Below are 57,671 nucleotides of genomic sequence, written 5' to 3'. Positions count from 1 at the left end.
CGACACCAGCCGGGTGTGACCGGCCTGCGGCGTCACGCCGGCCAGCTCCGTACGGAGCCGCTGCGCGACCTCCTCCACCGCCGCCGAGTGCGACGCGTAGTCCACCGGGATCAACCGGGCCCGGACGCCGTCAGCCTGACACGACTCGACCAGATCCGCGACCGCCCGCGGCGGACCGGACACCACCACCGTCGCCGGGCCGTTCACCGCCGCCACCCCGACACCGGCGAAGCCACCCAGCCGGGCGGTCACCTCGTCGGCGGACAGGTCGACCGACGCCATCGTCCCGGTGCCGCGCAACGCGGACAGCGCCCGCGACCGCAACGCCACCGTCTTCGCCGCGTCGTCCAGGGACAGAATCCCCGCCACACACGCCGCGCCGATCTCACCCTGCGAATGCCCGACCACCGCCTGCGGCACGACCCCGACGTGCCGCCACACCGCGGCCAGAGCGACACCCACCGCCCACAGCACCGGCTGCACCACCTCGACCCGGGCCAACCACGACTCGTCGTCACCGGTCAACACCGACACCAGATCGACATCGAGGTACGGAGAAAGCGCCACCTGACACTCCGCAAGCGCCGCGTCGAACGGCACGCAACTACCGACCAGACCGGACGCCATCCGCGCCGACTGCGCACCCTGACCCGGGAACACGAACACCGGACCGGCACCGTGCCCGGCGACCGCGCCGGCCACCAGGTTGCCGGCGGGCGTGCCGGACGCGAGCGCGTCCAGGCCGGACAGCAGTTCCTCGGCCGAGGAGCCGAGCACCACGGCCCGCTGGTCGAACGCCGACCGGGTGGTGGCCAGCGACCAGGCCACCACGGCGGGGTCGGCCGGGTCGGCGCGCAGGTGCCGGGACAGCCGCTGGGCCTGCCGGGCGAGCCCGTCGCGGGTCCGCGCCGACACCGGCCAGGCGGTGACGGCGGCGTCCAGCAGGCCGGGCCGGACGGCGTCCGCCTCGGTCGACGGCTCGTCGGGCAGTTCGAGGATGACGTGCGCGTTGGTGCCGGAGATGCCGAACGAGGACACCGCCGCCCGACGGCCGGACCCGCGGCCCGGCCAGGGCCGGTTCTCGGTGACCAGCTCCACCGCGCCGGCCGACCAGTCGATGTGCGGCGAGGGCGCGTCCACGTGCAACGTCATCGGGACCACCCCGGCCCGCATGGCCAGGATCATCTTGATCACGCCGGCGACGCCGGCGGCGGCCTGGGTGTGGCCGATGTTCGACTTCACCGAGCCGAGCAGCAGCGGTTCGACGTCGGCGCGGCCCTGCCCGTACGTGGCGATGAGCGCCTGCGCCTCGATCGGGTCACCCAGCGTGGTACCGGTGCCGTGCGCCTCCACCACGTCCACGTCGGCCGGGGACAGCCGCGCGGCGGCCAGCGCCGCCCGGATCACCCGCTGCTGCGACGGGCCGTTCGGGGCGGTCAGCCCGTTGGACGCGCCGTCCTGGTTGACCGCGCTGCCACGCAGCACGGCGAGCACCGGATGCCCGTTGCGGCGGGCGTCGGAGAGCCGTTCGACCAGGAGCATCCCCACGCCCTCCCCCCATCCGGTTCCGTCGGCGGCGGCGGCGAACGCCTTGCACCGCCCGTCGGCGGCCAGGCCGCGCTGGCGGGAGAACTCGACGAACAGCCCCGGGGTCGACATGACGGTCACGCCACCGGCGAGCGCCAGGTCGCACTCGCCGCGTTGCAGCGCGGCCGCCGCCAGGTGCAGCGCGACCAGCGACGACGAACACGCCGTGTCCACCGAGACCGCAGGTCCTTCCAACCCCAACACGTACGCCACCCGCCCCGAGACCACGCTCGCCGCGTTCCCGGTGCTCGCGAACCCTTCGACCTCGTCCGCGGACACCATCAACAGGGCCCCATAGTCCTGTCCGTTCGTGCCGACGAACACCCCTGTTCGTGAACCCCGCAAGCCACCCGGGTCAACCCCTGCCCGCTCGATGGCCTCCCACGACGTCTCCAGCAGCAGGCGCTGCTGCGGGTCCATGGCCACGGCCTCACGCGGTGAGATGCCGAAGAACCCGGCGTCGAAGTCGGCCACGTCGTAGAGGAACGCGCCGGTGCGGACGTAGGAGGTGCCGGCGGAGTAGGGGTCGGGGTCGTAGAGCCGGTCGACGTCCCAGCCACGGTCGCCGGGCAGGTCCGACACCGCGTCCCGGCCGGCGTGCAGCAACTGCCAGAACCGCTCCGGGTCGGTCACGCCGCCCGGGAACCGGCAGGACATGGCGACGACCGCGATCGGCTCGTCGTCGGCCAGCGGCGCGGGGCCGGCGACCGCCTCGGCCTCGGCGCCGCCGCCCAGCTCCTCGTCGAGGTGGCGGGCCAGCACGGTGGCGGTCGGGTAGTCGAAGACCAGCGTGACCGGCAGGCGCAGCCCGGTGGCGGCGCCGAGCCGGTTGCGCAGCTCGACCGCGGTGACCGAGTCGAAGCCGAGGTCCCGGAACGCGTGGTGCGGGTCGACGGCCTGGCCGCCGTCGTACTTCAGGACCGTGGCCGCCTGGTCGCGGACCAGGTCGAGCAGCGCCTGCCGGCGCTGCGCGGACGCCATCCGGGCGAACGCGCCGACCGGCTCGACCTCGGTGGTCTCCTCCGGTTCCCGTTCGGCGGCGAGCCGCCGCACCTCGGGGATCTCGGCGATCAGCGGGGCCGGGCGGGTGGCGGTGAGCGCGACCCGGAACCGGTCCCAGGCGATGTTCGAGATGGTCAGGAACGTCTCGTCGTGGGCGAGCGCCTGGTGCAGCGCGGCGATCGCGAGCCGGGGCGACATCTCGGGCGCGCCGTGCCGGTGCAGCATCCGGCCGAACTCGCCGTCGGCCATGCCGCCGCCGCCCCAGGCGCCCCAGGCGATGGAGGTGGCCGGCAGGCCGAGGTCGCGGCGGTGTTCGGCGAGCGCGTTGAGGTAGGCGTTGCCGGGGGCGTAGTTGCCGACGCCGGAGCTGCCGACCGTGCCGGCCATCGCGGAGAACAGCACGAACGCGTCGAGGTCGAGGTCGCGGGTCAGCTCGTGCAGGTTGACCGCGGCGGTGACCTTGGCGGCGAGCGCGTGGGCGAGCTGGTCGAGGGTGAGCGCGCCGATCACCGCGTCGTCGAGCACGGCGGCGGTGTGCACGACGGTGCGGAGGGGATACTCGGCGGGCACGTCGGCCAGCACGGCGGCGAGCGCGTCCCGGTCGGCGGCGTCGCAGGCCGCCACCGTGACCCGGGCGCCCGACGCGGTCAGCTCGGCCTCCAGCTCGGCGACGCCGTCGCCGGACCGGCCGCGCCGGCTCAGCAGCACCAGGTGGTCGACGCCGTTGGCGGCGAGCCAGCGGGCCACGTGCCCGCCGAGCGCGCCGGTGCCGCCGGTGACCAGCGCGGTGCCGGTGGGTCGCCAGTCGCGCGGGGCGGGGGTGTCGCCGAGCGGGGCGCGCCGCAGCCGCCGCCCGTACGCGCCGGTGGGGCGCAGCGCGACCTGGTCCTCCCCGTCGACGCCGGCGAGGACGCGGGCGAGCCGGACGGCGGTGCGGTCGTCCGGGGTGTCCGGCAGGTCGATCAGGCCGCCCCAGCGGTCCGGGTGTTCCAGCGCGGCGATCCGGCCGAAGCCCCAGGCGAGCTGCTGCGTCGGGTGGGTCAGCGGGTCGCCGGGGCCGGTGGCGACCGCGCCCCGGGTGAGCGTCCACAGCGGCGCGCGGACGCCGGCGTCGCCGAGCGCCTGGGTGAGCGTGACGGTGCCGGCGAACCCGGCCGGCACGTGCGGGTGGCCGGGCAGCGGCGTCTCGTCGAGCGGCAGGAGCGAGACCACGCCGGCGGGCGGCGTGTCCCGGTGCGTGTCGCGCAGCCGGCCGGTGAGCGCGTCCCGGTCGGGCGCGTCGGTCAGCGCGATCTCGACGACGGTGGCGCCGTGCCGACGCAACGCTTCCGCCACGAAGTCGGTCGCGGTGTCGTCGGCGGCGGTGACCAGCCACCAGGCGCCGGTGAGGGTCGGCGCGGCCGAGCCGTCCGGGGCGACCGGAAGCCACCCGTCGCGGTAGCGCCACGAGTCGATGGTGGCCTGGTCGCGGTGGCGGCGACGCCAGGCGGCGAGCGCGGGCAGCAGCGCGGTGAGGGCGTCCTCGGACACCTCGGCGACGTCGGCCAGCTCGGCGCCGACCGCGGCCGGGTCCTCGGCCTCGACGGCCGCCCAGAACCGGGCGTCCACCTCGTCCACCTCGACCGTGCCGGCCGTGGTCCCGGTGGTCGCGGCGGCGGCCGGGCGCGGCCAGTAGAGCTGCCGCTGGAACGGGTACGTGGGCAGGTCGAGCCGACGGGCGGGCCGGCCGGCGAACGCGGGCCGCCAGTCGACGGCGGCGCCACCGGCGTACACCTCGGCGACCGCGCGGTGGAAACGGGCCAGGCCGCCCTCGTCGCGGCGCAGCGTGCCGGTCACGGTGACCGCGGCCGGGTCGGCGGCGGCCGACTCGACGCTCTCCTGCATCGCCATGGTCAGCACCGGGTGCGCGCTGACCTCGACGAACGTCTGGTGGCCGGTGGCGGCGAGGTCGCGGACGGCGGCGTCGAAGCCGACCGTCTGCCGCAGGTTGCGGTACCAGTAGTCGGCGTCCAGGCCGGCGGTGTCGGTCCACTCACCGGTAACGGTGGACCGGAACCGGATCTCGCCGGTACGCGGGCGCAGACCGGCGAGCAGCTCACGCAACTGCTCCCGCAGCGGTTCGACGTGCGCCGAGTGGGACGCGTAGTCCACCGGCACCCGGCGCACCCGCACGTCCCGCCCCTGGTAGTGGGCGACCAGCTCGTCCAGTGCGGCCGAGTCGCCGGAGACCACCACCGCGGTCGGGCCGTTGACCGCGGCGAGCGAGACCCGGCCGTCCCAGCGGGTGATCGTCGCGGTGACCTCGTCGGCGGTGGTGGCGACCGAGACCATGCCGCCGTCACCGGCGATGCCGGCGATGATCCGGCTGCGCAGCGCCACCACGGCGGCGGCGTCGTCCAGGCTGAGCCCGCCGGCGACGTACGCGGCGGCGATCTCGCCCTGGGAGTGGCCGACCACGGCCGAGGGGTGCACGCCGTAGGAGCGCCACAGCGCGGCGAGGGACACGCCGACCGCGAACAGCGCCGGCTGCACCACGTCCACCCGGTCCAGCGACGGCGCGCCGGGCACGCCGCGTACCACGTCGGTCAGTGACCAGTCGACGTGCGGGCGCAGCGCCGCCGCGCAGGCGGCGAACGTCTCGGCGAAGACCGGGGCGGTGTCGAGCAGCTCGGCGGCCATGCCGGTCCACTGCGAACCCTGGCCGGGGAAGACGAAGACCACGTCGCCCGGCGTACCGGCGGCGCGGGTGACGGTGTCCGGCGCGGGACGGCCCTCGGCGAGCGCGTCCAGCGCGGCGGTCAGGTCGTCGCGGCCGGCGGCGAGCACCACCGCGCGGTGCTCGTGGGCGCTGCGGGTGGTGGCCAGCGACCAGGCCAGGTCGGGCAGCGCGGCGTCCGGCACGGCGTCGAGGTGCGCCCGCAGGTCGCGGGCGCGGGCGGCGAGCGCGGCGGCACTCCGCCCGGACAGCGCCCAGGGCAGCTCCCCGGCCGGCCCGGCGTCGTCGTCCGACGCGGTCTCCTCCGGCGGCGCCTGCTCCAGGATGGTGTGCACGTTGGTGCCGCTGATGCCGAACGAGGAGACGCCGGCCCGGCGGGGCCGGTCGCCGGCCGGCCAGGGGCGGGCCTCGGTGAGCAGCGCGACCGTGCCGGCGGACCAGTCGACGTGCGGGGTGGGCTCGTCGACGTGCAGGGTGGGCGGCAGCACGCCGTGCCGCAGCGCCAGCACCATCTTGATCACGCCGGCCACACCGGCGGCGGCCTGGGTGTGGCCCAGGTTCGACTTGACCGAGCCGAGCCAGAGCGGCCGGTCGGCGTCGCGGGCCTGCCCGTAGGTGGCGATCAGCGCCTGCGCCTCGATCGGGTCGCCCAGCGTGGTGCCGGTGCCGTGCGCCTCGACGGCGTCGACCTGGTCGGGGGCGAGCCCGGCGTTCGTGAGGGCCTGCCGGATGACCCGCTGCTGGGCCGGCCCGTTGGGGGCGGTGAGCCCGTTGGACGCGCCGTCGGAGTTGACCGCGCTGCCGCGTACCACGGCGAGGACCGGGTTGCCGTCGCGGCGGGCGTCGGAGAGCCGCTGGAGCACCAGCAGGCCGACGCCCTCACCCCAGCCGGTGCCGTCGGCGGCGCCCGCGAACGGCTTGCAGCGGCCGTCGGCGGCCAGGCCGCGCTGCCGGGAGAAACCGACGAAGATGCCGGGCGTGGCCATCACCGTGGCGCCACCGGCGAGCGCGAGGTCGCACTCCCCCGCCTGCAACGCCTGCGCGGCGAGGTGCAGCGCGACAAGCGACGCCGAGCAGGCGGTGTCGACCGTGACAGCCGGGCCGTGCAACCCGAAGGTGTACGCGAGCCGGCCGGAGATGACGCTGGCGGAGACGCCGGTGGCGAGGTAGTTCTCGTCGCCGTCCCCGGAGGCCAGCAGCAGCGAGCCGTAGTCCTGCCCGTTGGTGCCGACGTAGACGCCGGTGCGGCTGCCGCGTAGCGCGGCCGGGTCGAGCCGGGCCCGTTCGAACGCCTCCCAGCTCGCCTCCAGCAGCAGCCGCTGCTGCGGGTCCATGGCCAGCGCCTCACGCGGGCTGATGCCGAAGAACGCCGGGTCGAACTCGCCGGCGGAGTCGACGAAGCCGCCCTCCCGCACGTAGCTGGTGCCGAGGTGCTCGGGGTCGGGGTGGTACAGCTCGGCGACGTTCCAGCCGCGTTCCTCGGGCATCGGCGAGAGCGCGTCGGTGCCGCCGGCGAGCAGGTCCCAGAGCTGCTCGGGGCTGGCCACGCCGCCGGGGAAGCGGCAGCTCATCGCCACGATGGCGACGGGTTCGCGGTGCCTGTCGACGTCTGCGGCGACGACCGCGCCGCCGGTGTGGTCGTCGGCCTGGCCGTGCAGGTGCGCGGCGAGTTCGGCGACCGTGGGGTGGTCGAAGACGAGCGTGGCGGGCAGCGTCATGCCGGTCTCGGCGGCGAGCCGGTTGCGCAGCTCGACCGCGGTGAGCGAGTCGAAGCCCAGGTCGCGGAACGTGCGGTCGGGCAGCGGCCGGCCGGCCGGGTGGCCGAGCACCAGCGCGGCCTGGGTGCGGACCAGCTCGGTGAGCTGCGGCAGGGACCGGCCGACCACCACCGCCGGGGCGACCACGGCGGGTCCGGTGGGCACGCCGGGCAGGCCGGCGAGCAGCGGTGCGGGCCGGCCGCGTACGGCGGCGAGGCGTCCCCAGTCGACGTCGGCGACGGTGACGGCCGGCGCGGCGGCGCCGACGATCCGGCCCAGCGCGGCGGCGGCCGGCTCGGCCGGCAGCGGGTTGACGCCGCCCCGGGTCAGCCGCGCGGTCAGCTCGGCGCTGGCGGCGGCCATGCCGTCGGCGGACCAGGCGCCCCAGGCGATCGCGGTGGCCGGCAGCCCGAGGTCGCGGCGCCAGGCGGCGAACGCGTCCAGGAAGGCGTTGGCCGCCGCGTAGTTGCCCTGCCCGGCGCTGCCGATCACGCCGGCCAGCGAGGAGAACAACACGAACGCGTCGAGCCGGCGGTCGGCGGTGGCGTCGTGCAGCACCCGGGCGGCGCGGACCTTGCCGTCCAGCACGGCCGCCAGGCGGCTCAGGTCGAGGCCGTCGAGGATGCCGTCGTCGACGACGCCGGCGGTGTGCACCACGGCGGTCAGCGCGGGCAGGTCGGCGACCAGCGCGGTGACGGCGGCGGGGTCGGTGACGTCGCAGCGCACCACCCGGGCGCCGGGCAGCTCGGCGGCCAGGTCGGCGGCGCCGGGCGCGTCGGGGCCGCGCCGGGACGCGAGCACCACCTCGGTCGCGCCGGCGGCGAGCAGCCAGCGGGTGACCTGCCGGCCGAGCGCGCCGGTGCCGCCGGTGACCAGCACCGTGCCGGTCGGCCGCCAGCCGGGCCCGGCGGGGACGGCGGCGGGGACGAGCCGGCGGCCGAACGTGCCGTGCGGCCGGACGGCCACCTCGTCGTGGCCGCCGTCGGCGAGCACCGCGCGCAGCGCGTCGGCGTCGACCCGCTCGGGCGTGGCGTCGGCGGGCAGGTCGACGAGGCCGCCCCAGCGGTCGGGTTGTTCCAGCGCGACCGTCCGGCCGAGTCCCCAGGCCGCCGCCGCGTACGGGTCGGTGAGCGGTTCGCCGCCGCCCACCGAGACCGCGCCCCGGGTGACGCACCAGAGCCGGCCGGCCCGGCCGGTGTCGGCGAGCGCCTGCACCAGCGTGAGCAGCAGCGCGGTCCCGGCCGGCACGGCGGGCGCGTCGGGTCGCGGCGCGTCCGGGCCGGGCAGCACGCAGAGCACGCCCCGCCAGCCCGCCTCGTCGTGGCCGCGCAGCAGGTCGGCCAGGTCAGCACGGTCGGTGTCGGCGGGGACGGTGAGTACGTCGACGTCGGCGCCGGCCACCGCGAGCGGCGCCGCCCAGGGCGCCGGGTCGTCGACGGCGACGACCAGCCAGCGGCCGGTCAGCGTCGGGGCGGGCGCGGGACGGACCGCCTCCCACTCGACCCGGTACGACCAGCCGTCGAGCACCGCGTCGCGTTGCCGGGCACGCCGCCACGACGACAGCACCGGCACGGCCGGGCCGAGCGCGGCCACCGCGTCCGGGTCGTCCTGGACGGCCAGTTCGGACGCCACGGCCGGCAGGTCGCCGCGTTCCACGGCGGCCCAGAATCCGCCGTCCGCGCCGTCCGCGCCGTCCAGGCTGACCGCCGGGCGGGCCACGCCGTCACCGGCCCAGTACCGCTCCCGCTGGAACGCGTACGTGGGCAGGTCGACCCGGTTCGCGCCGGTGCCGGCGAACCAGTCGGTCCAGGTGACCGGGTGGCCGTGCACGTGCAGCTCGGCCAGCGCGGCCAGCAGCGCCTCGACCTCGGGACGGTCGCCGCGTTGCGCGGCGACGGCACGGACCGGCTCGCCGGGCAGGATGTCGGCGGTCAGCGGGGTGAGCACGGCGCGGGGGCCGAGTTCCAGGAACGTGTCGGCGCCGGCGGCGCGCAGCGCGTGCACGCCGTCGGCGTGGCGGACCGCCTCCCGGACGTGCCGCACCCAGTAGTCGGCGGTGCGGATCTCGTCCGGGTCGGCCAGCTCGCCTGTCACGTTGGACACCACCGGCAGCGTCGGCGCGGCGAACGTCAGCCGCTCCAGCACCGCCCGGAAGCGCGCCAGCACCGGCTCCATCAGCGGGCTGTGGAACGCGTGGCTGACGGTCAGCCGGCGGGTGCGGACACCCCGGTCCCGCCAGAGCCGCTCCAGCCGTTCGATGGCGTCCGCCGTGCCGGAGAGCACCACGGCGGCCGGGCCGTTGACGGCGGCGACGTCGACCGGCTCGTCCGGGTCGGTAAGCGTGGCGCGGACGTCGGCCTCGGGCGCGGCCACGGCGAGCATCGCGCCGCCGGCCGGCAGCGCCTGCATGAGCCGGCCCCGGGCGGCGACCAGCGCGGCGGCGTGCTCCAGCGTCAGCACGCCGGCCACGTGCGCGGCGGTGACCTCGCCGATGGAGTGGCCGCCGACCAGGTCGGGGGTCAGACCGAACGACTCGACGAGGCGGAACAGCGCCACCTCGACCGCGAACAGGCCGGCCTGGGTGAACTGGGTCTGGTCCAGCAGGTCGCCGTCGTCGAACAGCACCTCCTTCAGCGGCCGGGGCAGCGCCCGGTCCAGGTAGGAGCACACCTCGTCGAGCGCGGCGGCGAACACCGGGAACTGCGCGTACAGCTCGCGGCCCATGCCGGCGCGTTGCGCGCCCTGCCCGGAGAAGAGCACCGCGAGCTGGCCGCGGGGCGTGCCGGTTCCGGTGTGCACGGTGCCGGCCGGCTCACCGGCGGCGAGCGCGCGCAACGCGGCGAGCAGGTCGTCCGGGCCGGCGGCGGCGACCACCGCCCGGTGGTCGAGCACGGACCGGGACACCACCGAGGCGTACGCGACGTCGAGCGGGCGGGCGTCGGGTGCGGCGGCGAGCCAGGCGGCCCAGCGGCCGGCCTGGGCGGCGAGCGCGTCGGCGGACCGGGCGGAGAGCAGCACCGGCACCGCGGGCCGGGCGGTCGGGGTCGGGGCCGGCTCGTCCTCGGCCGGTTCCGGCTCGGGCGCCTGCTCGATGATGGTGTGCGCGTTGGTGCCGGACACGCCGAACGAGGACACCGCGGCGCGGCGCGGCCGGTCGGTGGCCGGCCACGGCGTCGCCTCGGTGGCGAGCGTGACCGCGCCGGCGGTCCAGTCGATGTGCGGCGAGGGCGCGTCGACGTGCAGCGTGGGCGGGACGACGCCGTGCCGGACGGCCAGCACCATCTTGATCACGCCGGCCACCCCGGCGGCGGCCTGGGTGTGGCCCAGGTTCGACTTCACGGAGCCGAGCAGCAGCGGCGTCTCCCGCTCCTGCCCGTACGTGGCGAGCAGCGCCTGCGCCTCGATCGGGTCACCGAGCGTGGTGCCGGTGCCGTGCGCCTCCACCACGTCGACCTGCTCGGGGGTGAGCCGGGCGTTGGCCAGCGCCTGCCGGATCACCCGCACCTGGGACGGGCCGTGCGGGGCGCTGAGCCCGTTGGACGCGCCGTCCTGGTTGACCGCGCTGCCCCGGATCACCGCGAGCACCGGGTAGCCGTGCTTCTGCGCGTCGGAGAGGCGGGCCAGCAGCAGCATGCCGACGCCCTCGGACCAGCCGGTGCCGTCGGCGGACGCGGCGAACGGCTTGCACCGGCCGTCGGCGGCCAGGCCACGCTGGCGGCTGAAGCCGACGAACACCGCCGGGGTGGGCATCACGGTGACGCCGCCGGCCAGCGCCAGTTCGCAGTCGCCGTTGCGCAGCGCCTGCACGGCCAGGTGGATCGCCACCGACGACGAGGAGCAGGCGGTGTCGATGGTGACCGCCGGCCCTTCCAGGCCGAGCGTGTACGCGATCCGACCGGAGACGATGCTCGTGGAGTTGCCGGTGAGCGAGTGGCCCTCGGCGTCCTGCCCGGCCTGGGCGAGGATCGCGTCGTAGCCGTGCGCGGCGGCGCCGACGAACACGCCGGTTCGGCTGCCCCGTACGGCCGGCAGCGGCAGCCCGGCCCGTTCGAACGCCTCCCAGCTCGCCTCCAGCAGCAGCCGCTGCTGCGGGTCCATGGCGACCGCCTCGCGGGGGCTGATGCCGAACAGGTCGGCGTCGAAGTCCCCGGCGTCGTAGACGAAGCCGCCCTCCCGCACGTAACTGGTGCCCGGGTGGTCCGGGTCGGGGTGGAACAGCCGGTCGAGGTCCCAGCCCCGGTCGGCGGGGAACGGGCCGATCCCGTCGCGGCCGTCGCGGACCAGCTCCCAGAGCTGCTCGGGCGAGCCGACGCCGCCCGGGTAGCGGCAGGTCATCGCCACCACCGCGACCGGCTCGGTGTCGCGGGCCTCCAACGCCCGCAGCCGCCGCCGGGTGCGCCGCAGCTCCGAGGTCGTACGCTTCAGGTACTCGACGTACTTCTCGTCCTCGCTGTTCACCGTGGTCCTACCCTCACTCGGCGTACCGATGTCGTCGCGGCCGGCGGTCAAGACGTCTCCAGCTCGCGGTCGATCAGGTCGAAGATGTTCTCGGTGGTGGCCGACTCCAGGTCGCCGTCGTCGGCGGTCGTCTCCCGCGCGGTCAGCCGGTCCAGCAGGCTGTGCAGCCGCTCGGTGATGCCGCGGAACGCCTCGTCGTCCGGGTCGAGCCCGGCCAGCGCCGCCTCCAGCCGGTCGAGGTCCCGGCCGACGCCGCTGGCGGCGTCGGTCGTGCCGTCGGGCACGGCGATGCGGGTGGCCAGGTGGGCGGCGAGCGCGGCCGGCGTCGGGTTGTCGAAGACCAGCGTGGCCGGCAGTCGCAGCCCGGTGGCCGCGCCGAGCCGGTTGCGCAGCTCGACCGCGGTGAGCGAGTCGAAGCCGAGTTCCCGGAACGCGCGGTCCGGTTCCACCCCGGCCGGGTCGCCGACGCCGAGCACCACGGCGACGTGCGCCAGCACCAGATCACGCAGCGCCCGCTCGCGTTTCTCGCCGGACAGGCCGCGCAGCGTCTCCGCGTACGCCGGGCCGCCGGCTGCCTCGGTGACCGTGCCGCGGCGCGTGCCGGCGCGGACCAGCGCGGTGAGCAGCGGATGGACCGGGCCGCCGGTGCCCTGCGTGCTGATCTTCGCGGGCATCAGCGTGGGTCGTTCGGAACGCCAGGTGGCGTCGAACAACGCCAGCGCCTCGTGGTCGGTGAGCGCCACCAGGCCGCTGCGTTCCAGCCGCCGCCGGTCGACCGCGCCCAGGTGGCCGGTGATCCCGCTGGCGGTGGCCCACAGGCCCCAGACCAGGGAGACCGCCGGCAGGCCGGACGCGCGCCGGTGCTCGGCGAGGGCGTCGAGGAACGCGTTGCCGGCCGCGTAGTTGCCCTGGCCCGGACCGCCCATCAGGCCGGCGGCGGCGGAGTAGAGCACGAACGCGGTCAGCTCCTGGTCGCGGGTGGCGCGGTGCAGGTTCCAGGCCGCGTCGACCTTGGGGCGCAGCACCGCGGCGAGCCGCTCCGGGGTGAGCTTCTCGACGGTGGCGTCGTCGACGACGCCGGCGGTGTGCACCACGGCGCGCAGCGGGTGCCGCTTGTCCACCAGGGACAGCACGTCGGCGACCGCCTCCGGGTCGGCCAGGTCGGCGGCGACGAGCTGCACCTCCGCACCGCCCGCCTTGAGGTCGGCGAGCAGCTCGTCGGCGCCCTCGGCGTCCGGGCCGCGCCGGCTGACCAGCAGCAGGTGCCGGGCGCCGTGCGCGGCGACCAGGTGTCGGCAGAGCAGCGCGCCGAGCGTGCCGGTGGCGCCGGAGACCAGGACGGTGCCGTCGAGCCGGGGCGTCGGCGGGATGGTCAGCGTGAGCTTGCCGACGTGCCGGGCCTGGCTGAGGAAGCGGAACGCCTCGGGCGCGCGCCGAACGTCCCAGGTGCGGCGCGGCAGCGGGCGCAGCGTGCCGGCGGCGAACAACGCCATCAGCTCCGCCAGCATCCGCCCGACGACGGCCGGGCCGGCCGCCATCAGGTCGAAGCCCTGGTAGCTGACGCCGGGGTGGTCGGCGGCGACCCGGGCCGGATCACGCGGGTCGGTCTTGCCCATCTCGACGAACCGGCCGCCGCTGTCGAGCATCCGCAGCGACGCGTCCACGTACGCGCCGGCGAGCGAGTTGAGCACCACATCGACGCCCCGCCCGGCGCGGCGGGCCCGGAACTGGTCGACGAAGTCCAGGGAGCGGGAGGAGGCGATGTGCGCGTCGTCGAGGCCGGTGGCGCGCAGCACCGGCCACTTGCCGGGGCTGGCCGTGCCGTAGACCTCGGCGCCGAGGTGCCGGGCGATCTGCACGGCGGCCATGCCGACGCCGCCGGTGGCGGCGTGCACCAGCACCGACTCGCCGGCGGTGAGCCGGCCCAGCTCGACCAGCCCGTACCACGCGGTCAGGAAGACCACCGGCACGCCGGCCGCCTCCGCGTACGACCAGCCGTCCGGGATGCGGGTGACCATGCGGTGGTCGGTGACCGCGACGGTGGCGAACGAGCCGGCGAAGATGCCCATCACCCGGTCGCCGGGTTTCAGGTCGGTGACGCCGGGGCCGACCTCGCGGACCACGCCGGCGCCCTCGCTGCCGAGCACCTCCTGGCCGGGGACCATGCCGAGCGCCAGCACCACGTCCCGGAAGTTGAGGCCGGACGCGCGCATCTCGACCGCGACGTGCCCGGCCGGCACCGCGCCGGCCTCGACCGGCACCGGCAGCAACGCCAGGTTCTCCAGCGTGCCCTTCTCGGTGACGTCGAGCCGCCACGGCTGCCGGTCGCCGGGTGGCGTCAGCACGCCGGTGTCCCGGGCCCGGGCCAGTCGGGGGGTGAGGGCAGCGCCGTCGCGGAGCGCGAGCTGCGGTTCGCCGGACGCGAGCGCGGCGGGCACCGCGTCGAGCGTGGCGGCGGCGTCGTCCAGGTCGAGCAGCGTGAACCGGCCGGGGTGTTCGGACTGGGCGGAGCGGACCAGCCCCCACACCGCGGCGCGGGCCGGGTCGCGGGGGGCCTCGCCGGGCGCGGCGGCGACCGCGCCCCGGGTGGCGAGCACCAGGCGGGCGGCCTCCAGGCGGGGTTCGGTCAGCCACCGGTGCACCAGCGCGAGCGTGTCGCGGGCGGCGGAGTGGGCGTCCGCGTCCACCCGCTCCGGGTCCGGGCCGGGGCCGCCGCGCAGGTCGACCACGATCTCCGGTACGTCGTCGTCGCCGTCCACGGCGGCGAGCAGCGCGTCCAGGTCGGGGTGGACGGTCACCCGGTGACCGGCTCCGGTCAGCGCTCCGGCCAGCCCGGCGGGATCGCCGCCGGGCGTGCCGACCTGATCGCCGCCGACCGGGTCGGCGAGGCCGGCGCCGGCCGGGTCGGTGCGGTCGCCGGTGAGCAGCGTCCAGCGGGTCGGGGCCGGGGTGTCGGTGGCCGGCAACGGCGTCCAGTCCAGGTGGAACACGGCGGTGCGGCGCAGCGCGGCGGCGGCGTCGTCCTGGCCGGCGGCGACCGGGCGGAACGTCAGCGACTCGACGGTGGCGACCGGTCGGCCGGCCGGGTCGGCGAGCGTGACGGCGACCGTGTCCGGGCCGAGCGAGCGGATCGTCACCCGCAGCCGGGTGGCGCCATGGGCGTGCAGCGTGACCGCGCGGAGCGTGAACGGCAGCCAGCCGCTGCCGGTCTCGGCGGGCGTGCCGAGCAGCGCGGTGGGGCCGGTGGCGTGCAGGGCCGCGTCGAACAGCGCCGGGTGCAGGCCGAACCGGGACGCGTCGGCGGCCTGCGCCTCGGGCAGCGCCACCTCGGCGTACACCTCGTCGCCGTGCCGCCAGACGCGGTGCAGGCAGCGGAACGCGGGACCGTAGGTGAGGCCGGCCCCGGCGGTGCGGGCGTACCAGGCGTCCAGGTCCGCGTCGACCTCGACGGCGCCGGCCGGCGGCCACTCCCCCGGCCCGGGTTCGGGTTCGGAAAGCTGCGGCAGCAGCAGGCCCTCGGCGTGCCGGGTCCAGTCGGCGTCGCCGTCGTCGGCGGGACGGGAGTGCAGCGTGACGGCCCGTTCGCCGGCGTCGCCGGGCGCGCCGACGCGTACCTGCACCTGGACGGCGCCGGTGGCGGGCAGCACGAGCGGGCTGATCAGCGTGAGGTCGCCGACGTGACCGGCGTCGACCTCGTCGCCGGCCCGGATCACCATGTCGGCGAGCGCGGTGCCGGGGACGACGACGGTCCGGCCGACGACGTGGTCGGCGAGCCACGGGTGGGTACGCGTGGACAGCCGTCCGGTGAGCACCACGGTCCGGTCGTCGGCGACCGGCAGCGCGGCGCTGAGCAGCGGGTGCCCGGCGTCCTGGAGGCCGGCGGAGGCGACGTCGTGGGTGGGTCGGGCGGTGGTGGTGAGCCAGTACCGCTTCCGGTCGAACGCGTACGTGGGCAGGTCGACGGTGGCCGCGGGGGTGAGCACGGCGGTCAGGTCGACGGGCAGGCCGAGGGTGTGCGCGACCGCGAGGCTGGTCAGCAGCCGGGTCGGATCGTCGTCACCCCGGCGCAGCGTGGACAACGTGTGCCCCGCCGTGTCGGCGTCGTCGAGGATCGCCGTCACCGGCATCGTGAGCACCGGATGCGCCGACACCTCCACGAACGTGCGATGCCCAGCCCCGAGCGCGGTCCGCACCGCCTCCTCGAACCGCACCGGCTGCCGCAGGTTCATGTACCAGTACCCGCCGTCCATGCTCTCGGGGTCGGCCCAGTCACCGGTCACCGTGGACACCATCCGGGTGTGACCCGGCTGCGGGACCAGCCCCGCCAGATCGGTGAGCATCCGGTCACGGATCCGCTCCACGCCCGGGTTGTGGGAGGCGTAGTTGAACGGCACCGGCTTCGCCCGCACCCCCTCGCCCGCCCACCGCTCGCGCAACTCCGCCAGCATGTCCGGCGGACCAGACACCACCACATGCCCCGGACCATTGAGCACCGCCACCACCGTGCCGGGCACACCCTCGATCCGCGCCTGCACCTCATCGGCCGGCAGATCCACCGCCAACATCCCGCCGGAACCCGCCAGAGTGGCCAGCGACCGCGCCCGCAAAATGACGGCCTTCGCCGCGTCGTCGAGTGACAGCACCCCGGCCACACACGCCGCGGCCATCTCACCCTGCGAATGACCGATCACCAACGACGGCTCAACCCCGGCAGCCCGCCACACCTCGGCCAGACACACACCGACCGCGAACAACACCGGCTGTAAGATCTCGACCCGGTCGAGCCAGGCATCGTCGTCACCGGTCAACACCGACACGAGATCCACGTCCAGGAACGGCGCGAACGCCCGCTGACACTCGGCAAGACGCACGTCGAACGGCGCACACCGACCCACCAGACCGGCCGCCATCCGCACCGACTGACCACCCTGACCCGGAAACACGAACACCGGACCCGGGCCGTGCTCGACGGCCGAACCCGACACCACGTTTCCCGTCGGGGCCCCCGACGCGAGCGCGTCCAGCGCCGTCAGCAGCTCGTCGCCTGTGGTGCCGACCACTGCGGCGCGGTGCTCGAACGTCGAGCGGGTGGTGGCGAGGGACCAGGCCACCGCCGCCGGGTCGGGCTGCCCGCCGGCGCGCAGGTGGGCGGCGAGCCGGGCGGCCTGCGCGGCGACGCCGGCCCGGGTACGGGCCGACACCGGCCACAGCCGGACGTCGGCGTCCACCAGGCCCGGGGCGGCGGGCGCCGGACGCGCGTCGGGCTCGTCGGCCTGTTCGATGACGACGTGGGCGTTGGTGCCGGAGATGCCGAACGACGACACCGCCGCCCGACGCGGCCGGTCCACCGCCGGCCACTCCCGCGCCTCGGTCACCAGCTCCACCGCACCGGCCGACCAGTCGATGTGCGGCGACGGCTCGTCCACGTGCAGCGTCGGCGGCACCACACCGTGCCGCATCGCGAGGACCATCTTGATGATCCCGGCGACGCCGGCGGCGGCCTGGGTGTGCCCGATGTTCGACTTGATCGAGCCGAGCAGCAGCGGCTGCTCGCGGTCCTGGCCGTACGTGGCCAGCAGCGCCTGCGCCTCGATCGGGTCACCCAACGTGGTGCCGGTGCCGTGCGCCTCCACCACGTCCACGTCCGACGTGGACAGTCCCGCGTCCGCCAACGCGGCCCGGATCACCCGCTGCTGCGACGGGCCGTTCGGCGCGGTCAGCCCGTTCGACGCGCCGTCCTGGTTGATCGCGCTGCCGCGCACCACGGCGAGCACCGGGTGACCGTTGCGGCGGGCCTCGGAGAGCCGTTCCAGCAGCAGCACGCCGACGCCCTCGCCCCAGCCGGTGCCGTCAGCGCCGGCGGCGAACGCCTTGACCCGGCCGTCGGCCGCCAGTCCACGCTGGCGGGAGAACTCGACGAACAGCCCGGGTGTCGCCATCACGGTCACGCCGCCGGTGAGCGCGAGGTCGCACTCGCCGCGGCGCAGCGCCTGCACGGCCAGGTGGAACGCGACGAGCGACGACGAGCAGCCGGTGTCCACCGACACGGCCGGTCCTTCCAGGCCCAGCGCGTACGACACCCGGCCGGACACCACGCTTGCCGCGTTGTCGGTGCCGCCGAAGCTCTCGTCCGGGGCGACCAGCACCAACGCGCGGTAGTCCTGCCCGTTGGTGCCGGCGAACACGCCGGTCCGGGAGCCGCGCAGCGATTCCGGCACCACGCCGGCCCGCTCGATCGCCTCCCAGGACGCCTCCAGCAGCAGCCGCTGCTGCGGGTCCATGGCGGCGGCCTCGCGCGGCGAGATGCCGAAGAACACCGGGTCGAAGTGGCCGGCGTCGGGCACGAACGCGCCCTGGTCGGTGTAGGTGGTGCCGGCCGACGCCGCCGCCGGGTCGACCAGCGTGTCCGGGTCCCAGCCCCGGTCGGTGGGGAAGTCGCCGACCGTGTCCACGCCGTCGGCGACGATCCGCCACAACGCGTCCGGGTCGCTGACGCCGCCGGGGAAGCGGCAGGCCATCGCCACCACGGCCACCGGCTCCTCGCCGGACCCGACGGTGGTGACCGGGGTCCCGGCGGGCGCCGGGTCGGCGCCGAGCAGCGTGTCCCGCAGCAGCCGGGCCAGCGCCACCGGCGTGGGGTGGTCGAAGACCAGCGTGGTGGGCAGCGGCTGGCCGGTGGCGGTGACCAGCCGGTTGCGCAGCTCCACCGCGGTCAGCGAGTCGAAGCCGAGGTCCCGGAACGCGGTGGTGGCCGGGATCGCGGCGGAGTCGGCGTGGCCGAGCACGTCGGCGGCGAGTTCCCGGACCAGGTCGGCGAGCGTCTCCTCGCGGCGGGCCGGGTCCAGGCCGGCGAGCCGGGCCCGCAGCGTCGCCGCCGGTCCGTCGTCGGCGTCGCCGTCGGCCGGCGCGCCGCCGTCGAGCGCGGCCTTCGCCTCCGGTACGCCCTCCAGCAGCGGCCGACGCCGGGCGGACGCGTACGCGGGCGCGAACCGGGACCAGTCCACGTCGGCGACCGTGAGCGTCACGTCGTCGTGGTCGAGGGCCTGCCGCAGCGCGCTCATCGCGACGTCGGCGTCCATCGGCGGTACGCCCCGGCGGCGCAGCGCCCGGTCGGAGTCGGCCACGTGCATGCCGCCCTCACCCCACGAACCCCAGGCGATGGCGGTGCCGGCCAGCCCGTCGGCGCGTCGCCGCTGCGCCAGCGTGTCCAGGTAGGCGTTGCCGGCCGCGTACCCGGCCTGCCCGGCGCTGCCCCAGGTGGCGGCGATGGACGAGTAGACGACGAACGCGTCCAGCTCGTCGTCGGCGAGCAGGTCGTGCAGGTGGGCCGCGCCGGCCACCTTGCCGGCGGTCACCTCGGCCAGCTCGGCGGCGGTGACGGCGTCCAGCGGGGTGGTCTGCGGCAGGCCGGCGGTGTGCAGGACGGCGCGAATCGGCGGACCCTCGGCGCGGAGCCGGTCGAGCAGCGCGGCGACGGCGGCCCGGTTGGCGAGGTCGCAGGCGGCGACCGTGACGCGGGCACCCCGCTCGCGCAGCTCGGCGGCCAGCTCGGCCGCACCGGGCGCGTCCGGGCCGCGCCGGCTGACCAGCACCACGTGTGCGGCGCCGGCGTCGGCGAGCCAGCGCGCGGCGCGCGCGCCGAGCCCGCCGGTGCCGCCGGTGACCAGCACGGTGCCGGTGGGCGTGAAGTGGCGTACCGAGGGGCGGTCGCCGATCGGCGCGCGGACCAGGCGGCGGCGCAGGACGCCGGGGCCGCGCACCGCGAGTTGGTCCTCGCCGGCCGGCGCGGCGAGCAGCGCGGCGAGCCGGCCGGCGGCGCGCGCGTCGGGCTCGGCGGGCAGGTCGACGAGGCCGCCCCAGCGGTGCGGGGCCTCCACGCCGGCCACCCGGCCCAGCCCCCAGACCGCGCCCTGGGCCGGGTCGGTGCCCCGGTCGTACGCGGTGGCGGCCACCGCGTTGCGGGTCACCAGCCACAGCGGCGCGGCCAGGCCGGTGTCGCCGAGCGCCTGGGTGAGCGCGAGCGTGGCGGCCAGGCCGGGCAGGAGCGGGTCCGGATCGGTGGCGGGCGCCCAGGACAGCAGCGAGACCACCCCGCCGACGTCGACGCGGCCGTCGCGGCCGGTGCCGGCGTCGGTGAGGTCGGCATCCGTGGCGTCGGCATCCGTGGCGTCGGCATCCGTGGCGTCGACCCACGTGGCGTCGGTGAGCGCGGCGGCGAGCGCGGGCCGGTCGGCGTCGCGTGCCACGGTCAGCGGGCGCACGTCGGCGCCGGCGGCGGTGAGCGCGGCGCGGACGGTGGCCACCGCCGGGTCGTCGTCGAGGCCGGTCGGCACCGCCAGCAACCAGGTGCCACCGAGCGCGGCGGTGGCCGGTTCGGGCGCGGCCTGCCACTCGATCCGGTAGCGCCAGCCGTCGAGCTGGTCGTGCTGCTGCTGCCGACGTCGCCAGCCGGCGAGCACCGGCAGCAGCGTCCGCAGCGACTCGGCCGCCTCGGCGTCGTCGACGGCCAGGGTGTCGCGCAGCGCGTCCAGGTCGGCGCGGTCGACGGCGTCCCAGAACCGGTGGTCGAGCAGGGCGGCGCCGGCGGCCGGGACGGCCGGCTCGTCGGCGGGCACCCAGTAGTGCTGCCGCTGGAACGGGTAGGTGGGCAGGTCGACCAGGCGACCGGGCCGGCCGGCGAACGCGGGCTGCCAGTCCACCGCCGTGCCGGCGACGTGCAGCGCCGCGACGGACCGGTGGAACCGGTCCAGGCCACCCTCGTCCCGGCGCAGCGTGCCGGTGACCGTGGCGGCGTCCGGGCCACCGGCGGCCTCGGCGCTGTCCTGCACCGCCATGGTGAGCACCGGGTGCGCGCTGACCTCGACGAACGTGCGGTAGCCGGCGTCGACGAGGCGGCGGACCGCGTCGTCGAAGTGGACCGTCTGGCGCAGGTTGCGGTACCAGTAGTCGGCGTCGAGGCCGGCGGTGTCCAGCCAGTCGCCGGTCACGGTGGAGCGGAACCGGACCGTGCCGCTGCGGGGCGTGACGTCGGCGAGCCGGGCCAGGAGCTGGTCACGCAGCGGCTCGACGTGCGCGGAGTGCGAGGCGTAGTCCACCGGCACCCGGCGTACCCGGACGTCCCGGGCCTCGTAGTGGGCGACCAGCTCGTCCAGCGCGGCGACGTCGCCGGAGACCACCACCGCGGTCGGGCCGTTGACCGCCGCCAGGGAGATCCGCCCGGCCCAGCGGGTGATCGTCTCGGTCGCCTCGTCGGCGGTGGTCGCCACGGACACCATGCCGCCGTCGCCGGCCAGCTCCGCGATGACCCGGCTGCGCAGCGCCACCACGGCGGCGGCGTCGTCCAGGGTGAGGCCGCCGGCGACGTGGGCGGCGGCGATCTCGCCCTGCGAGTGGCCGATCACCGCGGACGGCTGCACGCCGTAGGACTGCCACAGCGCGGCCAGGGACACGCCGACCGCGAACAGCGCCGGCTGCACCACGTCCACCCGGTCCAGCGACGGCGCGTCCGGCGCGCCGCGCAGCACGTCGAGCAGCGACCAGTCGACGTACGGGCGCAGCGCCTCGGCGCAGGCGGTGAGCTTCGCCGCGAAGACCGGGGCGGTGTCGAGCAGCGCGGCGGCCATGCCGACCCACTGCGAGCCCTGGCCGGGGAAGACGAACGCGACCTCGCCGGGCTGGCCGGCGGCGCCGGTGACCAGCGCCGGGGCGGACCGGTCGTCGGCAAGCGCGTCCAGCGCGGCGGTCAGCTCGTCCCGGTCGGCGGCGAGCACCACGGCGCGGTGCTCCAGCGGCGACCGGGACACCACCGACGTCCAGGCCACGTCGGCGGGCGCGAGGCCCGGCTCGGTGGCGAGCCGTCGGGACCAGCGTTCGGCCTGCTGGCGCAGCGCGGTACGGGTGCGGCCGGTGAGCAGCACCGGTCCGGTCCGGTCGGCCGGCGTGGCCGGGGCCGCCGGTTCCTCGGCGGGTTGTTCCAGCACGATGTGGGTGTTGGTGCCGCTCATGCCGAACGAGGAGACGGCGGCCCGGCGGGGCCGGTCCACGGCCGGCCACGGCGTCGGCTCGGTGACCAGCCGGACCGCGCCGGCGGTCCAGTCGACGTGCGGGGTGGGTTCGTCGACGTGCAGCGTGGCCGGGACGATCCCGTGCCGCATGGCGTGGATCATCTTGATGATCCCGGCGATGCCGGCGGCGGCCTGCGCGTGCCCGAGGTTCGACTTGATCGAGCCGAGCAGCAGCGGCCGGTCGGCGGGCCGGTCCTGCCCGTACGTGGCCAGCAGCGCCTGCGCCTCGATCGGGTCACCCAGCGTGGTGCCGGTGCCGTGTGCCTCCACCACGTCGACCAGGTCGGGGGTGAGCTTCGCGCCGGCCAGCGCGGCCCGGATGACGCGCTGCTGGGACGGGCCGTTGGGGGCGGTGAGGCCGTTGCTCGCGCCGTCCTGGTTGACCGCCGAGCTGCGGATGACGGCCAGCACCGGGTGGCCGTTGCGGCGGGCGTCGCTGAGCCGTTCCAGCAGCAGCACGCCGACGCCCTCGGCCCAGCCGGTGCCGTCGGCGGCGGCGGCGAACGACTTGCACCGCCCGTCGGCGGCCAGCCCGCGCTGCCGGGAGAACTCCACGAACGGGCCGGGCGTGGCCATCACGGTGGCGCCGCCGGCCACCGCGAGCCCGCACTCGCGTTCCCGCAACGCCTGACAGGCGAGGTGGACCGCCACCGACGAGGACGAGCAGGCGGTGTCCACGGTGATCGCCGGGCCCTCCAGCCCGAACGTGTAGGCGAGCCGGCCGGAGACCACGCTGGCGGCGGTGCCGGTGAGCACGTACCCCTCGGCGTTCGGCGCGCGGTGCAGCACGGCGGCGTAGTCCTGGCCGGACGTGCCGACGAAGACGCCGGTGCGGCTGCCGCGCAGCGACAGCGGGGCCAGGCCGGCGCGTTCGAACAGCTCCCAGGTGACCTCCAGCAGCAGCCGCTGCTGCGGGTCCATGGCGACCGCCTCGCGGGGCGAGACGCCGAACAGCGCGGCGTCGAACTGCCCGGCGTCGGCCAGGAACCCGCCGGCCGCGGTGTAGGAGGTGCCGGCGTTCTCCGGGTCGGGGTGGTGCAGCAGGTCGAGGTTCCAGCCCCGGTCGGCGGGGAAGTCGCCGATGGCGTCGCCGCCGTCCGCGACGAACCGCCACAGCTCCTCCGGCGAGCTGATCCCGCCGGGGTAGCGGCAGCTCATCGCCACCACCGCCACCGGCTCGGACTCCTCGGCGGTGACCTCGCGCAGCCGCTGGCGGGTCTGGTGCAGCTCGGTGACGACCCGGGTCAGATACTCCCGGAGCCGTGCCTCGTCCCCGGCCGGTCCGGTGGTGCCCACTGCCGTGTCCGCCATGGTCGATTCCGCTCCCTGGTGTGCCACGCGTGCCTCAGGACAACCCGAGATCGCGGTCGAGAAGGTCGAAGAGCTCCTGGTTGCTGGCCGTCCGCAGCCGGTCGGCCACGTCCTCGCCCGGTTCCGCCGGCTCGTCGGCGCCGAGCCGCTCCAGCAGCCGGTGCAGCCGCATGGTGATCCGCACCCGGCCGAGGTCGTCGCGCTCCCGCAGGGTGAGCGCCTCCTCCAGCCGGTCCAGTTCCTCCACGGTGGGCAGTTCCCGCTCCGAGGACTCGTCGACGAGCTGGGCGCGCAGGTGCTCGGCGAGGGCCTGCGGGGTGGGGTAGTCGAACACCACCGAGCTGGCCGGCGCGAGGCCGGTGAGCCGGGCCAGCCGGCCGCGCAGCTCCACCGCGGTCAGCGAGTCGAACCCGAGGTCCCGGAACGGCCGGTCGGCCTCCAGGGCGTACGGGCTGTCGTGGCCGATCACCTCGGCGGCGGCGGTGCGGATCAGGTCGACCAGCAGCCGGTTCTGTTCGGCGGCGGTCAGGTCGGCGAGGCGCTTGCGCAGTTCCGCGAGCGTCTCCGCGCCGCCGGTGTCGGCCGGGTCGGCGCCGGCGGGCGGGGCCGCCACCTCGGGCAGGTCGCCGATCAGCGGCCGGGGCCGGGCGGCGGCGAAGACCGGAGCGAAGCGCGCCCAGTCCACGTCGGCGACGGTGAGCACCGGGTCGTCGCCGGAGATCGCGGCGCGCAGCGCGGCCATCGCCGGTTCCCGGTCGAGCAGCGTGACGCCGCGCCGGCTCATCGCGGTGGCGTGGTCGGCGTCGACCATGCCGCCGCCGGCCCACGGTCCCCAGTTGACCGACACCACCCGCGCCGGCCCGGCCGGGCGGGACTGCGCCCAGGCGTCCAGGAACGCGTTGGCGGCGGCGTACGCGCCGTGGTCGCCGACGCCCCACGCGGCGGCGATGGAGGAGAAGTAGACGACCAGTTCCAGCGCCGCCGGGTCGAGCAGTTCGTCGAGGTGGCGGGCGCCGGCGGTCTTGCCGGAGACCACGTCGGCCAGTTCGTCGGTGGTGACCGCGCGCACCGGGTTGAGGCGGCCGACGCCGGCGGCGTGCACCACCGCGCGGACCGTCTCGCCGTCGGCGCGCAGCCCGTCGACGAGCGCGGCGACGGCGGCGCGGTCGGCCAGGTCGCAGGCGAGCACCCGGGCCTGCGCGCCGAGGGCGGCCAGCTCGGCCACCGTCTCGGCGACGCCGGGCGCGTCCGGGCCGCGCCGGCTGACCAGGATCAGCGTGCGGGCGCCGTGCCGGGCGAGCCAGCCGGCGGCGTACCGGCCGATGGCGCCGGTGCCGCCGGTGATGAGCACGGTGTCCGGTGACGTCCAGGTCGGGGCGTCCGGCCGGGCCGGGCGGGGCGCCCGGACGAGTCGGCGCAGGTGCACGCCGGCCGGGCGGACCGCGAGCTGGTCCTCGCCGTCGGTGTTGGTCAGCGCCCGCAGCAGGTGCTCCCCGGTGGCGGCGTCGAGGTCGGCCGGCAGGTCGAGCAGGCCACCGGCGTGCGCCGGGTGTTCCAGCGCGGTGACCAGCCCGAGGCCCCAGGTGGTGGCCTGCTCCGGCCGGGCGAGCGGGTCACCGGTGCCGGTGCTGACCGCCTGCCGGGTGAGCAGCCACAGCGGCCCGGTCGGCGCGACGTCGGTGACGGCCTGGACCAGCGCGAGGTTGCCGGTGAGACCGGCCGGCACCCCCGGGTACGCCGGGTGCGGGCGCTCGTCCAGCGCCAGCAGCGACACGATCCGGCCGGGCCCGTCCGGCAGGGCACCGGCCAGGTCGGCGCGGGTGACGGTGGCCGGGTCGACGGTGAGCGTGCGCACCGTGCCGCCGTGCGCGCCGAGCATCTCGGCGATCCGCTCCGCCGGTTCGGTCGCCGCGTCGCCGGGCGTCACGAGCAGCCAGTCCCCGGTGGCGGGGCCGGCGGTGAGCTGCCGTCGTGGCCAGGTGATCCGGTAGCGCCAGCCGTCGGCGGCCGCGTCGGCGCGACGCCGCTGGTGCCAGTCGGCGAGCGTGGGGAGTTGGTCGCGCAGCGGCCGGTCCGGGTCCACGCCGAAGCGGGCCGCCAGGGCGTCGCCGTCGCCGGCGGTGACGACCTGCCAGAACGCGTCGTCGGCGGGGTCGGCGGCGGCCGGGGCGGCGACGCCGACCAGCTCGCCGTCGGCGACCGGCCAGAAGCGCTGGTGGCGGAACGGGTAGGTGGGCAGCGCGACCGGGTCGGCGTCGGGCAGCAGCGCCGCCCAGTCCACGGGCGTGCCGTGGCAGTGCAGCCGGGCCAGTGCGCCGAGCAGCGTGGCGACCTCGTCCCGGCCGGGACGTTGCACGCCGGTGACCAGCGGCCCGCCGTCCGGCAGCAGGTCGGCGGCGAGCGCGGTGAGCACCGTGTCCGGGCCCACCTCCAGCAGCGTGCCGACGCCGAGGTCGCGCAGGTGGGTGACGGTGTCGCCGAAGCGCACCGCCTCCCGGACGTGCCGCACCCAGTAGTCGGGGGTGCGGATCAGGTCGGTGTCGACGACGCGACCGGTCAGGTTGGACACCAGCGGCACGACCGGCGCGGCGTAGTCCAGGCCGGCGGCGACAGTGGCGAACTCGGCCAGCATCGGCTCCATCAGCGGGCTGTGGAACGCGTGGCTGACGGTGAGCGGCTTGGTGCGTACGCCGAGGGTGGTGAAGTGGTCGGCGAGCGCGGACAGCGCCTCGTCGGCGCCGGCGACCACGACGGCGGCCGGTCCGTTCACGGCGGCGACGGCGGCCCGGTCGGCGTGCCCGGCGAGCGCGTCGGTCACCTCGGCCTCCCCGGCGGCGACGGCGAGCATCCCGCCGCCGGCCGGCAGCGCCTGCATGAGCCGGCCGCGCTGGCCGACGAGCGTGCAGGCGTCCGGCAGCGACAGCACGCCGGCGACGTGCGCGGCGGTGATCTCCCCGACGGAGTGCCCGGCGACCAGGTCGGGGCGGACGCCCCAGTCGGCGAGCTGCCGGTGCAGCGCCACCTCGACGGCGAACAGCCCGGCCTGGGTGAACGCGGTCTGGTCGAGCAGCGCGGCCTCGGCGCTGCCGTCGGGCGCGAACAGCACGCTCTTCAGCGGGCGGGGCAGGTACGCGTCGAGGTGCTGGCAGACCTCGTCGAGCGTCTCGGCGAACGCGGGCAGCGCCTGGTACAGCTCGCGGCCCATGCCGGCGTGCTGGGCGCCCTGACCGGAGAAGATCATGGCGAGCGTGCCGGGGGTGGCCACGTCCCGCCGCACGGCGGGGTGGCTCTCCCCCGCCGCCAGCGCGCGCAGCGCGGCCTGCCGGGTGTCCGGGTCGGCGGCCAGCAGCACCGCGCGGTGCCGCAGGTGGGAGCGGGCGGTGGCCAGTGTCCGCGCCACCGCGGCGGCCTCGTCGTCGAGGTCCGTCGCGGCCAGCCGGGCGGCCTGCGCGCGCAGGCTCTCGTCGTCGGCGGCGGAGAGCGGCCAGGGCAGCAGCGGCAGCGCCGGCCGCGGCGCGGCGTGGTCCGGCTCGGTCGGGGCGTCGTCGGCGGGCGGGGCCGCTTCCAGGACGACGTGGGCGTTGGTGCCGCTGACGCCGAACGCGGACACCGCCGCGCGGCGCGGCCGGTCCGTCTCCGGCCAGGGCCGGGCCTCGGTGAGCAGCGCCACGCCGCCGTCGGACCAGTCGACGTGCGGGGTGGGCTCGTCCACGTGCAGCGTGGGCGGGAGCTGGCCGTGCTGGAGCGCCAGCACCATCTTGATCACGCCGGAGACGCCGGCCGCGGCCTGGGTGTGACCGATGTTCGACTTGACGGAGCCGAGCAGCAGCGGACGGTCGGCGGGGCGGTCCTGCCCGTACGTGGCGAGCAGCGCCTGCGCCTCGATCGGGTCGCCGAGGCGGGTGCCGGTGCCGTGCCCGTCGACCGCGTCCACGTCGGCCGGGGTGAGCCCGGCGTTCGCCAGGGCCTGCCGGATGACGCGCTGCTGGGCGGGGCCGTTCGGGGCGGTCAGGCCGTTGCTCGCGCCGTCCTGGTTGACGGCGGAGCCGCGCACCACGGCCAGCACCCGGCGGCCGTCGCGGCGGGCGTCGGAGAGTCGTTGCAGCAGCACCAGGCCGGCCCCCTCGCCCCAGCCGGTGCCGTCGGCCGAGCCGGCGAACGACTTGCACCGGCCGTCGGCGGCGAGGCCGCGCTGCCGGGCGAACTCCAGGAACGGCCCGGGGGTGGCCATCACGGTGACGCCGCCGGCCATCGCGAGGTCGCACTCGCCGGCGCGCAGCGCCTGCACCGCGAGGTGCAGCGCGACAAGCGACGACGAGCAGGCGGTGTCCACGGTGACGGCGGGGCCCTGCAACCCGAACGTGTAGGACAGCCGGCCGGAGACCACGGCGGCGGCGTTGCCGGTGGCCTGGTAGCCCTCGGTGTCGGCGCGGGCGGCCATCAGCAGCGTGGCGTAGTCCTGCCCGTTGGTGCCGACGAACACGCCGGTGCTGCTCTCCCGCATGTCGGCCGGGGCCAGGCCGGCGCGTTCGAACAGCTCCCAGCCGGTTTCCAGCAACAGCCGCTGTTGCGGGTCCATCACCAGCGCCTCGCGGGGCGAGATGCCGAACAGGCCGGCGTCGAAGCCGCCGACGTCGGTGACGAAGCCGCCCTCCCGGGCGTACGAGGTGCCGGGCGTGTCCGGGTCGGGGTCGTAGATGGCGTCGAGGTCCCAGCCTCGGTCGGCGGGGAACGGGCCGATCGCGTCGCGGCCCTCGGCGACCAGCCGCCAGAACTCCTCGGGGCTGTCCACGCCGCCCGGGTAGCGGCAGCTCATCGCCACCACGGCGATCGGTTCGTCGAGTGCGGCGACGGCCCGGGTGGGCGCGGGCGCCGCGTCGGTGACGCCGAGGATCCGGTCGGCGAGCCAGCCGGCGAGCAGCGCCGGGGTGGGCCGGTCGAAGACCAGCGTGGCGGGCAGCCGCAGCCCGACCGCCTCGGCGATCCGGTTGCGCATCTCGACAGCGCTGAGCGAGTCGAAGCCGATGTCGCGGAACGGCCGGTCCGCGCCGACCGCCTCGGCCGAGGCGTGCCCGAGCACGGCGGCGGCGTTGCTCCGCACCAGTTCGAGCAGGGCGCGACGGCGGTCCGGCTCGGCCAGCCCGGCGAGCCGGCCGCGCAGCGGGGACGCCTCGGCCGGCTCGTCGTCGGCGCGGGTGGCGGCGAGCAGGCGGGCCACCTCGGGCAGGTCCTCGATCAGCGGGCGCGGGCGGGCCAGCGCGTACGTCTGGTGGAACCGGTCCCAGGCGATGTCCGCGACGGCGAGCGTGACCTCGTCGGTGGCGAGCGCCCGGGCGAGCACGGCGACGGCCAGGTCGGGGCGCATCGGCCGGACGCCGGAGCGGAACATCTGGTCGGCGGCGCCCTCGGTGTCCATCATGCCGCCGCCGTCCCAGGCGCCCCAGGCCACGGCCGTGGCGGGCCGGCCACGGCGGCGGCGGTCCTCGGCGAGCGCGTCGAGGAACGCGTTGCCGGCGGCGTAGCCGCCCTGGAGGCCGCCGCCCCAGACGCCCGCGCCGGAGGAGAAGAGCACGAACGCGGCGACGTCGTCGCCGAACGTCCGGTCGAGGTTGACCGCGCCGGCCACCTTGGCGTGCAGGCCGTCGGCGAGCGCGGCCAGGTCGGTGCCGTCGAGCGGGCCGGCGTGCGCGACGCCGGCGGCGTGGAAGACCGCGTCGACGCGGACGTCCTGCCCGGCGAGCCGGTCGACGAGGTCGCGCAGCGAGTCGGGGTCGGCGACGTCGCAGGCGGCCACCGTGACGCGGGCGCCGAGCGCGGTCAGCTCCGCCTCCAGCTCGGCGGCGCCGGGGGTGGCCGGGCCCTGCCGGCCAGTGAGCACGAGATGGTCCGCGCCGTCGGTGGCCAGCCAGCGGGCCACGTGCGCGCCGAGCGAGCCGAGGCCGCCGGTGACCAGGACCGTGCCGGCGGGTCGCCAGCCGGTGGTCCCGGGCGGGGTGTCGCCGCCGGCGCGGGCGAGCCGGCGGCCGAACAGCCCGGAGGGGCGGACCGCGAGCTGGTCCTCGTGTCCGACCCCGGCCAGCACGACGGCGAGCCGGCCCCGGGCGCGGCGGTCCAGGACGGCCGGCAGGTCGACCAGGCCGCCCCAGCGGTCCGGGTGTTCCAGCGCGGCGACCCGGCCGAGGCCCCAGACCAGGGCCTGCGCGGGGTGGTCGAGCGGGTCGGCGCGGCCGGTGGTGACCGCGCCCCGGGTAGCGCACCACAGCGGCGCGGCGCAGCCGACGTCGCCGAGCGCCTGCACGAGCGCGAGCGTGCCGGCGAGCCCGGCGGGCACGACCGGGCGGTCCGGGTGGCCGGTCTCGTCCAGCGCGAGCAGGGACAGCACGCCGGTGAGCGCGTCGGTGTCGAGCCCGGCGAGCTGACCGGCGAGGGCCGCCCGGTCCGGGTCGTCGACGGTGACCGGCACGACGCCGGCACCGGCCTCGCCGAGGGCGGCGACGACCTGACCGACGAGCGGGTCACCGGCGTACGCGGCGGGGGCGACGAGCAGCCAGGTGCCGGTGAGCCGGGCGGCTGTCGCGGCGGTGAGCGGCGTCCAGCGCACCCGGTACCGCCAGGCGTCCACGGTGGACTCGTCGCGGCGGCGTTGCCGCCACTCGGTGAGCAGCGGCAGCGCCTCGCCGAGCGCCCGGGCGGCGCCGCCGTCGACGTCGAGGGCGGCGGCGAGCGCGTCCGCGTCGGCGCGTTCCACGGCGTCCCAGAACTGCCGGTCGGCCTGGTCCTCGACGGTCGCGACCGGGCCGGTGCGGACCGGCGACTCGGGCCAGTAGCGCTGCCGGTGGAACGCGTACGTGGGCAGCGGCACGGGCGCGGCGGCGCTGACGCCGCAGACCGCGGCCCAGTCCACGCCGACGCCGTGGGTGTGCAGCTCGGCGAGCGCGGTGAGCACGCGCGGCCAGCCGCCGGCGTCGCGGCGCAGCGTGTTCACCACGGCGGCGTCGTGTTCGGCGTCGTCGATGGTCTCCTGCATGCCGAAGCTGAGCACCGGGTGCGGGCCGACCTCCAGGAACACCTGGTGGCCGTCGGCCAGCAGGGTCCGCACGGCCTGCTCGAAGTTCACCGTCTGGCGCAGGTTGCGGTACCAGTAGTCGGCGTCGAGCGTGGTGGTGTCGGTGGGCTGGCCGGTGAGCGCGGAGTAGAACGGCACCTCGGCCGGGCGGGCGGTGATCCCGGCCAGGCTGGCCAGGAGCCGGTCGGCGACCGGTTCGACGTGCGGCGAGTGGGAGGCGTAGTCGACGTCGAGCGGGCGGACCCGCACGTCGTCGGCGGCGCAGGCGGCGACCAGCTCGGCGAGCGCGTCCGGGTCACCGGCGACCACCACCGAGCCGGGTCCGTTGACCACCGCCAGGCAGAGCTGGCCGGGCCAGCGGTCGAGCATCCGTTCGACCCGCTCGGCGGGCAGGCCGACGGAGGCCATGCCGCCCTTGCCGGCGATGTCGGCGAGCACCTGGCTGCGCAGCGCCACGATCCGGGCGGCGTCCTCGAGGGAGAGCGCGCCGGCCACGCAGGCGGCGGCGATCTCGCCCTGGGAGTGCCCGACCACGGCGCCGGGCCGGACGCCGAGGGAGCGCCAGAGCCGGGCCAGCGAGACCATGACGGCCCACAGCGCGGGCTGGACGACGCCGGAGGCGACAAGCGGCGGTGCGCCGTCGGCGCCGCGCAGCACGTCGGTCAGCGACCAGTCGACCCAGGGCGTGAGGACGGCTTCGCACTCGGCGATGGACGCGGCGAAGACGGGCGAGGTGTCCAGCAGGTCGACGGCCATGCCGGGCCAGTGGCCGCCGTGGCCGGAGAAGACGAAGACGGGCGCCGGGTTGCGTAGCGCGGTGCCGGTGACCACGGTGGGCACGGTTTCGCCGTCGGCCAGCGCGGTGAGGCCGCGGGTCAGTTCGTCGGCGTCCCGGCCGAGCACGACGGCGCGGTGCGGGAAGGTCGCCCGGCTGCTGGTCAGCGCGTGGGCCACCTCGGCGGGCGCGAACTCGGGGTACGCGGCGAGGTGGGCGCGCAGCCGGCCCGCCTGGTCGGGCAGCGCGGCCCGGTCGGCGGCGGAGAGCGCGAACGGGATCACGCCGGCGTCGACGGCGGCGCCGGGCCGGAACTCGGCCGGGGCGGCGGTCGCGGGGGCGTGTTCCAGGATGACGTGGGCGTTGGTGCCGGAGATGCCGAACGACGACACCGCCGCGCGGCGGGGCCGGTCCCGGTCGGGCCACGGCGTCGGGGCGGTGGCCAGGGTGATCGCCCCGGCCGTCCAGTCGACGTGCGGCGACGGCTCGTCCACGTGCAACGTCGGCGGGACGATGCCGTGCCGCATCGCGAGGACCATCTTGATGATCCCGGCGACCCCCGCCGCCGCCTGCGTGTGACCGATGTTCGACTTCACCGACCCGAGCAGCAACGGCGTCTCCCGGTCCTGCCCGTACGTGGCCAGCAGCGCCTGCGCCTCGATCGGATCACCCAACGTGGTACCCGTGCCGTGCGCCTCCACCGCGTCCACGTCCGACGTGGTCAACCGCGCGTTCGCCAGAGCCTGCCGGATCACCCGCTGCTGCGACGGCCCGTTCGGCGCGGTCAGGCCGTTCGACGCGCCGTCCTGGTTGACCGCGCTGCCCCGCACGACGGCCAGGACGCGACGGCCCTCGCGTTGCGCGTCGGAGAGCCGCTGCACCAGCAGCACGCCGGTGCCCTCGCCCCAGCCGGTGCCGTCGGCGGACGCGGCGAACGACTTGCAGCGGCCGTCCGGGGACAGACCGCGCTGGCGGGAGAACTCGATGAACGTGCCCGGCGTGGCCATCACCGTCACACCACCGGCCAGGGCCAGGTCGCACTCCCCGGACCGCAGCGCCTGCACCGCCAGGTGCAACGCCACCAGCGACGACGAGCAGGCCGTGTCGACGGTGACGGCGGGGCCCTCCAGCCCGAACGAGTACGCGACGCGGCCGGAGAGCACGCTGGCCGAGGTGCCGGTGCCGATGTAGCCCTCGACCTCGGCGGGCAGCTCCATCAGGCGGGACGCGTAGTCGTGGTACATGACGCCCGCGAACACCCCGGTACGCGAGCCGCGCAGCCCGGCCGGGTCGAGGCCGGCCGACTCGAACGCCTCCCACGAGGTCTCCAGCAGCAGCCGCTGCTGCGGGTCCATCGCCAGGGCCTCACGCGGCGAGATGCCGAAGAAGCCGGGGTCGAACTCGGGCGCGCCGTAGAGGAAGCCGCCGTGCCGGGTGTACGAGGTGCCGCTGTGGTCCGGGTCGCTGTCGAACAGCGACTCCAGGTCCCAGCCCCGGTCGGCGGGGAACTCGGAGATGCCGTCGCCACCGGCGGCCAGCAACTCCCAGAGCTGCTCCGGGTTCTCCACCCCACCGGGGTAGCGGCAGGCCATGCCCACGATCGCGACCGGCTCGTCCAGGCCGGTCGTGGTGGCCGCCTCCGGGGCGCCGGTGGGGTCGGTGCGGGCGCCGGCCAGTTCGGCGTACACCTGGCCGGCCAGGATCTGCGGCGTCGGGTAGTCGAAGACCAGCGTGGACGGCAACCGCAGCCCGGTGGCCGCGTTGACCCGGTTGCGCAGGTCCACCGCGGTCAGCGAGTCGAAGCCCAGTTCCCGGAACGCCCGGTCGGTGGGCACCGCGTCCGCGCCGCCGTGCCCGAGCACCTGGGCCACCAGGCCACGGATCAGCGTGTCGATCTGGTCGCGGGCGTCCTGCGGGTCGAGGCCGGCGAGGCGGTCGGCCCAGTTGCCCCGGCCGGCCTGGCGGCGGGTGGTGACCGGGCCGAGCAGCGCCCGCAGCAGCGACGGCACCCGGCCGCCGACGATCTGGGCCCGCATCGCGGGTACGTCGATGACGGCCGGCACGAGCGTGGCCCGCCCGGCGGTGAGCGCGGTGTCGAACAGTTCCAGGCCGACCTCGGGGCTCATCGCGCCGAGGCCGGCGCGGGTGGAGCGGGCCCGGTCGACGTCGGACTGGGCGGCGGCCATGCCGTCGGTGTCCCACATGCCCCAGGCCAGGCTGACCGCCGGCAGTCCGTCCTGCCGGCGTTGCGTGGCGAGCGCGTCGAGCACACCGTTCGCGGCGGCGTACGCGGCCTGGCCGGGTGAGCCGAGCACCCCGGCGACGGACGAGAACAACACGAACAGGTCCAGGTCGAGATGCCGGGTGGCCTCGTGCAGCCACCACGCCGCCGTGACCTTCGGCGCGAGCACGTTCGCCAACCGCTCCGCGCTGATCGACGACACCACCCCGTCGTCCAACACCCCGGCGGTGTGCACCACCCCGGCGAGCCGACCCGCCACACCCGCCACCAGACGCGCGACCTGATCCCGATCGGTCACGTCACACGCCACCACCGACACCGACGCACCCAGCCCGGACAACCGCTCGACAAGCGCGTCCGCACCCGACGCGGCCGGCCCCTGCCGCGACACCAGCACCAGCGACCGCACCCCGTGCCCGGTGACCAGATGCGCCGCCACCAGGGCACCGAGCGAACCGGTGCCGCCGGTCACCAGCACCGTCCCGGCCCCGACACCCCGGCCACGGTCGGGGTCATCGGCCGTCGCCGCGCCGGCCACCGGGGCGGAGGCCGTCTCCGTCGCCGGGAGCGCGGCGCGGACCAGGCGCGGCGTCAGCACGACGTCGCCGCGTACCGCCACCTGCCCGCCCGTCGCCGGCAGGTCACCCAGCACACCGGCCAACACCGACAGCACCCCGCCGTCGACGTCCCGATCCAGATCGGCCAACACGATCCGCTCCGGATGCTCCGACTGCGCCGACCGCACCAACCCCCACACCGCCGCACCCGCCAGATCGGTCACCCGATCGTCGCCCGCCGCCACCACCGCACCCCGGGTCACCACCACCAACCGCGACTCGGCCAACGACTCCGCCGCCAACCACCCCTGCACCACCGCCAACACATCCGACGCCACCACCCGCACCGCGTCAGGCACCTCCACGTCGGACGGCCCCGCCACCGGCAACACCAGCGTGTACGGCAACCCCTCCCCCGCGTCGACCACCGCCGACACATCCGGATACGACAACAACCCGTCGACGGACGCGCCGAGCACCGCCCACCCGGCAAGGTCGTCCCCGGCCGGCACCGGCTCCGGCTGCCAGGACACCTCGAACAGGGAGCGGGCCGCCGCGCCGGGCGCGGTCAGGCCGGTCATCTCCCGCAGGACCAGGGAGTCCACCGACACGACCGGCGCACCGGCGTCGTCGGCGGCGACCAGGCGCACCGCGGCGCCGTCGCGGGAGAGCCGCACCCGCAGCGCGGTCGCGCCGACGGCGTGCACCTGCACGCCCTCGAACGCGAACGGCACCCGGGGACCCCCGCCGTCGGCGGCGAGCAGCAGGCCGATCGGGTGCAGCGCGGCGTCCAGCAGGGCCGGGTGCACCGCGAAGCCGGCGCCGGTGACGTCCTCGGGGAGCGCAACCTCGGCGTACACCTCGCCGTCGCCGGTCCAGGCCCGGCGCAGGCCCCGGAACGCCGGCCCGTACGCCAGGCCGCGTTCGGCCAGGGTGTCGTACCAACCGGTCAGGTCGACCTCGGTGGCGGTGGTCGGCGGCCAGGCCGGCAGGCCGGGCTCGTCGGCGACGGCCGGTTCGAGCAGGCCCTCGGCGTGCCGCACCCAGCCGGCCTCCGGGTCGTCCTCGGCCTGGGCGTGCACGGTCACCGCGCGGGCGCCGGCCTCGTCGGCCGGGCCGACCCGCACCTGCACCCGGACGCCACCGGCGGCGGGCAGCACCAGCGGCGCGGCGATGGCCAACTCACGCAGCCGGGACACGCCGACCTCGTCGCCGGCCCGGACCACCAGCTCGACAAGCGCCGCGCCGGGCAGCACCACCACGTCGCCGACCTGGTGGTCGGCCAGCCAGGGGTGGGTGCCGGCGGAGAGCCGGCCGGTGAGCAGCACCATGTCCTCGCCGGCCACGGAGACGGCGGCGCCGAGCAGCGGATGCCCGGCCGCGCCGAGACCGGCGCCGGAGACGTCGGCGAGCCGGCCGACCGGCTCCAGCCAGTACCGCTCGTGGTGGAACGCGTACGTGGGCAGGTCGACCGGGCGGGCGCCGGCGTCGGCGAGCAGGGCGTCCCAGTCGACGGTCAGGCCGGCCGTGTGCAGTCGGGCCAGCGCCTCCAGCACGGCGCGGGATTCGGCGCGGTCCTTGCGCACCAGCGGCACCAGCACGGCCGCCGGGTCGGCGAGGGCGCCCTCGGCCATCGCGGTGAGCACACCGCTGGGCCCGAGTTCGACGTACGTGCCGACGCCCGCCTCGGCGAGCCGGTCCACCGCGTCGGCGAAGCGCACCGCCTCGCGGACGTGCCGCACCCAGTAGTCGGCGGTGGTGATCTCGTCGGCTTCGGCGATGCGGCCGGTCAGGTTCGACACGATCGGCACGGTGGGCGGGGCGTAGTCGAGGCCGGCGGCGACCGAGGCGAACTCGGCGAGCATCGGTTCCATCAGGGCACTGTGGAACGCGTGGCTGACCCGCAGCCGGTGGGTGGGCGTGCCCTGGTCGGCCCAGTGCGCGGCGAGCGCGTCGATCGCCTCGGCGTCGCCGGAGACCACCACCGCGGCGGGCCCGTTGACGGCGGCGATGCCGGCCCGTCCGGTCACGTCGGCCAGTGACGCGGTCACGTCGGTCTCGCCGGCAGCCACGGCGAGCATCGCGCCGCCGGCGGGCAGCGCCTGCATGAGCCGACCGCGCGCGGCGACCAGCCGGGCGGCGTGGGCCAGCGACAGCACGCCGGCGACGTGCGCGGCGGCCAGCTCGCCGATCGAGTGGCCGACGAGGTAGTCCGGGGTCAGCCCGAACGAGCGGGCCAGCCGGTGCAGCGCCACCTCGACGGCGAACAGGCCGGCCTGGGTGAACTGGGTCTGGTCCAGCAGGTCGCCGGCTTCGAACAGCACCGGCTTGAGCGGCTGCGGCAGCAGCGGGTCGAGGTGCGCGCAGACCTCGTCCAGCGCGGCGGCGAAGACGGGGAACGTGTCGTACAGGTCGCGGCCCATGCCGGCGCGTTGCGCGCCCTGCCCGGAGAAGAGGAACGCGACCCGGCCGCGCGGTCCGACGGCGCCGGTGACCACGGTCGGCGTGGGTTCGCCGTCGGCCAGCGCGCGCAACCCGGCGAGCAGCTCGTCGCGGTCGGCGGCGAGCACCACGGCCCGCGCGTCCAGGTTGGCGCGGCGGCGGGCGGCGGCGGCCCAGTCGACCGGCCGGGCGTCGGCGGCCACGCGGTCGGCCCACCGGCGGGCCTGCGCGGCGAGCGCCTCGGGGTCGCGGGCGGAGAGCAGCACCGGCGCCAGCGGCGGCGGCGTGCCGGGGGTGGGTTCGGGCTCGTCGGCAGCCGGCGGCTGCTCGACGATGACGTGCGCGTTGGTGCCGCTGATGCCGAACGACGACACCGCCGCCCGGCGGGGCCGGTCCGACTCCGGCCAGGGCCGCGCCTCGGTGAGCAGGGTGACCGCGCCGGCCGACCAGTCGATGTGCGGGGACGGCTCGTCCACGTGCAGCGTGCGGGGCAGCACGCCGTGCCGCATCGCTTGGACCATCTTGATGATGCCGGCGGCGCCGGCCGCAGCCTGGGTGTGGCCCAGGTTCGACTTGACCGAACCGAGCCAGAGCGGGTCGCGCCCGTCGCGGTCCTGCCCGTACGTGGCGAGCAGCGCCTGCGCCTCGATCGGGTCGCCGAGCGTGGTGCCGGTGCCGTGCGCCTCGACCACGTCCACGTCGGCCGGGGACAGCCGCGCGTTGGCGAGGGCCTGCCGGATGACGCGTTCCTGGCTGGGGCCGTTCGGGGTGGTCAGGCCGCTGCTGGCGCCGTCCTGGTTGACCGCGCTGCCCCGGATGATGCCGTGGATGCGGCGGCCGTCGCGTTGCGCGTCGGAGAGGCGTTGCAGCAGCAGCATGCCGACGCCCTCGGCCCAGCCGGTGCCGTCGGCGGCGGCGGCGAACGACTTGCACCGCCCGTCGGCGGCCAGCCCGCGCTGGCGGGAGAACTCGGCGAACACGCCGGGGGTGGAGAGCACGGTGACGCCACCGGCGAGGGCCAGATCGCAGTCGCGCTGACGCAGCGCCTGCACGGCGAGGTGCACCGCGACCAGCGACGACGAGCACGCGGTGTCGATGGTGACGGCCGGGCCCTCCAGCCCGAACGTGTACGCGACCCGTCCGGACACCACGCTGCCGGAGTTGCCGGTGCCGAGGTAGCCCTCCACGCCCTCCGGCAGGTCCAGCACCCGGGACGCGTAGTCGTGGTACATCACGCCGGCGAACACGCCGGTCCGGCTGCCGCGCAGCCGGTGCGCGTCCAGCCCGGCGGACTCGAACGCCTCCCAGGTGCTCTCCAGCAGCAGCCGCTGCTGCGGGTCCATGGCGAGCGCCTCGCGCGGCGAGATGCCGAAGAACGCCGGGTCGAACTCGGTGGCCTCGTAGAGGAAGCCACCCTTGTCGGTGTACGACGTGCCCGGGTTGTCTGGGTCGACGGAGAAGAGCCGCTCCAGGTCCCAGCCCCGGTCGGTCGGGAAGTCACCCACCCCGTCGCGGCCGTCGGCGACGAGCTGCCACAGCTCGTCCGGGCCGTGCACGCCGCCCGGGTAGCGGCAGGCCATGCCCACGATGGCCATCGGCTCGCGGTCCTTGGCCTCCACCTCGCGGACGCGCCGCCGCGCCTCGCGCAGGTCGGTGGTGGCGCGGCGGAGGTAGTCGAGGAACTCTGCCTCAGTGGGCATCGGGGCGCTCCGTATCGGGATCAGAGGTCCGGGGCATCTCAGGCGGTTCCGAGTTCGTCGTCGAGGAGGTGGAACAGTTCCTCGGCGCTGGCGGAGCTGAGGTTGCCGTCACCCGCGGCGGGGTCGTCGGCGCCGCCGTCGGCGTACGTCCAGAGCGACAGCAGTTCGCGCAGCCGGACGGCGACGGCGGCGCGGTCGGTGTCGTCGTCGGCGATGGCGCGCATCGCGGTCTCCAGCTTGTTCAGCTCGCCGAGCACGGTCAGCGCGGAGGTGCTCCGCTCGGCGAGCAGCGCGCCGCGCAGGTGCGTGACCATCGCGGCGGTGGTGGGCCGGTCGTAGATCAGCGTGGACGGCAGGCGCAGCCCGGTGGCGGCGCTGAGCCGGTTGCGGAACTCGACCGCGGTCAGCGAGTCGAAGCCCAGCTCGACGAAGCCCTTCTCCTCGTCCACGTCGCGGATCGAGGCGTAGCCGAGCACCGCCGCCGCGTGCGTGCGGACCAGGTCGGAGAGCACCCGGTCGCGGTCCGCCTCGGCGGTGGCGGCGAGCGTGTCGCGCAGCGCCGCCGCCGCGTCGCCGGCCGGAGCCGCGGCCGGTCCGGCGCCGACGGTGGTCCGGACCAGGCCGTGCAGCAGCCGGGGCAGCGCCGGGCCGAGCCGGCCGAGCACCGCGTGGTCCAGGCTGACCGGTGCGATCGCCGGTTCGTCGTGGCGCAGTCCCTCGCTGAACAGCGCCATGCCCTCGTCCGGGCCGAGCGGCCGGAAGCCGGCCCGGCTCATCCGCTGCTCGTCGACGTGGCCCTGCGGCCCGCCGGGCTCGGCCGGGTTGGCCCACGGCCCCCAGGCCATGGACGTGACGGCGAGGCCGCGCGCCCGGCGGTGGTGGGCGAGCCCGTCGAGGAAGGCGTTCGCGGCGGCGTGGTTGGCCTGGCCGGGCCCGCCGAACAGGCCGGCGGAGGAGGAGAACAGCACGAACGCGGCGAGGTCCAGCTTCTCGGTCAGCTCGTGCAGGTGCCAGGCGGCGTCCACCTTGGGCGTGAGGACGGTGTCGAACCGGGCCGGCGTGAGCGCGGGCAGCACACCGTCGTCGAGGACGCCGGCGGCGTGCACCACGCCGACCAGCGGCCGGTCGGCGGGGATCTCGTCGAGCAGCACGGCGAGCGCGTCCCGGTCGCTGACGTCGACGGCGACGACCTGCGCGGCGGCGCCGAGCGCGGTCAGCTCGGCGACCAGGTCGGCCGCGCCGGGCGCGTCCGGGCCGCTGCGGCTGGCCAGCAGCAGGCGCGGCACGCCGTGCCGGGTGACCAGGTGCCGGGCGACGAGGCGGCCGAGCGCGCCGGTGGCACCGGTGACCAGCACGGTGCCGGCGGACAGCGCCGGTTCGGTCCGCTCCGGCGGCGGGCCGAGACGGACCAGCCGGGGCACCCGGATCTGGCCGGCGCGCAGCGCGAGCTGCGGTTCACCGGTGCCGAGCGCGGCCGGCAGCGCCACCGGGGAACGGGGGTCGTCGTCGAGGTCGAGCAGCACGAACCGGCCCGGGTTCTCGGACTGCGCGGAGCGGATCAGGCCCCACGCGGCGGCGGCCGGCAGGTCGGTGGGGCGGTCGCCGGGTTCGGCGCGGACCGCGTTGCGGGTGACCACGACCAGCGGGATGTCGGCGAGCGGTTCGCGGGTGAGCCAGTCCTGCGCCAGCGCCAGCGTCTCGTGGGTGAGCAGGTGCGCGGCGCGGGCCGGGTCGGGTTCGTCGGCGCGCTGCCCGGTGACGGTGGCGACGACCGCGTCGGGCCGGGCCGCGACGCCGGTCACGGCCGCGACCAGCCCGTCCAGGTCCGGGTACGCCTCGACGCCGGGCCACTCGTCGGCGTCGCCGAGCACGGCGAGGCGGGACGGGCGGCGGTCGCCCGGTTCGGGGGTGATCCAGTCGAGGCGGTGCAGGGACCGGGCGGCTGCGCGGCGGGCGGTGTCGAGCTGGTCGGCGCTGATCGGGCGCAGCACGAGCGCGTCGAGGGAGGCGACCGGCACGCCACCGGTGTCGGTGACGGTGGCGGCGACCGCGCCGTCGGTGGGGGTGAGCCGGACCCGCAGTTCCCGGGCCCGGGTGGGCTGGATCGCGAGCCCGGTCCAGGAGAACGGCAGCCCGGGCGCCGCGGTCGGCGTGGTCGCGGCGTCTCCGGCCGGCGCGGTCGTGGTGGCGCGGTGCAGCGCGTCGGCGCCGATGGTGTGCAGCGCGGCGTCGAGCAGCGCCGGGTGCAGCGTGAACGGGTCGGCGGGAGCGTCGGTGTCGAGCGCCACCTCGGCGAGGAGGTCGTCGCCGCTGCGCCAGGCGGCGCGCAGCGCCTGGAACGTCGGGCCGTAGCCGTAGCCCTGCGTGGTGAGGTGCGGGTAGAGCGCGTCCAGCGGGATCGGTTCGGCGTCGGCGGGCGGCCACGCCCCGCCGGCGGCCACGGTGACCGGGCGGGTGGGGGCGAGCAGGCCGGTGGCGTGCCGCTGCCAGGTGCGGCCGGCGCCCGGGGTGTCGCCGTCGTCGTCGAGGTGGGAGTGAACGGTGACCGGCCGGCAGCCGTCGTCGTCGACGGCGCCGACGCGGACCCGCAGGTCGACGCCGCCGGTGGGCGGGACGACGAGCGGCGCTTCCAGGACCAGTTCGGTGACGTGGGCGGTGTCGACGGCGCGTCCGCTCCAGGACGCCAGCTCCACCAGGGCGGTGCCGGGGAGCAGGACGGTGCCGAGCACGGCGTGGTCGGCCAGCCAGGGGTGGGTGGCCAGGGTGAGCCGGCCGGTGAACAGCAGGCCCTCGTCGCCGGGCAGGTCGGCCACGGCGTGCAGCAGCGGGTGGTCTACCGCGTCGAGGCCGGCGGCCGGCAGCCCGACCGGGCCGGAGCCGCCGCGCGCCAGCCAGTACCGGTCCCGCGCGAACGGGTAGGTGGGCAGGTCGACGGTGGTCGCGGGGGTGAGCACGGCGGTCAGGTCGACGGGCAGGCCGAGGGTGTGCGCGACCGCGAGGCTGGTCAGCAGCCGGGTCGGATCGTCGTCACCCCGGCGCAGCGTGGACAACGTGTGCCCCGCCGTGTCGGCGTCGTCGAGGATCGCCGTCACCGGCATCGTGAGCACCGGATGCGCCGACACCTCCACGAACGTGCGATGCCCAGCCCCGAGCGCGGTCCGCACCGCCTCCTCGAACCGCACCGGCTGCCGCAGATTCGTGAACCAGTACCTGCCGTCCATGCTCTCGGGGTCGGCCCAGTCACCGGTCACCGTGGACACCATCCGGGTGTGACCCGGCTGCGGGACCAGCCCCGCCAGATCGGTGAGCATCCGGTCACGGATCCGCTCCACGCCCGGGTTGTGGGAGGCGTAGTTGAACGGCACCGGCTTCGCCCGCACCCCCTCGGCCTGCCACCGCTCCCGCAGCTCGGCAAGAGTCTCGGGCGGCCCGGACACCACCACGTGACCGGGACCGTTGAGCACCGCCACCACCGTGCCGGGCACACCCTCGATCCGCGCCTGCACCTCATCGGCCGGCAGATCCACCGCCAACATCCCGCCAGAACCCGCCAGAGTGGCCAGCGACCGCGCCCGCAAAATGACGGCCTTCGCCGCGTCGTCCAACGACAGCACCCCGGCCACACACGCCGCGGCCATCTCACCCTGCGAATGACCGATCACCAACGACGGCTCAACCCCGGCAGCCCGCCACACCTCCGCCAAACACACACCAACCGCGAACAGGACCGGCTGCAAGATCTCGACCCGGTCGAGCCAGGCGTCGTCCTCACCGGTCAACACCGACACGAGATCCACGTCCAGGAACGGCGCGAACGCCCGCTGACACTCCGCCAACCGCGCGTCGAACGGCGCACACCGACCCACCAGACCGGCCGCCATCCGCACCGACTGACCACCCTGACCCGGAAACACGAACACCGGACCCGGATCGTGATCGACGCTGGTGCCGGTCACGACATTCGTCGCCGGCGCACCGGACGCCAGCGCGTCCAGGCCGGCGAGCAGGTCGTCGCGGTCGGTGCCCACGACCGCGGCGCGCTGGTCGAGCGTGGCGCGGGTGGTGGCGAGGGACCAGGCCACCGCTGCGGGCGGCTGGTCCGGGTGCGTGCGGACGTGCCGGGCGAGGCGTTCCGCCTGGCTGGTCAGTGCGGCGGTCGAGCGGGCGGACAGCGACCAGAGCACCGCGTCGGTCCGGACCAGCGCGGGCGCGGGCGCGTCGGGTTGTCCGCTGTCCAGGTGCGTGTCGGGCGCCTCGATGACCACGTGGGCGTTGGTGCCGGAGATGCCGAACGACGACACCGCCGCCCGACGCGGCCGGTCCACCGCCGGCCACTCCCGCGCCTCGGTCACCAGCTCCACCGCACCTGCCGACCAGTCGATGTGCGGCGACGGCTCGTCCACGTGCAGCGTGGCCGGCACGGTCGCGTGGCGCATCGCGAGAATCATCTTGATCACGCCGGCGACGCCGGCGGCGGCCTGCGCGTGACCCATGTTGGACTTGATCGAGCCGAGCAGCAGCGGCGTCTCCCGGTCCTGGCCGTACGTGGCCAGCAGCGCCTGCGCCTCGATCGGGTCACCCAACGTGGTGCCGGTGCCGTGCGCCTCCACCACGTCCACGTCCGACGTGGACAGTCCCGCGTCCGCCAACGCGGCCCGGATCACCCGCTGCTGCGACGGGCCGTTCGGCGCGGTCAGGCCGTTCGACGCGCCGTCGGAGTTGACGGCCGAGCCACGGACCAGCGCGAGCACCCGGTGGCCGTGCCGGCGGGCGTCGGAGAGCCGTTCCACAAGCAGCATGCCGACGCCCTCGGACCAGCCGGTGCCGTCGGCGGCGGCGGCGAACGACTTGCACCGCCCGTCGCCGGCCAGCCCGCCCTGGCGGGAGAACTCGGCGAACGTGTCCGGGGTGGCCATCACGGCGACGCCGCCGGCCAACGCCAGGTCGCACTCGCCCCGGCGCAGCGACTCCCCGGCCAGGTGCAGCGCGACAAGCGACGACGAGCAGGCGGTGTCCACGGTGACGGCCGGCCCTTCGAGCCCGAGCGTGTACGCGACCCGCCCGGAGATGACGCTGTGCGCCCCACCGGTCATCAGGTAGCCCTCGGTGCCCTCCGGCACCTCGGTCAGCCCGGTGCCGTAGCCGGAGGTGGACGCGCCGACGAACACCCCGGTACGGCTGCCGGACAGGCCGGTCGGGTCCACGCCGGCCCGCTCCAGCACCTCCCAGGCGGCCTCCAGGGTGAGCCGCTGCTGCGGATCCATGGCGAGCGCCTCGCGGGGCGAGATGCCGAAGAACGCCGGGTCGAAGCCGGTCGCCTCGGGCAGGAACCCGCCGGCCGGCGTGTAGCCGCTGTCCGGCGCCGGCACCGTCCAGCCCCGGTCGGTGGGGAAGCCGCCGATCGCGTCGACGCCGTCGGCGACGAGGCGCCACAGCTCCTCCGGGCCGTCCACGCCGCCCGGGTAACGGCAGGCCATGCCGACCACCGCGATCGGCTCGTCCGTCCCGGCGGTGACGGTCGGCGCGGCCGGCGCGGTGGCGTCCGCGCCGAACGCGGTGACCCGCAGGTGCCGGGCCAGCTCGGCCGGAGTGGGATGGTCGAAGACCAGGGTGGACGGCAGCCGCAGGCCGGTGGCCTCGTTCAGCCGGGTCCGCAGGTCCACCGCGGTCAGCGAGTCGAAGCCGAGATCCTTGAACGGTCGGCCGCGCAGGTCGTCGGCGGTGGCGTGGCCGAGGACCCGGGCGGTCTGCTCGTCGACCAGCCGCAGCAGCTCCCGCTCCTGCTCGGCCTCGGGCCGGCCGGCCAGGTGGCGCAGCGCCTCGGTGACGCCGGCCGGCGCGGCGGCGTCCCGAGCCGCCTCGGCCTCGGTCAACGCGCGGACCTGCGGCAGTTCGGACAGCAGCGGGCTGGGCCGGGTGAGCGTGAACGCCGGGTGGAAGCGGCTCCAGTCGACGTCGGCGACCGTGACGCCGGCGGTGGGCCGGTCCAGCGCCCGGTCCAGCGCCACCAGGGCCCGCGCCGGGTCGATGGTGGGCAGGCCCATCCGGTGCAGTTGTTCGGTGGCGGTGTTCTTCGCGGCCATGCCGTCGGCGCCGCCCCACGCGGTCCACGCGACGGCGGTGGCGGTGAGCCCCCGGTCGCGGCGGTGCACGGCGAGCGCGTCGAGCAGCGAGTTGCCCGCGCCGTACGCGCACTGGCCGGCGCTGCCCCAGGTGCCGGAGACGGAGGAGAAGAGCAGGAACGCGGCCAGCGGCCGGTCGGCGAGACACTCGTCGAGGTGCAGCGCGCCGAGCACCTTGCCGGCGACGACGTGCGCGAACTCGTCGAGCGTGGTGCCGGTCAGCGGGGTGAGCTGGTCGGTGCCGGCGGCGTGCACCACCGCGGTCAGGTCGGGCAGCGAGTCGAGCAGCGCGGCGACCGCCGTACGGTCGGTCATGTCGCAGGCGGCGGCGGTGACCCGGCCGTCGGCGCCGTGCTCGGCGAGCAGCGGGGCCAGGCCGGGGGTGTCGGCGCCGCGCCGGCCGGCCAGCACGACCCGCCGGGCGCCGCGCTCCAGCAGCCAGCGGGTGACGTGTCCGCCGAGCGCGCCGGTGCCGCCGGTGACCAGGACGGTCGCGTCGGTCCAGCGGTCGCCGGCCGGCTGCTCCGGCGCGGGGGCGGGAACGAGCCGCCGGCCCCAGACGCCACCGGCGCGGACCGCGACCTGGTCCTCGCCGCTGCCGCCGGCGAGCACGGCGGCGAGGCGGCGGCGGACCGCGTCGTCGGGCGTGGCCGGCAGGTCGATCAGGCCGCCCCACCGGTGCGGCTGTTCCACGGCGGCGGCCCGGCCGAGGCCCCAGACCAGGTTCTGCACCGGGTCGGTGAGCCGGTCGGCGGGTCCGGCCTTGACCGCGCCGCTGGTCAGGCACCAGACGGGCGCGGGAAGGTCGAGGTCGGTCAGCGCCTGGAGCAGCACCAGCGTGGTGGCGGCGGCGACGCTGACGCCGGGGTGCTCGGGCAGCAGCCGGTCCTGGCCGGCGACCAGGTGCAGCACGCCGGCCACCGGCGCGTCACCGAGCGCGGCGCGCAGCCGGTCGGCGAGCGCCGTACGGTCCAGGTCGTCAGCGCCGAGGCGCAGCACTGTCGCGTCGTCGACGAGCGCGGGCAGGTCGTCGGCCCAGCCGGGAGGGGCGTCCGCGGGCAGCAGCACCAGCCAGCGGCCCGTCGGCCGGTCCCCCTCGGCGACCGCTACCGGTTGCCACCGCACCTGGTACGACCAGCCGTCCACCACGGACCGGTCGTGCCGGCCGCGACGCCAGGCGGAGAGCACCGGCAACGCGGGTCGCAGCGTCTCCACCGGGTCGGGGCCGGCGGCGGCGCCGAGTTGGTCGCGCAGCGCGTCGACGTCGGCGCGTTCCACGGCGGCCCAGAACTCGGCGTCCGCGCCGCTCTCCTCGACGGCGGGCGCGGCGGCCGGCGGCTCGGGCCAGAACCGCTGGCGGTGGAACGCGTACCCGGGCAGCCGGACGCGGTGCGGGTCGGCGCCGGCGAACAGCGCCCGCCAGCCGACCGGGACGCCGGCAACGTGCAGTTCGGCGAGCGCGGTGAGCAGCGCCTCCGGTTCCGGGCGGTCGCGGCGCAGCAGCGCCACGGCGGTGGCGTCCGGGCCGGTCAGCTCCCGGGTCAGCGCGGTCAGCACGCCGCTCGGCCCGACCTCCAGGAACGTGCCGGCGCCGAGCGCGCGCAGCCGGGTCACGCCGTCGGCGAAGCGGACCGTCTCCCGGACGTGCCGCACCCAGTACGCGGGGGTGCGGATCTCGTCCGGGTCGACCGGCTCGCCGGTCAGGTTGGACACGATCGGCAGCGTCGGCGCGTGCCGCTCCAGCCGTTCGACCACGGCGGCGAACGCGGCGAGCATCGGCTCCATCAGCGGGCTGTGGAACGCGTGGCTGACGGTGAGGCGCTTGGTGCGTAGCCCTTGGGTGGCGGCGCGGCGCTCGACGTCGGCGATCGCGTCGGCGGCGCCGGAGACCACGACGGCGGCCGGTCCGTTGACGGCGGCGACGCCGATCGGCCCGCCGACGTCGGTGAGGAGCGCCTCGACGTCGGCGGGCGCGGCGGCCACGGAGAGCATCGCGCCGCCGGCCGGCAGCTCCTGCATGAGCCGGCCGCGCGCGGCGACCAGCGTGGCGGCGTCGGCGAGGCTGAACACGCCGGCCACGTGCGCGGCGACCACCTCGCCGATGGAGTGGCCGGCGAGCAGGTCCGGCCGTACGCCCCACGAGTCCAGCAGCCGGCACAGCGCCACCTCGACGGCGAAGAGCGCGGCCTGCGTGTACTCGGTCCGGTCGAGCAGCGCGGCGTCGGCGGTGCCGGGTTCGGCGGCGAGGATCGACCCGAGCGGGCGGGGCAGGTGCCTGTCGAGTTCGCGGCAGACCTCGGTGAGCGCGTCGGCGTAGGCGGGGAACGCGGCGGCCAGTTCCCGGCCCATCCCGGCGCGCTGCGCGCCCTGCCCGCTGAACAGGAACGCCACCTGCCCGCCGCGCGGGCCGGCGCCGGTGACCAGGCCGGACGCGGTGTCACCGGCGGCCAGGGCACGCAGCGCGTCGCGCAGCGCGTCGCGGTCCGGCGCGAGGACCACGGCCCGGTGGTCGAGCGCGCCCCGGGTGGTGACCGACGACCAGCCGATGTCGGTGACGAGGGCGTCGTCGGTGGCGAGCCAGTCGGCCCAGCGGGCGGCCTGGGCGGCCAGTCCGGCGGCGTCGCGCGCGGAGAGCAGCACCGGCACCAGACCGGCGGCCACCACCGGCGCGGGGCCGGTCACCGGCGCGACGTCCGTGGAGGTGGCGGCAGCCGGCGAGGTCGCGGCGCTCGACGTGGCGGCGGCCCCGGCGTCCGGGGTCGCCGGGGTGGCGGTGGCCGGGTCCGGCGGCGGTGGGGCCTCCTCGACGATCACGTGGGCGTTGGTGCCGCTCATCCCGAACGAGGAAACACCGGCCCGGCGGGGCTGCTCCCCCGGCGGCCAGGGCAGCGGCTCGCTGAGCAGCGACACCGCGCCGGCGGACCAGTCGACGTGCGGGGTGGGCGCGTCCACGTGCAGCGTGGCGGGCAGCCGGTCGTGCCGCAGCGCCATGACCATCTTGATCACACCGGCGACGCCGGCGGCGGCCTGGGTGTGACCGATGTTCGACTTCACCGACCCGAGCCGCAGCGGCCGGTCGGCCGGCCGGCCCTGCCCGTACGTGGCGAGCAGCGCGGTGGCCTCGATCGGGTCACCGAGGTTGGTGCCGGTGCCGTGCGCCTCCACGGCGTCGACCTGCTCCGGGGCGAGCCGGGCGCTGGCCAGCGCCTGGAGCACCACGCGCTGCTGGGAGGGGCCGTTGGGGGCGGTGAGCCCGTTGGACGCGCCGTCCTGGTTGACCGCGCTGCCCCGGATCACGGCGAGCACGGGATGGCCGTTGCGGCGGGCGTCGGAGAGCCGCTCCAGCAGCAGCACGCCGACGCCCTCGCCCCAGGCGGTCCCGTCGGCGGCGGCGGCGAACGCCTTGACCCGGCCGTCGGCGGCCAGCCCGCGCTGGCGGCTGAACCCGACGAACGCGGCCGGGGTGGACATGACGGTGGCGCCGCCGGCGAGCGCGAGCGTGCACTCGCCCTGCCGCAGCGCCTGGCCGGCGAGGTGCATGGCGACGAGCGACGACGAACACGCGGTGTCGACGGAGACAGCCGGTCCCTCGATGCCCAGCACGTACGAGATGCGGCCGGAGACGACGCTGGCGGCGGTGCCGGTGAGCACGTACCCCTCGACGCCGGGCGGGGGCGTCTGGAGCAGCGCCGCGTAGTCCTGACCGGTGGTGCTGGCGAACACGCCGACCTGGTGGCCGCGCAGCGTCGCCGGGTCGATGCCGGCGTGCTCGAACGCCTCCCACGACGTCTCCAGCAGCAGCCGCTGCTGCGGGTCCATGCCCAGCGCCTCGCGGGGTGAGATGCCGAAGAAGCCGGCGTCGAACTCGGTGGCCGAGTCCAGGAAGCCGCCCTCACCGACGTAGGAGGTGCCGGGGTGGTCGGGGTCCGGGTGGATGAGTCGCTCCAGGTCCCAGCCACGGTCGGCGGGGAACGCCGAGACCGCGTCGGTGCCGCTGTCGACCAGCCGCCACAGGTCCTCCGGGGAGCGCACCCCGCCGGGGAACCGGCAGCCGATGCCGACGACGGCGATGGGCTCGCGGTTCGCGGCCTCCAGCTCGCCGAGCTTCCGCCGGGTCTGGTGCAGGTCGGCGGTCATCCATTTCAGATATTCCCGGAGGGTGTCCTCAGTCGCCATCAGCGCCACCTTTTCGGGCCGGAACAACAGGCGACCCAATACCGTTCGGCGCGATCACGAATTGCGTTGACCAGCGCCCACCAGGTCTCACTTACGGTGAGGAAGGTAATTGCCTGGCCAGACGCGTCACAACCCCTAGCCCGCCCCTAGGGCCGCCCCTAGCAGGGACGCCGCCGCGAGGTGCGCAGGCTGGGCCGGTACGCCGCCGCGACCGACCCGGCCGGACCGGTCGCGGCGGCGTCCGCAAAGCCCCCGCGACCGGCCGGGCCGGGTCGCCCACAATGGCGCGCGAATTCGCTCAGAATTCGCCGCCCGGCCCGCCCAGCTCGCGGTGGATGAAATCGAACAGTTCGGCGTCGCTGGCCGCGTCGAGCGTGTCGGTCACCGGTGCCTCCGGCGTTCCCGCGCGCTCGTCGCCCCAGCGGGCGATGAACGCCTGCATCTGCACCAGCAGCTTCTGCCGGGTCAGCGGGTCCGGCGTGCCGGCGGTGAACAGGTCGTCCACCTTCTCCAGTTCGGCGAGCAGGCCGGTGGTGGCGGCGGCGCCGTCGGGTGCCAGCAGCGTCCGCAGGTGCCGGGCGAGCGCCAGCGGGGTCGGGTAGTCGAAGACCACACTGCCCGGCAGCGTGGCCCCGGTCGCGGCGCGCAGCCGGTTCCGCAGCTCGACCGCGGTCATCGAGTCGAATCCGACCTCGCGGAACGCCCGGCCGGGGCCGAGGTCGGCGGCGTCCGGGAGACCGAGCACCGCCGCGGCCTGGCCGGCGACCAGGTCGACCAGGATCGCGTCGCGCTCCGCGTCGCCGAGCGGGCGGAGCCGGTCCCGCAGCGCCGTCGCGGCGGCCTCGTCCGCGGGCTGCTCGGCGTGCAGGCCGTGCAGCGCCTCGGCGGCCTCGGGCAGGTCGGCGAAGAGCGGCCGGTCCCGGACCGCCGCGACGGCCGGCACGAACCGGTCCCACCGCACGTCGGCGACGACGAGCCGGTCGCCGTCGACGACCGCCTGACGGAGCGCGGCGACGGCCAGCTCCGGGTCCATGCCGGGCAGGCCGCTGCGGCCCAGGTGCGCCAGGTCGGTGTCGGTGAGGCCGTCCGCCCAGGGCCCGAACGCCACCGACGTCACCGGCAGCCCGGCGTGCTGCCAACCGGCGGCGAGGACGTGCAGCAGCGCGTCGCCGGCCGCCTGCCCGTAGCGCCCGCCGGAGCCCCACACGCCGGAGGTGGACGAGCAGACCACCAGCGCGCCGAGCGCGCGCTGTTCCATCTCGTCGGCGTACCGGGGCAGGTCACCGACGGTGGCGGTCAGGTCGGCGGCGAGGTCGGCCAGGGTGAGGTCGACAAGTGGCGCGGTGCCGGTGTCGGCCGGCACGTGCACCAGCCCGGTCACCGGCCGCCCCTCGGCGGCGAGCTGCGCCATCCGGTCGGCCAGCTTGCCGCCGGCCGTCTCGTCCAGCGGCACCACCGACGCGCCGGCCCGGTCGAGCCAGGCGGTGGTGTGCCGGGCGACCGGTCCGGCGCCGCCGGTGAGCAGGACGCTGCCCTGCGGCGTCCAGCCGCCGCCCGTACCCCCGACCGGGCCGGTGGCCCGGACCAGCCGGCGGACGAGCGGACCGGCCCCGCGCACCGCGACCTGGTCCTCCCCCTCCCGGTTGGTCAGCGCGGCCAGCAGCCCGGCGGCGGCGTCGGCGGTCACCGTGCCGGGCAGGTCGACGAGCCCGCCGACGTGCCGGGGGTGTTCCAGCGCGGCGGCCAGGCCGAGGCCCCAGGTGGTGGCCTGCCACGGCCGGGTGGCGGGTTCGTCGTCGGTGGCGGCGGCCCCGGCGGTGGCGAGCCACAGCGGTGCGCCGCCGTCGCGGGCGACGTGCGCCTGGAGCAGCAGCAGGTTGGCCGCGAGCCCGGCCGGCAGGGCGTCCTGCCCGGGGTGCGGGGCCTCGTCGAGCGCGAGCAGCGACAGCAGCGCGGTGGGCCGGTGGTCGGCCTCGGCCCGGGCCAGGGCGTCGGCGAGGCCGGCCCGGTCCGCGGTGGCCGGGTCCACGGTGAGCAGCCGTACGTCGGCGCCGCCGGCCCGCAGCGCGTCGGCGACCGTGTCGGCGGTCTCGCGGGGCGGCGCGACGAGCAGCCAGCGGCCCGGCTCGCCGCCGGTCAACGGGCGCCGGTGCCAGGTGACCCGGTAGCGCCAGCCGGCCAGCACGCCGTCCTGGCGTCGCCGGCGTCGCCACGCGTCGAGCTGTGGCAGCACGTCGCGCAGCGGCTGCCCGGTGTCGATGCCGAGCCGGTCGAGGTCGCCGTCGCCGACCGCCCGCCAGAACTCGCCGTCGTCCGCCGCCGCGCCGCCGACCGGGGTGGTCAACGTGGGCCAGTACCGCTGCGGCTGGAACGCGTACGTGGGCAGCTCGGGCAGGTCCCGGGCGGCGGGGCGGGGGCCGGCCAGCGGCGTCAGCAACGCCGGCCAGTGCGGGTCCCGTCCGGCCGCGTAGCCGGTGGCGACCGCGGTGAGCAGGCTGGTGACCTCCGGTACGCCGGCACGCAGCGCGGCGACCGCGGTGGTGTCGTCGGGCAGCAGGTCGGCGTTCATCGGGGTCAGCACCGCGGCGGGCCCGAGTTCCAGGAACGTGTCCACGCCGGTGTCCCGCAGCGCGGCGATCCCGTCGGCGTACCGGACCGCCTCGCGTACGTGCCGTACCCAGTAGTCAGGCGTGCGCAGGTCGTCGCCCGCGGCGAGCGCGCCGGTCAGGTTGGACACCACCGGCAGCAGCGGCGCGGCGAAGCTCAACCCGTCGAGCACGGTCCGGAACTCGGCCAGCATCGGCGCCATCAGCGGGCTGTGGAACGCGTGGCTGACGGTGAGCCGGTGGGTGCGGACACCCCGGTCCCGCCAGGCGCGCTCGATCTCGTCCAGCGCGTCGGTCGGGCCGGACACCACCACCGACGACGGGCCGTTGACCGCCGCGATCCCGACCTGCGGGTGCCCGGCGACCGACGCGGCTACCTCGGCCTCGGGGGCGGCCACCGCCAGCATCCCGCCGCCGGCCGGCAGCGCCTGCATGAGCCGGCCGCGCGCCGCGACGAGCGTGCACGCGTCGGTCAGGGACAGCACACCCGCCACGTGGGCGGCGACGATCTCCCCGACCGAGTGGCCGCCGACGGCGTCCGGCGCGATCCCGAACGACTCGACGAGGCGGAACAGCGCCACCTCGACCGCGAACAGGCCGGCCTGGGTGAACCGGGTCTGGTCCAGCAGGTCACCGTCGTCGAACAGCACCGGCTTGAGCGGCTGCGGCAGCAGCGGGTCGAGGTGCGCGCACACCTCGTCCAGCGCGGCGGCGAACTCCGGGAACGCCGCGTACAGCGCCCGGCCCGTGCCGGCGCGTTGCGCGCCCTGCCCGGAGAAGAGGATCGCGGTCCGGCCGGTCCGTGCGGGCGCGGCCGGGACGAGCGCCGGGTGGGTGTCGCCGGCGGCGAGCGCGGTCAGCGCGGCCAGCCGGGTCGCCGGGTCGGCGGCGACCACGACGGCCCGGTGGGCCAGGTGCGCCCGGCCCTCCACCAGCGCCCACGCGGTCGTGCCCGGGTGGGCCGCGACCAGCGGGTCGGTCGGGTCGGCGAGCCGCCGGGCCAGCCGGTCGGCCTGGTCCCGCAGGCCGGCCGCGGTCGCGGCGCTGACCGGCCACGGCAGCGTCGCGTCGGCCCGCCCCGGCCCGGTGTCGCCGGTGGCGTGGCCCGCCGCCACGGTGGCGGGGCGGTCGGCGGCGGCGCCGGTGGTCGGCGCCTCCTCCAGGATCACGTGGGCGTTGGTGCCGCTGATGCCGAACGACGAGACGCCGGCCCGGCGTGGCGCGTCACCGGGCGTCCACGGGCGGGCCTCGGTGAGCAGCGCCAGCGGGCCGGACGCCCAGTCCACGTGCGGGGTGGGCGCGTCGACGTGCAGCGTGGCCGGGAGCGTCGCGTGGCGCAGCGCCAGCACCATCTTGATCAGGCTGGCCGCGCCGGCGGCGGCCTGGGTGTGGCCCAGGTTCGACTTGACCGAGCCGAGCCAGAGCGGCCGGTCGGCCGGCCGGTCCGGCCCGTACGCGGCGGCGAGCGCCTGCGCCTCGATCGGGTCGCCGAGCGTGGTCCCGGTGCCGTGCGCCTCGATCGCGTCGATGTCGGCCGGGGTCAGGCCGGCGTTTGCCAGGGCGGCCCGGATGACGCGCTGCTGGGCCGGCCCGTTCGGGGCGGTCAGTCCGTTGGACGCGCCGTCCTGGTTGACCGCGCTGCCGCGGACCACGGCGAGAATCCGCCGGCCGTCGCGTTCGGCGTCGGAGAGGCGTTGCAGCAGCAGCACGCCGACGCCCTCGCCCCAGCCGGTGCCGTCCGCGGCGGCGGCGAACGCCTTCACCCGGCCGTCCTCGGCGAGCCCACGCTGCCGGGAGAACTCCAGGAACGCGCCGGGCGTGGACATCACGGTGACGCCGCCGGCCAGCGCCAGGTCGCACTCGCCGGAGCGCAGCGCCTGCGCGGCCAGGTGCAGCGCCACCAGCGACGACGAGCAGGCCGTGTCGACGGTGACGGCGGGTCCGTGCAGGCCGAACGCGTACGCCAGCCGGCCGGAGACCACGGACGCGCCGTTGCCGGTGGCCTGGTAGCCCTCCACCTCGGACCGGGCGCCGAGCAGCAACGTGGCGTAGTCCTGCCCGTTGGTGCCCATGAACACTCCGGTGGCGGAGCCGCGTACCCGCTGCGGGTCCAGGCCGGCGTGCTCGAACGCCTCCCAGGTGGTGTGCAGCAGCAGCCGCTGCTGCGGGTCCATGGCGAGCGCCTCGCGCGGGTTGATGCCGAAGAACGCGGCGTCGAAGCCGGTCACGTCGGCCAGGAAGCCGCCGCTGCGGGTGTAGCTGGTGCCGACGCGTTCCGGGTCGCTGTCGAACAGCCCGTCGAGGTCCCAGCCCCGGTCGGTGGGCATCGGCGTGACCGCGTCCCCGCCGTCGGCGAGCAGCCGCCACAGCTCCTGCGGGGAGGACACCCCGCCGGGGAAGCGGCAGGCCATCGAGACGATGGCGATCGGTTCGTCGGCGGCCGGCCGGATCACCCGGGCGGCCTCGGCCGGGGCGTCCGCGCCGGCCACCATCTCGGTACGCAGGAAGCGCGCCAGCTCGGCCGCCGACGGGTGGTCGAAGACCACTGTCGAGGGCAGCGTGGCGCCGGTGGCCCGGCCCAGCCGGTCGCGCAGTTGCACGGCGGCCAGTGAGTCGAAGCCGAGTTCGCGGAACGCCCGGCCGGCGGGCACCTGGTCGGTGGAGGTGTGCCCGAGCACCGCGGCGGCCTCGGCGCGTACCAGGTCGAGCAGGAGCGTCTCCTGCCCGGCGGCCGGCAGTGTGGCCAGCCGGGCGCGGAGGCCGCCGTCGGCGGTTTCCGGCTGCGTCCGGTCGACGGCGACGGCCGGGGCGACCCGGTCGAACAGGTGGCTGGGCCGCGCCGCGGTGTACGCGGCGACGAACCGGGACCAGTCCACGCCGGCGATCACCGGGGCCGGCTCGGCGGCGTTGACCCAGCGGCCCAGCGCGGCGACGGCGGCGGCGGGCGGCAGCGGGTCGAGGCCGCGCCGGCGCAGCCCGTCCGCCGTCTCCCCGGCGGCCATGCCGTCGGCGGCCCACGGCCCGTAGGCGAGCGCGGTGGCCGGCCGGCCGGCGGCGCGGCGGGCCGCGACCAGCGCGTCGAGCAGAGCGTTGCCGGCGGCGTAGCCGGCCTGCCCGCCGCCGCCCCACACGCCGGCGACGGAGGAGAACACCACGAACGCGTCCAGGTCGCGGCCCTGGCAGGCGGCGTCCAGGTGGATCGCGCCGAGCGCCTTGCCGGCCAGGGTGCCGGCCAGGGCGTCGGTGGTCAGGTCGGTCACGGCGGCGGGGTCGCCGGCCACGCCGGCGGTGTGCACGACCGCGGTCAACGCCGGCAGGTCGTCGACCAGGTCGGTGACGGCGACCGGGTCGCTGACGTCGCAGGCGACCACCCGTACCGCGCCGAGCGTGGCGGCCAGGTCGGCGGCGCCCGGGGCGTCCGGGCCGCGCCGGGAGGCCAGCACCACCTCGTCGGCGCCGTTGGCCAGCAGCCATCGGGCGACGTGCCGGCCGAGCGCGCCGGTGCCGCCGGTGACCAGCACGGTGCCGCGCGGCTGCCAGCCGCCGCCGGCCGGTGGCGCCGCCGGGAGGAGGCGTCGGGCGAGAACGCCGGTGCGGCGTACGGCCACCTGGTCGTGGCCGCCGTCGGCGAGCACCGCGACGAGCGCGGCGCGGGTGGTGCGGTCGGCACGGCCGGGCAGGTCGATCAGGCCGCCCCACCGGTCGGGCCGTTCCAGCGCCACGACCCGGCCGAGGCCCCAGGCGGCTGCGGCGCGGACGTCGCCGCCCCGGTCACCGGGGGTCACCGGCAGCGCGGCCCGGCTGAGCGCCCACACCCGGCCGGGCAGGCCGGTGTCGGTGAGCGCCTGGACGAGCGTGAGCAGCGCGGCGGTGCCGGCCGGGACGGCCGGCTCGTCGGGGGTGGGCCGGTCCTGGCGGGGCAGGACGCAGAGCACGCCGGTCCAGCCCTGGTCGCCGAGCCGCCGCAGCCGCTCCCCCAACTCGGACCGGTCGATGCCGGCGGGAACGGTGAGCGTGTCCACCTGGGCGCCGGCCGCGGCGAGCGTCTTCGCGACGCCCGCGTCGGCCCCGCCGCCGACGGTGGTGACCAGCCACCGGCCGGTCAGTCCGGACGCGGCGGCGGGACGCACCGGCTCCCACCCGATCCGGTACGCCGAGCCGGCGCCCCGGGTCCGCGCCCGCCGCCAGTCGGCCAGGACCGGCAGCGCGGCGCTGAGCGCGTCGGCGGCGGTGTCGTCGCCGAGGTGCGCGGCGAGCGCGGCCGGGTCGCCGTGCTCGACGGCGGCCCAGAACTCGGCGTCCGGCCCGTCGGTCCGGGCGGGCGTGTCGGGCCAGAACCGTTGCCGTTGGAACGCGTACGTGGGCAGGTCGACGCGGGTCGCGCCGGTGCCGGCGAACCAGGGCGTCCAGTCGACGGACACCCCGTGCACGTGCAGTTCGGCAAGCGCGGCCAGCAGCGCGTCCCGCTCGTCGCGGTCGTGGCGCTGGGCGGCGACCGCCCGTACGCCGTCGGTCTGGTCGGGGATCAGCGCGGTGAGCACACTGCGCGGGCCGATCTCCAGGAACGTGTCCGTTCCGGCGTCGCGCAGCGCGGTCACGCCGTCGGCGAACCGCACCGCCTCCCGCACGTGCCGCACCCAGTAGTCGGGCGTGCGCAGGTCGTCGCCCGCCGCCAGCGCGCCTGTCACGTTGGACACGATCGGCAGCAGCGGCGCGGCGAACGTCAGCCCCGCCAGCACTGATCGGAACTCGGCCAGCATGGGTTCCATCAGCGGGCTGTGGAACGCGTGGCTGACGGTCAGCCGCCGGGTGCGTACGCCGCGCTCCTGCCAGTGACGCGTGAGCGCGTCGAGCACGTCGAGCGGTCCGGACACCACGACCGCCGTCGGTCCGTTGACCGCCGCGATCCCGACCTCCGTGTGGTCCGCGATCGACGCGGCCACCTCGACCTCGGGGGCGGCGACCGCCAGCATCCCGCCGCCGGCCGGCAACGCCTGCATCAGCCGGCCCCGCGCCGCCACCAGCGCGCATGCGTCGGCCAGCGACAACACGCCCGCCACGTACGCGGCGGTCACCTCACCGATCGAGTGCCCACCCACGAAGTCCGGGATCACGCCGAACGACTCGACCAGGCGGAACAACGCCACCTCGACCGCGAACAGCCCGGCCTGCGTGAACTGCGTCTGATCCAACAGCTCGGCATCACCGAACAGCACCGGCTTCAGCGGCTGCGGCAGCAGCGGATCGAGCTGCGCGCACACCTCGTCCAACGCGGCGGCGAACACACCGAACGCCTCGGACAGCTCCCGCCCCATGCCGGCACGCTGGGCGCCCTGGCCGGAGAACAGCACCGCGACCCGGTCCCGCCGCTCCCGACCACCGACGACCACCGCACCGGACGGCTCGCCGGCCGCCAACGCCCGCAGCCCGCCGAGCAGGCCGTCCCGGTCGGCGGCGGTGACCACGGCCCGCTGCTCCAGCGCCGATCGGGTGACCACCGACGACCAGGCCACGTCGACGGGTCGGGCCGTCTCGTCGCCGGCCAACCAGGCCGCCCAGCGACCGGCCTGCGCGGCGAGCGCCGCGTCGGTACGCGCCGACAGCAACACCGGCACCGGCCCACCTGTCGACTCCCCGACGACCGCCGGCTCGACGACGTCCGCCGGCTGTTCCAGGATGACATGCGCGTTGGTGCCGGAGATCCCGAACGACGACACCGCCGCGCGGCGGGGCCGGTCCCGGTCGGGCCACGGCGTCGGAACGGTGGCCAGGGTGATCGCCCCGGCCGTCCAGTCAACGTGCGGCGACGGCTCGTCCACATGCAACGTCGGCGGGACGATGCCGTGCCGCATCGCGAAGACCATCTTGATGATCCCGGCGACCCCCGCCGCCGCCTGCGTGTGCCCGATGTTCGACTTCACCGACCCGAGCAGCAACGGCGTCTCCCGGTCCTGCCCGTACGTGGCCAGCAGCGCCTGCGCCTCGATCGGATCACCCAACGTGGTACCCGTGCCGTGCGCCTCCACCGCGTCCACGTCCGACGTGGTCAACCGCGCGTTCGCCAGAGCCTGCCGGATCACCCGCTGCTGCGACGGCCCGTTCGGCGCGGTCAACCCGTTCGACGCGCCGTCCTGGTTCACCGCCGTACCCCGCACCACCGCCAGAATCCGCCGACCCTCACGGCGCGCGTCGGAGAGCCGCTGCACCAGCAGCACACCGGAACCTTCGCCCCAGCCGGTGCCGTCGGCGGACGCCGCGAACGACTTGCAGCGGCCGTCCGGGGACAGACCACGCTGGCGGGAGAACTCGATGAACGTGCCCGGCGTGGCCATCACCGTCACACCACCGGCCAGGGCCAGGTCGCACTCCCCGGACCGCAGCGCCTGCACCGCCAGGTGCAACGCCACCAGCGACGACGAGCAGGCCGTGTCCACGGTGACCGCCGGGCCCTCCAGCCCGAACGAGTACGCCACCCGACCGGACAGCACGCTGCCCGACGTGCCGACGCCCACGTAGCCCTCGACCTCGGCCGGCAGTTCCACCAGCCGCGTGGCGTAGTCGTGGTACATGACCCCGGCGAACACGCCGGTCCGGGAGCCGCGCAACCCGGCCGGGTCCACCCCGGCCGACTCGAACGCCTCCCACGAGGTCTCCAGCAGCAGCCGCTGCTGCGGGTCCATGGCCAGCGCCTCACGCGGCGAGATGCCGAAGAAGCCGGGGTCGAAGTCGGCGGCGTCGTAGAGGAAGCCGCCCTGCGTCGCGTACGACGTGCCGCTGCGGTCCGGGTCGCTGTCGAACAGTGACCCGAGGTCCCAGCCCCGGTCGGCGGGGAACTCGGAGATGCCGTCGCCACCGGCGGCCAGCAACTCCCAGAGCTGCTCCGGGTTCTCCACCCCACCGGGATAGCGGCACGCCATGCCCACGATCGCCACCGGCTCGTCCAGACCGGTCGGGGCGGCGGCCCGCGCGGTTGCCGGGTCCGGCCGGCTTCCGGCCAGCTCGGACCACACCTGTCCGGCGAGCGCGGCCGGCGTCGGGTAGTCGAACACCAGCGTGGACGGCAGCCGCAGCCCGGTGGCCGCGTTGACCC

At 76.6% G+C, this 57,671-nt stretch carries 5 protein-coding genes (2 of these 5 running past the window's edge); all 5 read right to left on the bottom strand.

Going from position 1 to position 57,671, the window contains the following annotated elements; translation table 11 throughout:
* Positions 1-11,550 carry the 5' portion of a type I polyketide synthase gene (locus ACZ6O5_RS12875; protein ID WP_465977230.1) on the bottom strand. 2,535 nt of this gene lie to the left of the window's left edge, so only the first 11,550 of its 14,085 coding nucleotides appear in the window; it begins with the start codon at positions 11,548-11,550; the stop codon falls past the left edge of the window.
* 17 nt (positions 11,551-11,567) lie between these two features.
* Complete coding sequence (locus ACZ6O5_RS12870; protein ID WP_465977228.1) at positions 11,568-22,880, bottom strand: type I polyketide synthase; 11,313 nt, start codon at positions 22,878-22,880, stop codon at positions 11,568-11,570.
* A gap of 49 nt (positions 22,881-22,929) precedes the next feature.
* A complete protein-coding gene (locus tag ACZ6O5_RS12865) occupies positions 22,930-37,692 on the bottom strand; it encodes a type I polyketide synthase (RefSeq protein ID WP_465977226.1) in 14,763 nt (4,920 codons plus the stop codon).
* Positions 37,693-37,715: 23 nt separating this feature from the next.
* Positions 37,716-47,975: a type I polyketide synthase gene (locus tag ACZ6O5_RS12860; protein ID WP_465976818.1), complete on the bottom strand. Its 10,260-nt coding sequence runs from the start codon at positions 47,973-47,975 to the stop codon at positions 37,716-37,718.
* Between the two features lie 298 nt (positions 47,976-48,273).
* A protein-coding gene (locus ACZ6O5_RS12855; protein WP_465976816.1) for a type I polyketide synthase crosses the window boundary here: on the bottom strand, positions 48,274-57,671 show its final stretch. Its footprint extends 20,161 nt past the window's final position; only the last 9,398 of its 29,559 coding nucleotides appear in the window; the start codon falls outside the window, past its right edge — the gene reads right to left on this strand; the stop codon is at positions 48,274-48,276.

This window comes from Micromonospora sp. NPDC049201 (assembly GCF_055586805.1).
This window is presented reverse-complemented; position numbering and strand designations above follow the sequence as displayed.

Excerpts from the sequence above, each read along its gene's own strand:
- ACZ6O5_RS12860 (WP_465976818.1), bottom strand. The coding sequence starts at position 47,975 with ATGGCGACTGAGGACACCCTCCGGGAATATCTGAAATGGATGACCGCC.